Consider the following 55,664-nt stretch of genomic DNA (forward strand, 5'->3'; position numbering starts at 1 on the left):
GCTGCGCACCTTTCTGCGTGATAACGGCTGGTTCGACGCCCGCGGCATCGCCGCGCCGAACCTTGCCGAGCTGCTGGATTTGGTGGCGCTTGGCACCGTTGCCGACGTCGTGCCGCTGGATGCTAACAACCGTATTCTCACCTGGCAGGGGTTAAGCCGCATTCGCGCCGGCAAGTGCCGGCCCGGCATTAAGGCGCTGCTGGAGATTGCCAACCGCGATCCGCAAAAGCTGGCGGCCAGCGACCTCGGTTTCGCCCTCGGGCCGCGCCTGAACGCGGCGGGACGGCTGGACGACATGTCGGTCGGCGTCGCGCTGCTGCTGTGCGATAACATCGGCGAAGCGCGCGTGTTAGCCAACGAGCTTGACGCGCTCAACCAGACGCGCAAAGAGATCGAGCAGGGGATGCAGGCGGAAGCGTTAACCCTGTGTCAACAGCTGGAACGCAGTAGCGACACCCTGCCCGGCGGGCTGGCGATGTACCATCCGCAGTGGCACCAGGGGGTGGTCGGCATCCTCGCCTCGCGAATTAAGGAACGTTTCCACCGGCCGGTGATCGCCTTTGCGCCCACCGGCGACGGCACGCTGAAAGGCTCTGGCCGCTCCATTCAGGGGCTGCATATGCGCGATGCGCTGGAGCGCCTTGATACGCTCTATCCGGGGCTGATCCTGAAGTTCGGCGGCCACGCGATGGCGGCAGGATTATCGCTGGAAGAGGCGCGCTTTGAGGAGTTTCAGCAGCGCTTCGGCGAGCTGGTGACCGAGTGGCTGGATCCTGCGCTGTTGCAGGGCGAGGTGGTCTCCGACGGCCCGCTGACGGCGGCGGAGATGAGCATGGAAGTAGCGCAGATGCTGCGCGACGCCGGGCCGTGGGGACAGATGTTCCCGGAACCACTCTTTGACGGCCGTTTCCGTCTGCTGCAGCAGCGGCTAGTGGGCGAGCGTCACCTGAAGGTGATGGTCGAGCCAGTTGACGGCGGCCCCCTGCTGGACGGTATCGCCTTCAACGTGGATACTTCCATCTGGCCCGACAACGGCGTGCGCGAAGTCCAGTTAGCCTACAAGCTCGACATCAATGAGTTCCGCGGCAACCGCAGCCTGCAGCTGATCATCGATCACCTCTGGCCAAATTGACAACAGTGTATGAATAAGGGCGCGAATCCGGTAGAATTCCGCTCTTATCACCGCATTTTGACAAATCCATTAAAAGAAACCGACCATGTTTGAAATAAATCCGGTAAAAAACCGCATTCAGGACCTCACGGAGCGCTCCGACGTTCTTAGGGGGTATCTTTGACTACGATGCCAAGAAAGAGCGTCTCGAAGAAGTAAACGCCGAGCTGGAACAGCCGGACGTCTGGAACGAACCTGAACGCGCTCAGGCGCTGGGTAAAGAGCGTTCTTCCCTGGAAGCCATCGTAGATACCCTGGATCAGATGTCCCAGGGGCTGGAAGACGTTGCCGGCCTGCTGGATCTGGCCGTGGAAGCGGACGACGAAGAGACCTTCAACGAAGCCGTCGCCGAGCTGGATACCCTTGAAGAGAAGCTGGCGCAGCTTGAGTTCCGCCGCATGTTCTCCGGCGAATACGACAGCGCCGATTGCTACCTTGATATACAGGCCGGTTCCGGCGGCACCGAAGCCCAGGACTGGGCCAGCATGCTGATGCGCATGTACCTGCGCTGGGCGGAAGCGCGCGGCTTTAAGACCGAAATCATCGAAGAATCCGAAGGTGAAGTCGCAGGGATTAAATCCGTGACCATCAAGATCATTGGTGATTACGCCTACGGCTGGCTGCGTACCGAAACCGGCGTTCATCGTCTGGTGCGTAAGAGCCCGTTCGATTCCGGCGGCCGCCGTCATACCTCCTTCAGCTCCGCGTTCGTTTACCCGGAAGTCGAAGACGATATCGATATCGAAATTAACCCGGCCGACCTGCGCATTGACGTATACCGCGCCTCCGGCGCCGGTGGGCAGCACGTTAACCGTACAGAATCCGCGGTGCGTATTACCCACATCCCGACCGGATTGGTAACGCAGTGCCAGAACGACCGTTCGCAGCACAAAAACAAAGACCAGGCCATGAAGCAGATGAAAGCGAAGCTTTATGAGCTGGAGATGCAGAAGAAAAATGCCGAGAAGCAGGCGATGGAAGACAACAAGTCCGATATCGGCTGGGGCAGCCAGATCCGCTCTTACGTGTTGGATGACTCGCGTATTAAAGATCTGCGTACCGGGGTGGAAACCCGCAACACTCAGGCGGTGCTCGACGGCAGCCTGGACCAATTTATCGAAGCAAGTTTGAAAGCAGGGTTATGAGGAACCAACATGTCTGAACAACAAGCACAGGGCGCTGACGCGGCAATTGACCTTAATAATGAACTGAAAACCCGTCGCGAGAAGCTGGCTGCGCTGCGTGAGCAGGGCGTCGCTTTCCCGAACGATTTCCGTCGTGACCATACCTCTGACCAACTGCACGCTGACTTCGATGGCAAAGAAAACGAAGAGCTGGAAGCGCTGAACGTTGAAGTGGCCGTGGCTGGCCGCATGATGACCCGTCGTATCATGGGTAAAGCGTCCTTCGTCACCCTGCAGGACGTTGGCGGCCGCATCCAGCTGTACGTGGCGCGTGACGATCTGGCGGAAGGCGTTTACAACGACCAGTTCAAAAAATGGGACCTCGGCGACATCATTGCCGCCCGCGGTAAGCTGTTCAAGACCAAAACCGGTGAGTTGTCTATCCACTGCACCGAGCTGCGTCTGCTGACCAAAGCCCTGCGCCCGTTACCGGACAAGTTCCATGGCCTGCAGGATCAGGAAGCGCGCTATCGTCAGCGTTACCTCGACCTGATCTCCAACGATGAATCGCGCAAGACCTTCAAAGTGCGTTCGCAGATCCTGGCGGGCATCCGTCAGTTCATGGTTGGCCGCGGCTTTATGGAAGTGGAAACCCCGATGATGCAGGTGATCCCGGGCGGCGCTTCCGCGCGTCCGTTCATCACCCATCATAACGCGCTGGATCTGGACATGTACCTGCGTATCGCGCCGGAACTGTACCTCAAGCGTCTGGTGGTGGGCGGCTTCGAACGCGTCTTCGAGATCAACCGTAACTTCCGTAACGAAGGGATCTCCGTTCGTCATAACCCAGAGTTCACCATGATGGAACTCTACATGGCTTATGCGGATTACAAAGATCTGATTGAGCTGACCGAATCCCTGTTCCGCACCCTGGCGCAGGACATCCTCGGCAACACTGAAGTGCCTTACGGCGACCAGGTGTTCGACTTCGGCAAGCCGTTTGAAAAACTGACCATGCGCGAAGCGATCAAGAAATACCGTCCGGAAACCGAGATGGCGGATCTGGATAACTTCGATTCCGCGAAAGCGATCGCTGAGTCTATCGGCATCAAAGTGGAGAAGAGCTGGGGTCTGGGCCGTATCGTGACCGAGATCTTCGAAGAAGTGGCGGAAGCGCACCTGATCCAGCCAACCTTCATCACCGAATACCCGGCGGAAGTTTCTCCGCTGGCGCGCCGTAACGACGTCAACCCGGAAATCACCGACCGCTTTGAATTCTTCATTGGCGGCCGTGAGATCGGTAACGGCTTTAGCGAGCTGAACGACGCCGAAGACCAGGCGCAGCGCTTCCAGGATCAGGTTGATGCGAAAGCCGCAGGCGACGACGAAGCAATGTTCTACGATGAAGACTACGTGACCGCGCTGGAGCACGGCCTGCCGCCGACCGCCGGTCTGGGTATTGGTATCGACCGCATGGTGATGTTGTTCACTAACAGCCACACCATCCGCGACGTGATCCTCTTCCCGGCAATGCGTCCGCAGAAATAATCGCGTCTTGTGCATTGCAAAAAAACCCGGCTTGCCGGGTTTTTTTATGTCTGACGTGAGGTCTGAAGGCTGGCGTAACCCGACTCAGCGCAGGCCGGGGGCTCCCGGATGGCGGCGTAAACGCCTTATCCGGGCTACGCAACAGCGCAGAACCGTAGGCCTGTGCAAGCGTAGCGCCGCCAGGCAACGATGACAGTTATGGCGCCGCTTTTTACGCCGGGTGGTGGCGGCAGCGAGACGAGTCAGCTTACCCGCGCAGACGCGCAACAAAGTCGGTCAGCGCCTGGCGGGCGTCCCGATTTTCCGCTTCCAGCACCATCCACGGGCTAAACGCCCAGGGCGTGGCGGCCAGCGCGCTTAACATCGTTGCCAGGTCAACCCACTGATAATCCATGACTTCATCGTCATTAGGCTGTACTTCGCTCACCACGCGCGCGGCATACACCGGGCATACTTCGTTCTCAACGATGCCGTTTGGGGCGACCGCCCGGTAGCGGAAGGCCGGGTGAACCGGCGCGATGTCGGCGATCTCCACGCCGAGTTCGAAGCGGCAGCGGCGCGTGACGGCCTGCTCGAAGGTCTCGCCCTGCTGGGGGTGTCCGCAGACCGAGTTGGTCCATACCCCGGGCCAGGCTTTTTTGCCCAACGAACGACGAGTGACCAGCAACTGACCCTGCTGGTTAAACAGCCAGCAGGAAAACGCGAGATGTAAAGGGGTATCAAGCGTATGGGCGGCATACTTCTCCAGCATACCGGCAGGCTGATCCTGCTCATCCAGTAAAATGACGTGTTCCCCGGCCATGACGACTCCTGAAAATAAATAAAGACCCGGCACAAACCCGCCGGGTCATGTACTCAGGCCACTAGGTTAGCCCATAAATGGCAGAAAGGCATTACCAAAACAAGCCCTGGAGGCGGCTCTGTGAGCGGCCACCCGCATGTTGGGGAAGACCACCATGACGTGCGGCACCAACAGTAATCACTGTTCGTCACGGGCCGTATTCGATGGCTGGGGGGATTGGTTTCGCCATCAGGGATGACGCCCTGCGCCGCGGACTGGTATGATATTCGCCCTGATTGCGAGGTAAGTGGTTGTGTTAAGTGCAGGATGCCTGATGATGAAACGCGTTTATATGACACTGATGCTGGTGGTAAGCCTGGCGCTGGCTGGCTGCTCCAGCACCTCCGATTCCGGTACGACCTACACCGTTAAACGCGGCGATACCCTGTATGGCATCTCCCGCACCACCGGCACCAGCGTTCGCGATCTGGCCCGCCTGAATAACATCTCCCCGCCTTACACCATTGAGGTGGGGCAGAAGCTGAAGCTTAACGGCAGCAGTTCAACGAAGACAACGAAGAAAAAATCTTCCTCTACGCGCACCGCGGCGGTCACGCCTTCGTCCGCAGTACCTCAGTCCTCCTGGCCGCCGGTGGGACAGCGCTGCTGGCGCTGGCCGACCAGCGGCAAAGTGGTCCTGCCTTATTCCACCGCCGATGGCGGCAATAAAGGCATTGATATCGCCGGAACCCGCGGTCAGCCGGTGTATGCCGCCGGGGCGGGCAAGGTGGTCTACGTCGGCAATCAGCTGCGCGGCTATGGCAATCTGATCATGATTAAGCACAGCGAGGATTACATCACCGCCTATGCCCACAACGATAAGCTAATGGTGAATAATGGCCAGAGCGTGAAGGCCGGCCAGCAAATTGCCACCATGGGCAGTACGGATGCCGACTCAGTGCGGCTGCATTTCCAGATCCGCTACCGGGCGACGGCCATCGATCCGCTGCGTTACCTGCCGCCGCAGGGAAGTAAACCTAAGTGCTAAAAGGTTATTTTATCGCCAGTCAGCATCCGGCAGGCTTGTCACAGGGTGCGTAAGGGCTATAATGCTTCTCGCACCTCTTCGCGGGCGTAGTTCAATGGTAGAACGAGAGCTTCCCAAGCTCTATACGAGGGTTCGATTCCCTTCGCCCGCTCCAATTTCAAGTCTCCTGAAGTCTACCCAACTCAATTTTCCCTTGAAAAATAAGCGGTTATAGCTTTCTGTTAGTCTATTGAACTCCGACGGAGGACTCCACTTTGGTTGCCGGATCGGCGTTTTGCGCTGCTGGCGCTGGAGTCGTAGCGTTTAGTGATATTTTCGCACTTATCCTGTTTCCGCAGGATGAGTGATTTTACGCAACCGGCTCGCGCTGACGACGACCGATACCGCAGAGGCCGCGGCGGCGCTCCACAGCGCAACATGAATTGCCCTTTCATCTGCTGCCAGCAGAACGCCTACAGCGGCGGCTCCCAGGCACTGCCCGAAAGTGCGCATAATGGATAAAACACCGGACGCATAACTCGCGTGCTCACGAATAACGTTTGAGAGCATTTCCCGGTTATTGGGACTCTGAAAGCAGCCAAACCCTATTCCGCACACCAGACTTCGCAGGCAGATATCCCACATTGAAGGGCTGGCGGGTAACGTCGCCAGCAGGATCAAACCGACGACAAATATCACCAGCCCCAGAGTGGATATCGCCGGGGCTGATATCGTGTCCGCCCAACGGCCTGCATGCGGCGCAATCACCACGATCCCTAATGGCCACGGCGTAAACAGCAGGGCAGACACTACCGGACTGTAGCCGTATTCGCTCTGAAACAGGAAGGGTAGCGCAATAAAGGTGATCCCCTGGCTGACAAAAGCAATCATCGACGTGAAGGCCGCGAGGGTAAAACGTTCATTTTTAAACATGGTCGGCGGCAGTAAGGGATGACCCGTGCGGCGGATTTGCCAGATAAAAGCCATGCCGCTCAGCGCAGCGAGAGCCATCCAGCAAAGGCTGCCGAATTGATAAGTGGCGTTCTGTAGGCTGTTCGCCGCCATGATCGTCGAACCCAACAGCAGCGCCGACAATATGGCGCCCAGGGTGTCGAAGGGCGCCTGCATACGGATCGCATCCCGCGGCAGCGCTCTGACCGCCAGCAGTAAGGCGAGGGTGCCGGGAAGAACGTTTATCGCAAACAGCCATTGCCAGCTCAGGGTGTGAAGGATCGTACCACCCAATACCGGGCCGATAGCGGAGCTGGAGGCAATGAGTAGGGCATGGAACCCCAGAATGCGGCCAAGTAATCGTCCGGGAAATACGGACCTGAGTATTGCGGGGGCAATACTCAGCGTTGCCGCGCCGCCGATCCCCTGAAGCACGCGCATACCGATAAGCACTTCGGGCTTATTCGCCAGCGCGCAACCCAGTGATGTCAGGGTAAAGGTCGTCAGGCCCGCCAGAAATACAGGGCGATAACCCAGACGGGCCGCAAGCGCCGCGAATATCGCCAGCGTCATCGCAGCCGCCAGCAGATACCCGTTGGCGAACCAGACGGCAATACCGGCAGGTACCTGCATCTCCTGAGCCATTGAGGGCAGGGCAATGTTGATCATGGTGCCATCAAACACGCCCATTAAGGTGGTGGTCATGATTGCGGCCATCACCCGTGCGCGCGCCGGGCCAGGCAGTCCTTCGTCGCCGGGTTGGCTGGAAAAGAGCGTCATCATTTGTCCTCTGAGAAGAGTGTATGGATGACAAAACTATAAAGATGGCTTTTACCAGGCGGAAGGCGCACTATTTTCACTTTATTGTTGCATCAAACGCCTTATCTTAATGTGCTGGGAGAAAGGGTAATGTCTGATCCCGATTTTAATTTGCTGGTAGCTCTCGACATATTGCTGAGTGAAGCGAGTGTCGCAGGTGCGGCACGTCGTCTGAACCTCAGCACCTCGGCCATGAGCCGAACATTAAGCAGATTACGCGATGTCACAGGAGACCCGATTCTGGTGCGCGCCGGGCGTAACATGGTACTGACCCCGTGGGCCGAAGCGACCCGGGATCGCGCCAGGCGTGCAGTGCACGAGGCCAGGGCAGTATTGCAGCCCTCAACGGAAACGTTCTGCGCGCGAAGTCTGGCGCGTCTTTTTACCATCAGGGCAAACGATGGTTTTGTGGTGGCGTTTGGGCCTGCGCTCATCGCAGCGGTTGCCGACGCCGCGCCTGACGTCTGTATACGCTTCGCGCCTAAGCCGGAAAAAACGTCGCGCTATCTTCGGGAAGGGCTGGTTGATCTGGAGATTGGCGTTCAGAGTAATATGGGGCCAGAAATACGGCTGCAACGACTGTTTGAGGATCGGTTTGTTGGCGTCGTGCGTAAAGGGCACCCGCTGGCTAAGCAGGCAGAAATAGGCGTGGGTGATTATGTCGCCTGGGGCCATGTGGTAGCGTCACCCGAGGGCGCGTTGCACGGATCCGTTGACGATGCGCTGGCCGAACTGGGGACAAAACGTAAAATTGCGAGCGTCGTACCGGGATTTCCGACAGCACTGTCCGTGGCGCTGGAATCGGATCTTATCGCCATGATACCCGCACTCTATTTACTCAATCAGCAGGTAACGGACCAGGTACACGTTTTCGAGCTGCCGTTCAAAAGCCGTCGTATTACGGTATCGCAGATGTGGCACCCAAGGATGGAACGCGACCCCGGTCACCGCTGGCTGAGAAAGCAAATTCTTGCGATATGCGGTGGGGGGAGGTCAGTCATGGCCTGACCAAATAGACATGTCCGCGCTACAGTCTCGCCACAGCGATCGCTGCTTTCAAAGGATGAGACTCATGACGGCATACGGAACGGAAATTTTCTCAATGAGCGATCTGAACAGACTCACGATCGAAGTCTCCATACTTCGATAGACCGTTTATGTTCATTCCGTGAGACCTAATCGAAAACCCTCGTGGTACCTTTAAATTAACAATTAACGACGAATAAAGGACAGCTTCCCTGCCCTTTATTCTTTTTTATTCAGTTTTGCTCTCGCGCGATCGCAATACCTCACCGACCACAGGAGCAGCGGTAAACGCATTTGGCCATCCCGCGTAGAACGCCGCCTGGGCAACCACTTCTCCGGCCTCTTCAGCCGAAAGCCCATTATCCATCGCTCTGTTCAGGTGGTAGCCAATCTGCGCGCTCTGTCCGGCGGCGATTAACGCGCTGACCGTCACCAGGCTTCTGTCGCGGGGCGTTAGCGCGGGCCGTTGCCAGAGGTCGAGAAACAGCGGGTCGGCGGTAAATTTAACCAGGCCAGGCGAAATGGGGCCGACATTTTTCTCCACGGTATCTGCACGCTGCTTTTCTACCTGTTCATTGAGGGGCAGCAGCGTCGGCGAGGCGGCGGGCAGGGCCTCTGCCGTCACGCCCCTGGCTTCAAAGATGGCTTTAGCGACGCTGACGGCTGACATCGCATTGGGCCAGCCAGCGTAGAAGGCGAGGTGAGTAATGATCTCTGACACTTCCGCTGGCGTCACGCCGCTATCGAGCGCGACGGCAATATAGTGCTTCAGCTCTCCTGGCTGGTTGCGGGCAATCAGCATCGCCATGGTCACGATGCTACGGTCGCGGGCGGACAGGGCGTCACGTTGCCAGAGGTCGTTGCTGATGGCCTCGCGGCCGAAGCGCGCCAGCGCCGGCGACACCGCTTGAATATCAGCGTCCGTAAGGGTAGAAGGGGTAATTTTCATCATAGCTTCATCTCTTTGTTCGTTGGCATAAGCAAAATCAGACAGCACAAGCGACAAGGCTGCCGCGGCAATCACGTTTTTCATATTTGCTCCTTTCCGATCCACAGGGCGGATCGTTAGCGCGTCCACACCTGAGGATGGTCTTTTGTTTGCGGCGTGTTTTGCGCCATCACGCCGGTGAGGAAGTGCGGCTGATAGGCTTCTTCCAGATAGCGGATTTCTTCCGGGCTCAGTTGAAGGGCTACAGCGTTGACCGCGCCGTCAACATGATGCTTTTGCGTGGCGCCGACCACCGGGGCGGTGACTTTAGTCAGCAGCCAGGCCAGCGAAATTTCGGTCATGGAGACCTGATGCCGTTCGGCAAGTTCGGCGACGCGGGCAATAATGCTCCGATCCTGCTCTGCCGTGCGGTCGTATTTGCCCCGGGCATAATCATCTTCCACCGCTCGCCGCGTGTGGCCTTCTAAGCGGGCGAGACGGCCGCTGGCCAGTGCGCTATAGGGAGTCATAGCGATATTATCTTCCGCGCACAGCCCGAACAGCTCTCGTTCGTCTTCACGCATAATCAGGTTGTAGTGGCTCTGCACAGAAATAAAGGACGTCAGCCCTTCGCGTTCGGCAAGGGCGTTCGCCTTCGCCAGCTGCCAGGCATAACAATTGGAAATGCCAATCGCGCGCACCTTGCCGGCGGCGACAGCGGCATGCAGCGCCTCCAGCACGTCGATAACCGGGGTGTTGTAATCCCAGATGTGGTAAATGTAGAGGTCGATGTAGTCCATCCCGAGGTTTCGCAGACTCTGGTCAAGCGAGCGGGTGATCGCCTGTTTTCCGCTGATCCCCCCGGCAATCTGGGCAGCGGTTCGTGGCAGAAACTTGGTGGCCAGCACCACATCCTCGCGTTTTGCCATCTCCCGCAGCGCCCGGCCAACGTACCGTTCGCTGGAGCCGTTCTGATAGGCGATGGCGGTATCGTAAAAATTGATGCCCTGTTCCAGAGCGTAGCGAATGATGTCCCTGCTGGCTGTTTCGTCCAGCGTCCAGCGATGCTGGCCCGTTGACGGATCGCCAAACCCCATACATCCCATGCAGATGCGGGAGACCAGTAAGTCACTCTTCCCGAGCCGGGTATACTGCATCTTTATTTTCTCCCTTTGGGTTATTCCACCAGAGTTTTAAGCCGTGCGATCAGTCTGGCCGCGTGTTCCCGGGCACGCGTTTTTTGCTGAGCGATTTTGTCGGCATCCCGGTCGGCGTAGCTAATGCCGCAGGTATAAACCGGCGCCAGCAGCTCAAGATTGCACAGCCTGGCCGTGGTCTCGAAGGGAAGGAGATACTCCTCAATGGCATGGCCAAAGAAACCGTCAGCGGTATAGAGCGCCTGTGGCGCTCCCGTAGTGAAGGAGAGGAGCAGCTTTTTACCACCCAGTTTCGCCGTTGAGCCATGCGCGAAGCCGTGGATAAAGACCTCGTCCAGCCACTGTTTCATTAACCCGGGCAGCCCATACCAGCTAAAGGGAAACTGCCAGACAATCACATCCGCCTGCAGCAGGCTTTCCTGCTCTGCGGCGATGTTGAATTTGCCGTCCGGATAGAGCCAGTCCAGACGACGGATTTCCGCATCAGGCAGGGCGGTCGCCAGCTCATCGAGGATGGTGGCGTTGGCGATGGAATGGTTAAGATCCGGATGCCCGGAAACGATAAGGATATGAGGCTTTCTCATCGTTACTCCTGAGGTTTAAATTCGGCAGAGAAGAGGTTTTCCCAGTTAATAAACGAGCCGAGTGGAATACACTCGAAGGTTAATAAACCCGCCTTCGCCAGCGGAAATTCGGCCATGACGTTATTCGCCTCTTCCACGGTGTCGCACTCGAGGAAAATAGCGACGCCGGGTCGGTCCTGACGGAAATAGATGTCGCGGATAAAGCCAGATTTATACAGCCCCCAGGCATGGAGGGCTTCCGCGGTAAGGTGCGGCGCATAGTGCTCCAGCGTTGCGCCGGGCGCGGGGATATCCAGACATAAAATTCGCATCGTTGTCTCCGGAAAGTCGTTATCAGCGGGAAGAGACAAAAGTATACGAGCCACAGGGAGTGAAGATTAGGCGGTCATTGACTTAAGAATATTTAGCCTGTACTTAATAATCAGGCGAGACTGTCGCAAGGAGATGCTATGAATAACGCCCTTTATAATCAAATACGCATCTTTCAGAGCATTGCGCGCGAAGGCAATATCTCGGCCGCGGCGAGGAAATTAGAAATCACGCCGCCGTCTGTCAGCAATGCCCTCAAGCTGCTGGAGGAGCATATCGGTCATCCGCTTTTTGTGCGTACCACCCGGCGAATCGAGCTGACGGAAACCGGCCAACAGCTGCTGGAGCAAACCGCTGCGGCGGTCGAGGTTCTGGAAACATCGCTGGAGAGCCTCCGCGATCAGAATCGGGAACCCTCCGGGGCGGTGAGAATTACGCTCTCGCGCTTTGCCTACCTGCTTATTCTTAAACCGGCGATGGCGGCTTTCTGTCAGCAATACCCGGGGATCCAGCTGGAAATATCGGTCTATGACGGTACCGTCAATATCATTGAAGAACGATTCGACCTTGGGATCCGCTTTGGCGATATTCTCGAAGGCGGGGTGGTCGCCCGCCCGTTAATGAAACCGTTTCGCGAAGGGTTATATGCCTCCTCAGCCTATCTGGCCGAATATGGCGTGCCTGAGTCGCCCGCCGATCTCAGCCATCACCGGCTGATTGGCTATCGCTTTATTACCAACCACCGTATCCTGCCGCTGATCCTCAATGACCACGGCGAGCAACTCACCGTGGAGATGCCGGGGCAGTTAATCAGCAATGATATTGACGTCATGGCAGACGGTATCCGCCATGGACTGGGGATTGGCCGCTTGTTTGAACCTATCTGGCGGCTACAGCCCGATCGTGAACAGTTTCTACCGGTGATGGAGGACTACTGGAAAACCTATCCGCCGGTTTATCTCTATTACCCGAAAAACGCGGGTAAAACGAAAAGGGTGAAAGCCCTGATTGATTTTCTGATAGCGCATACCGCGGCATAAAGGCTATTTTGCGTGCGAAATGTCTGAAGACACCGGCACTGTCTTTCCCTCTGCCTTAACCCTATACTCCCTGCGGATAAAGCAGTTTTTTATCGCGGTGTAACGGCTTATCCCATCGTCAACGCGATGGGCGGGGAATTTCAATAAGGGAGAGGCAGCAATGGGCAGACGCTTAATGGTCTGTGTGTTCGCGCTGGTGGCGTTTTCAGCCACTGCAGCGCATGGCCATCACGGCCAGTCGGTAATATCGAGCGCCGACGGCGGCAACGGTTCGGACGGCGGCAGTAGCGATAACTCCTCAGGCAGGGCAGGGTGCCCGGGCGGCACCGATCCCGATAAGCACGGCCATTTTTACCTGCCCGGCACCCGCGAACCCTGCAATCCTGGCCCTCAGGATGCAGAGAAAGTCGGGTCTTCCCGCTAGCGTTCAGCTCAGATCGTGCAGCGCTTTGTCCAGCGGCGGGGAAAGCTGAATATCCCGAAATGCAACCGCCAGTCCGCCGCGCTCCGGTGAGCAGCACATGACGCCGGCTTTTACCGGGCCTGGCGGAAAGTAGCCAAGACGCAGCAGCGGCCAGCGCTCGCCGTCGGTCGAATACTGCAGCCTTAACGCATCGCCTTTGCGGGTCAGCCGTAGCCAGAAAGTGCGCGGGTCGCCGGGGAAAAGCCCGGTGGCCCAGTCGGAGTGGGTTAACGTCAGCACGCTGCCGATGGCCGGGGCATCGTCATTAAACTCAATCCCCGCCTTCAGCCAGGTCTGCTCGTCCGCCATCATCATCAGCCCGGCCTGGTCGTAAAGCGTGGTGAAATCCGCACAGATTTTTGCCTGCAGGGTAAAATCGCCCTCCACCTCAGCGGCATAAAGATGGCCGGAGAAGCGTTCGAAGCCATACCAGGTATGGCGCCAGAAGTCGGTATGCTTATCGGTGACCACCGTCAGGCCGTCGGCATCGCGGTGCCACTCGGCAGGTTCATTAATCCAGTGAAAGGATGGCTGCATTTTTCCTCCGGAACAGGCTTATAACAGCGACTGCAGCGCGGGCGACGCCATGCTGGCCTCAAAGGGAATAATCTCCGTATGGGCGAGGCCCAGCTGCTGGAAGGGATCCTGGCCCAGACGCGATTCCAGAATTTCCCGGCTGTCGCATTTCGCCAGAATCACCCCGCCGGTACGAGGAATACGGCGGCCGGAGGCGAGAAAGAGGCCGTCAGCATAGCATTTTTTGAGCCATTCGACGTGGGCGGGGATCGCGTTGTCAATCTCTTCGAGCGGTTTTATATACGTTAAAACAACCACATAAATCGTACTCATCCTGAAAACCCTGTCAATCCGATGGGATCTTCAGCCTGACACATTTCAATGATGGATAAAAGAAAACGCGGCATTTTTGCGTGCTATTGAGCAGGAGGCGCGTGCTGCAACTGCAGGGAGATTTATCGCAGCTGTGAAAAAAACATATATGTATTTTCGAATGTATATTGATCTTTAATCGTGGTCCCGTATGCTGTCCGTCACGCTTGAGGAGAAACCATGTCTTTATTACCCCTGCAACTGTTCAAAAACCTCGCCGATGAAACCCGGCTGGGGATCGTGCTGTTGCTCAAGGCGCGGGGAGAGCTGTGCGTATGCGATCTCTGTACGGCGCTCGCCCAGTCCCAGCCCAAGATCTCCCGCCATCTGGCAATGCTGCGGGAGAGTGGGCTGCTGCGGGATCGAAAACAGGGTAAGTGGGTCCATTATCGCCTCTCTCCGCAGATGCCGGCCTGGGCGGCGCAGGTGATTGAGCAGGCCTGGCTAAGTCAGCAGGACGATGTGCGGCTGATGATCAGCAGACTGACTGACGGGCCGGGTTGTCGGTAAAAAATTTATCTTATCATATATGATTTTTCGAATGTGATTGGTGGAGGAACGATGTTGCTGGCAGGTGCGATTTTTGTCCTGACCCTGGTGCTGGTGATCTGGCAGCCGCGGGGTTTAGGGATCGGCTGGAGCGCGGCCTTTGGCGCGGCGCTGGCGCTGGTCACCGGTGGCGTACAGATAGCCGATATCCCGGTGGTGTGGCATATCGTCTGGAATGCCACCGCCACGTTTATCGCCGTGATCATTATCAGCCTGCTGCTCGACGAGTCCGGCTTTTTTGAATGGGCCGCGCTACACGTTTCCCGCTGGGGAAGAGGGCGGGGTCGTCTGCTGTTTACCTGGATTATCCTGCTCGGCGCGGCGGTGGCGGCGCTGTTTGCCAACGACGGCGCGGCGCTGATCCTCACGCCCATCGTGATTGCCATGCTGCGGGCGCTGGGGTTCAGTAAGGGAACGATGCTGGCCTTTGTCATGGCAGCCGGGTTTATTGCCGATACCGCCAGCCTGCCGCTGGTGGTGTCGAATTTAGTGAATATCGTGTCGGCAGATTTCTTTGCCATTGGCTTCAGGGAGTACGCTTCGGTGATGGTGCCGGTCGATCTCGCGGCGATCCTCTCCACCCTGGCGATGCTGCACCTGTTCTTTCGCAAGGATATCCCACCCGCCTGGGATATGGCGTTACTGAAAGCGCCGGCCACGGCGATAAAAGATCCGGCGACGTTCCGTACCGGCTGGGGCGTGCTGCTGATGTTGCTGGTCGGCTTTTTCGTTCTTGACCCGCTGGGGATCCCGGTCAGCGCCATCGCGGCGCCGGGAGCGGGGATCCTGTTTGCTGTCGCGAAGCGCGGGCGGGTGATTAACACCGGCAAGGTGCTGCGCGGCGCCCCATGGCAGATTGTGATCTTCTCGCTGGGGATGTATCTGGTGGTGTATGGCCTGCGAAACGCCGGATTAACGGATTATCTGACCACGGTTCTGAACATGCTGGCGGAGCGCGGGCTGTGGGCCGCGACGCTGGGCACCGGTATCCTGTCGGCCTTCCTCTCTTCGATCATGAATAATATGCCCAGCGTGCTGGTCGGCGCCTTGTCGATTGATGGCAGCGCGGCAACAGGGACGATCAAAGAGGCCATGATATATGCCAACGTCATCGGCTGCGATCTGGGGCCGAAAATCACGCCGATTGGTAGCCTGGCCACGCTGCTCTGGCTGCATGTGCTGACGCAGAAGCACATCACCATCGGTTGGGGTTATTATTTCCGCTGCGGCATCACCATGACCCTGCCGGTGCTGCTTGTGACGCTGGCCGCGCTGGCGCTGCGTCTCTCCTTCAATCAGCCATGAGAACGTACTATGAGCATCACCATTTACCATAACCCTGAATGCGGCACCTCGCGTAATACCCTGGCACTGATCCGCAACAGCGGCGCTGAGCCCACCATTATCTATTATCTGGAGAAGCCGCCGTCGCGCGATGAGCTGCGCCAGCTGATCGCCGCGATGGCGATCCCGGTGCGGGCGCTGCTGCGGCAAAACGTCGAACCCTACGATGCGCTGGGCCTGGCGGAAGACCGGTTTACAGATGACCAGTTAATCGACTTTATGCTCCAGCATCCGATCCTGATTAACCGTCCGATCGTGGTGACGCCGCGGGGCACCCGACTCTGTCGCCCGTCAGAGGTGGTGCTGGAGATCCTGCCGGCGCCGCAAAAAGGCGCCTTCGTGAAGGAAGACGGTGAGCGAGTCATTGATCGGGCGGGGCAGCGTGTGAAATAGCGCGCAAAATGGCGCCGGCGATAGCAGCCGGCAAGCCTTGTAAATCCTGCCGCACGGTTGGCTCTCCGGGGGTAGCACCTGGATGGCTTAACAATATTCTCCCTTAGCGCTATTTCTGCCTCCTCCGGCCCGTTTCCCTTACTTTTCCTGTCGTTATATGCCCTGCCCGCACTGACGGTTTTTGTCCTTTGTTAATCAATCAACTTACTGTTTTTAATAAATAAAATTATTTATTCTGCACAATGGCATAATGTCAACGCCGTTTACGTTTTTGCGAACATTAAATCTATAAAACTAGATGTTTGTCGACTTTTCATCTAAAAAGGAACGGTAAGGGGCTGGACAAAACCACTGCATGGTTATCAAATGGTTAAAAATGCTCGTATCTGATGTTAAGACAAACAAATTATAAATCGTCAGCCCGCTTTATACGGTTAACTTGCGCTGCGGCGCACCTTTTCTGGAGAATTTATGCATTCCTCTGTTAATAAAAACGAAAGCCGTACCTTTTTCGGCCATCCTTATCCGCTGGGCTCCCTGTTCTTCACTGAAATGTGGGAGCGTTTCTCGTTTTACGGGATCCGTCCCTTACTGATCCTGTTTATGGCGGCGACGGTTTACGACGGCGGGATGGGGCTGGCGCGGGAGAACGCCTCGGCGATCGTCGGGATTTTTGCCGGCAGTATGTATCTGGCCGCGCTGCCGGGCGGCTGGCTGGCGGATAACTGGCTAGGCCAGCAGCGCGCCGTCTGGTACGGCTCGATTCTTATCGCCCTCGGGCACCTGTCGATCGCCCTGTCGGCATGGCTGGGCAACGACCTGTTCTTTATCGGCCTGATGTTTATCGTCCTCGGTTCCGGGTTGTTTAAAACCTGTATCTCGGTGATGGTCGGTACCCTGTATAAAAAAGGCGACGCGCGCCGCGATGGTGGTTTCTCGCTGTTCTACATGGGGATCAACATCGGCTCGTTTATCGCGCCGTTAATCTCCGGCTGGCTGATTAAATCCCATGGCTGGCACTGGGGCTTCGGCATCGGGGGGATCGGGATGCTGGTGGCATTGATCATTTTCCGTGTCTTTGCCGTACCGTCGATGAAGCGCTATGACGCGGAGGTTGGCCTCGATTCCACCTGGAACAGCCCGGTGGCGAAAAAGAATGGCGTTGGGGCGTGGCTGCTGGCGCTGGCCCTGGGAGTGGCGGTGCTGGTCACGCTCATTAGCCTGGGCACGATCGTGATTAACCCGGTGGCGGTGGCCAGCGTGCTGGTCTATGTGATTGCCGCCTCCGTGGCGCTCTATTTCATCTGGCTGTTCGTCTTCGCCGGCCTGAGCCGTAAAGAGCGGGCGCGCCTGCTGGTATGCTTTATTTTGCTGGTCTCGGCGGCCTTTTTCTGGTCCGCGTTTGAACAGAAACCGACCTCCTTCAACCTGTTTGCTAACGACTACACCAACCGGATGATCGGCGATTTTGAGATCCCCGCGGTCTGGTTCCAGTCGATTAACGCCTTGTTTATCATTCTGCTTGCGCCGGTCTTCAGCTGGGCGTGGCCAGCGCTGGCGCGCAAAAACGTCCGTCCAGGCAGTATGACCAAATTCGTCATTGGCATCCTGTGCGCGGCGGCGGGCTTTGGCCTGATGATGCTGGCGGCGCAGAACGTCCTGAACAACGGCGGGGCCGGTGTCTCGCCGCTGTGGCTGGTGGGCAGCATCCTGATGCTGACGCTCGGCGAACTGTGCCTGAGCCCGATTGGTCTGGCGACCATGACCCTGCTGGCGCCGGAGAGAATGCGCGGCCAGATGATGGGGCTGTGGTTCTGCGCCAGCGCGCTGGGTAACCTGGCGGCGGGGCTGATTGGCGGTCATGTGAAGGCCGATCAGCTGTCGCTGCTGCCGGACCTCTTTGCCCGCTGCTCTATCGCGCTGCTGATCTGCGCCGCCGTACTGGCCGTGCTGATTGTCCCGGTCCGCCGGATGCTGGAGAACAGTCAGTCCAGCGCCGCGCAAAAATCCGTCAGCAACGCCTGACGCGATCCCCAGGCCGGTCCCCCGGGACCGGCTTGTTTTTTGTCCAATCCCCGCCTCAGCTGTGCAAAATCCCCTTTTCTGAATGCGCGATGTCCCATAACGTGAGCGTGTTCTTTGAAATCACGTCGCTTTCCGGTCCATAGTGTAGTCAGGTTTACTATGTGGTTAATATAAGGACACACCTATGCCAGCAGTCATTGATAAAGCATTGGATTTCATTGGTGGTATGAATACGTCTGAGCCAGTACCACAGTCTATGGATGAAAGTACCGCGAAGGGAATTCTCAAATATTTGAAAGAACTGGGCGTGCCAGCCAGCCCGGCCGATGTCGCTGAGCGCGGTCAGCAGCAGGGCTGGAGCGCCGGGTTTACCGACAAAGTGGCGGAGTGGGCTGAACGGGTCGCCGCCGGCGAACGGCTGGTGATTAAGCATCCGGAATTCTTTTCCACCTACATGCGCGAAGAGCTGCGCGCCCTGGTGTAATCGCCGCGCATCAATCCCGCGTCTTCTGTTAAATGCCTTCCCCATCCGGGAAGGCATTCTTGCTGATGACAAACCTGTTTGGTTATTGTGCCCGCATTTCTGCCGGGTGGCGGCTTCGCCTTACCCGGCCTACGAAAGGCAGCAATATCAAACCGTTATGCGGTTGGCTGTAGGCCCGCACAAGCGCAGCGCCACCGGGCAATCCCTGAAGATTGCCCTTTGGCTGCAGTCTGAATGCCTTCCCCTCCGGGGAAGGCATTTTTGTTACTGGCCGCGGTAGCCGCCGCCCAGGGCTTTGATCAGGGTAATGTCGGTGCTCAGCCGCTGGGCCTCAATGTCCAGCAGCAACAACTGCTGGGCAAGAACCGCCCGTCGGGCCTCTTCGGCGGCGTAGCGGCTGAGCAGGCCGCGCTGATAATGGGCGCGAGCGCTGTCGGTGGTGGTCTGCGCCGCGGTGACCTTCAGCTGCTGCAGCGCGCGCTGCTGATTCAGGTCGTTAAGCTGGCTGGAGCTGATGGCGACATCGCGAACCGCGTCCAGCACCGCCTGGTTGTACTGTTTGATCAGAATATTGCTGGCGGTGCGCACCGACTGCAGATTGGCGTTCAGACGACCGCCATCGAAGATCGGCAGATAGAGCCCGGGCAGCAGGTTGATCTGCTGGAAAGAGGACTTAAACAGATCCCCGACGCTCAGGGCGTTATAGCCCCAGAACGCTTTGATATCAAAATGGGGATAGAAGGCCGCTTTCGCCGCGTCGACCTGACTCAGGGAGGCGGTCACGTACCCGCGCAGCGCCTGCAGGTCCGGGCGGCGGGCCAGCAGCTCGAAAGAGAGCGACGGCGGTAGCGTCTCCTGGAGCGCAGGCAGCGCTACCGGATGGATCGCCGGCATGCTTTGCGCATCGGCGCCGATCAGCGCCCGCAGGGTTTCACGATACTGGGTCAGCATCCCCTCGGCGCTAATGATCTGCTGGCGGGCGGCAAGCTGTTCGGCCTGGGCGTTGGCCACATCCACGCTATCCTCCACACCGCGTTGGGTCCGGTGCTCGTGGGCCTCCACCGAGAACTGGGCAATGCCCTCCAGCTCCTGCAGCAGCGCGATTTTCTGGAATGTCGCCTGCATAGCGAAATAGAGCTGCGCCACGCTGCTGGCGATGTCGAGCTCAATGCCGGCGGTCTCCGCCAGCCGGGCGTTTTTCTCGCCAATGGCGGCGGCGACCCGGGCGCGATCGGCTCCCCAGAGATCGATATTCAGCTGCGCCCCGACGCCAACGGTGTTCAGCGTATACCACGGACCGTTCTTATCCACCGGCAGGGAGTAGGAGTAGGGCCAGCTAAAGGATTTGTCGGTGATCCGCAGGCGGTTTTGCGCCGCGACGGCGGTGGCCTGCAGGCCCATCGCCGACTGGGCGAGTTCCACCGTAGACTGCGACTGGGAGATGCGCAGCCGGGCGGCCTGCATGGTCGGCGAATTCTGCAGCGCCCGATTGATCAGCATATTGAGCTGAGGGTCATCGTAGGCCTCCCACCAGCGGGCTGCCGGCCAGTTGCTGTTCGCCAGGTGGATCACCTGCGCCAGCTGGGCCTGCTGCGGATTGACGATGGCGACCTGGGCAGGCTCGTCCTGAATCAGCGCGCAGCCGCTGAGCAGCGTCAGCGTCAGGGTAAGGAGAGTGTCGCGCAGCCGCGCGGAGAAAGGAAGGATCATCATGACGTTTTAGCCTGTTGCTCAGTCGCTATCGGTGTCGGGCCCCAGTCGGGCAGGGTGGCCAGCGCGGCGGCCAGCGCCGGGCCAAAGGGGTTAGTCAGGTCGGTGGCCAGCGGTTCGGCAGGGGCCGTTGCCTCCTGTTCGATACGTTCGGCGTAGCGCCGCAGCTGTTCGGCGCAGCGGGTCAGGGTCGGGTCTCCTGGCGCGGCGTTGAGCCGGTATCCTTCGCTGAGGCGGGCGATCTCCTCGGCCCGGGCGAGGGTGGCGCGCATCGGCCAGTTTTTCGCCTGGGGCCAGGGGTGGGCATACGTGCCCAGCGGTTCGGCGCGAACCCGATGGATAAGCGCTTCGCTGTCGGTGAAGGCGACAAACAGAGGGGCCAGCGGCACCGCATCGTGCGGGGCGGCGAGGCAGTCCGCCAGCCGGCGATAGAGTCCGGCGAGGCGCGATTTCAGCTGCGGCGCTTCGCTGTCCGGCCAGAGATATAAATGGACAATGGAGGAGACCAGCACCCCGAGCAGGATACCCAGCACCCGGTCCCGTAGCTCGGTGAGGTTAGTCAGCGGACCAAACCAGCTGAGGAAGGCCAGCGCAAAGGTGAAGCCAATCTGGATCCCGGCGTAGGCGATACGCTCCGAACCGGCGGCAATCCAGGCCGCCAGCGCCAGCACTGGCAGGGACATCGCCAGCAGCCCCGACAGCGAGTCGGTCCAGGGCTGGACAAAAACGATTAACAGCAGCGCCAGCAGAGTGGCGAACAGCGCGCCGCCGATGCGCAGCCACGTCTTTTGCATCGTGGCGCCCAGCCCGGGCTGGGCGACGATCACGCAGCTCAGCATAATGGTATGCAGTCCCTGCCAGTCGGCAGCGGTATAGAAGACATAGCAGATTAGCGTCGCCAGCAGGGTCTTGAGCGCAAAATGGAGATACGCCGGGTTGCGCCAGGCGTCCGGCGCCAGCAGGGGCGGCTTCTCCACCTCGCCCTGCGGCAGAGCAACGGGCTCACCCAGGGCCAGCCGCTGCAGAAGGGCTACCATCTCCTGCAGAACGGCGCGATTGACGCCGCGGCCGCTGAGCGCCAGGGGAGGAATAGCGCCGTCAAACGGCCCCTCGCTGAGGGCACTCTTCAGCTGCAGCACCGCCTGCGACAGCCGCAGGCGATCGTCGCTATCGGCCTCGTCCGCTTGCAACAGCGCCGCCAGCTGGTAGCAGCGCAGGGTGGCGGCCAGCCGCGAGCGCCAGGCCTGGGGATCGGCGGCGATCTCCGGCGTCGCCCGGCTGGCCTGGGCGAACAGCGACTGCAGCTGGTTGAACTGCGCGGCGGTCTCGCCGAAGGTCGGTGGCGCTTCAGCGTCCGGGTCTGCCAGCCGGCTGGCGACCGCCTGCAGCATCTCCGCCAGACGCGCCTTAAACTGGTTGCCGGGAAAGGCCTGCTGAAAACAGGCGTTGACCAGCAGGGTGACGAGGATCGCGGTGTTAATCGCCACCCACAGCCAGAGCAGCAGCCGCACCAGGATTTCACTCTGGCTGGTCATCGACGGGAAGGTTTGGGCGTAAATCACCGCCAGCGCCACCACGAAAAAGGCCAGTCCCAGCTTGCCCAGCACCCGCATTAGATAGATGGCGCAGAAAAAGAGCGCCACGGAGGCCGCCAGGCGGATCAGCGGGTAGTCATAGGTCCACTTGATGATCAGCAGCACGCCGCCGAGCGCCACGCTGACGGTGACAAAAAAGACCACGCTGACTAACTTAATCATCAACACGTTAGGCTGGCTGACGTAGAACACGACGATCAGCGCGACGGCCAGAAAGGGGATCTGCAGGGTCATGAACAGGGTGATGAGCACCGCACAGCTCAGCGTCAGGCGCAGCGTGTAGCTGGCGCGTCCCGGTGCGTCGCGCAGTTCCTGGCGTAAAAAATGGGCGAGAGGAAACATCGCGTCGCCCGGCTACGGCTGCAGCACGGCGCTGGCCGAGGCGCCCATGCGGAACAGTTCCGGATCGGGATCGCTGACGGCGATTTTCACCGGGAAGCGCTGCGAGACGTGGACCCAGTTAATGCTTTTCTGGATCAGCGGCAGGCCTTCGATGACGCTCCCGCCTTCGGGCAGGACGCCGGAGCCGACCGAATCCACCACCCCGTTAAAGGTCCGGTTGTGGTTGGTCATCACGGTGATGCGCGCCGCCACCCCAGGGCGCACGTTGTTCAGGTCGGTTTCGCGGAAGTTAGCGATCACATACCAGCGGTCGTCATCCAGCAGGGTGAATACCGGCTTCAGCGCCGAAGCGTACTGGCCGACGGTGGTTTTCAGCGCCACCACCACGCCGTTGAACGGCGCGCGCACTTCGGTGAATTCCAGATGCAGTTCGGCGAGGGCGATTTGCGCCAGGATCCCGGCGCGTTGCGCCACCATGGCATCCACGCCGGTCACAGCCGCCGAGGCCTGTCTGGCCTGCAGCAGCGTGGCCTCCAGCTCCGCCCGCGCCGCTTTCTCGGCGGTGCGCGCCTGATCGAGATCTTCCTGCGAGGCAAACCCCTGCGGCACCAGCGGCTCAAGGCGGATGCGCGTGGAGGTGGTCTGCTTGACCAGCGCTCTGGCGCGCTCGACGGCGGCCGCCACCGACTGGGCGTTATACTCCTGCGCTTTGATGGTGCGCTGGGTCAGCATAATCTGCGCGTCGAGGGTCGTCAGCCGCGCTTTCGCGTCATCGAGCATCGCCTGATAGGGGCGGGGGTCGATGCGGAACAGCAGATCGCCTTTTTTCACCCGCTGGTTATCGCGAATGGGCATCTCCACGATGCGCCCGCTGACCTCGGGCACCACATCGATGGTATCGGCGTAGACATAGGCGTCATTGGTCTCTGGCGACGTTTGCAACTGCCAGATAACCAGGATCAACGCCAGGATGGCGGCCAGGACCAGCGCCAGCAGAGGCCATTTCTTGCGTAACAGGGGAGTGCGGGAAGTAGTCATAAGCGATCAGTGAACAAAAAACAGAAACCACAGCAGTGTGGCGAACAGGAACATCAGCGCGACATAGCTGAAGACCAGGGGAGAAAAGCGAGGCTGCCAGCCTTTACGGGTAATCAGGATATGGCAGGGGATCAGTAAAAACGCCCCGCCCAACAAGCAGAAAAACCAGCCGGGGAATGCGGCGCCCAGTACCGGGATCGCTGGTGAGAGTGAGCAGCCGGTCAGCGGCAAGACGAGCAGTAGCCGCGCCGGGCGGGCTATGGTGGCAATATGATTCAATGGAACATCCCTGAGTGCTCTTACCAGTGTGTCATGAGTGTAATCGCCTCGTTGCGGGAATGAAAGTCAACCGTTCGTTGACTGCGGGATCCTTGCGCGCCGGGAGAGCGGGAGGATGCGCCAAATCGCTCTCCTCACGCCCATTACCGACTTGCGCATAGTCAGCCGTCAAGGGGAGGACTATGCTTAGCCTGAAAGTCATAAAACAAGACCGAGGCAATGTCATGGATAAGGAATTACTGGAAGCCGGCTACCGGGCCTACACCGGGGAGAAAATCGACGTCTACTTTAATACGGCGATCTGTCAGCATTCCGGGAACTGCGTGCGCGGCAGCGCGAAGCTGTTCAATCTCAAGCGTAAGCCGTGGATCATCCCGGATGAAGTAGATGTCGCGACGGTGGTGAAGGTGATCGATACCTGCCCGAGCGGCGCGCTGCAATATCGTCATAAATAAGCGAGGAGAAGATGGAAATACTGGAAGGGCACAACAAGTTTTATGTTAACGACGCGCAGGGTAACCAGGTCGCGGAGATTGTTTTTGTTCCCACCGGCGAACACCTCAGCATTATCGAACATACCGATGTCGATCCCAGCCTGAAAGGCCAGGGGGTGGGGAAACAGCTGGTGGCGAAGGTGGTGGAAAAAATGCGCCAGGAGCAGCGGAAGATTATTCCTCTCTGCCCGTTTGCCAAACATGAATTCGATAACACCCGTGAATACGATGATATTCGCGCCTGACGTACCAGCACCGGTGTAAACCGGTGCGCTTTTCTCTCGCCAGCGAATCCACGCCTTTAGTCACTCATCGCTTCCCCTCATGCCTGGACAAACGCCGACCGTGAGTTTGCTGATGAACGAGGCGGCTGCCTGTGCGGAAAGCGAGGGGCCAGATGCGGGTGATATTCCACCAGCTTTTTCACCCCCGCCAGCCGCTGAGCGTAGAGCGTTTTCTGGCTCAATCCGAGACGTTGCGACTGCTCGCCTATCGTCTGCCCTTGCAGCAGGGCGAGGAGCGCTTTGAGCTCGGCATGACTTAATCCAGCGCCCCGTTTTCGGTGGATCAGGGCGGCTTCACTGGCAAGGCGTTCAAGCCGCGGCGCGTTCTTCAGCCGATGGATCAATTGCGCGCAGGGGAGGTCGGCAGGAGCGGCATGGACGTTGCGCAAACGATCCGGATGGCTCACCTGATAAAGCAGCGTTCGCCACAGCCAGATGGCCGGGCTGCGGCTAAGCATCAGCATCGGCAACGGGCGTGATGCCTGGTCGAGCAGCCTGGCCGCCTGGCGCAGTGTGGTGAGCATCCACAGGGGATCGTCAGGAAGAAAGACCACGATCCGCTTCACCGCGGCCAGCTCCCGCAGAGAGACGCCCTCCACAGGCAGCACGACGGGCCGCTTCCCCGCGTTGTGCATCAGCTGGCTCAACCCACGGGCGGCCAGCGAGCAGGGAGAGAGGATGTACTCGGTCATCATTGATAGACAAAGGTAATGCCGATGATCGACTGCACGTTGCCGGCGGTGACCTGGCCTGTGGTCCGGGCGTAGGTCGCCGTCAGGCCGAGATTGACCGGCGAGGTTCCGACGGTGCCCAGTGAGACCGTGCTGTTCGCCGGCACGGCGCTGCCGTTGCGGGTAAGCTGGACGCCTATCCCTTGCGCCGGCGAGGCGGAGGCGGTGTTAGTGAAGATCGCGTTAGCGCTGTCCGCGGTGGCGCCGGAGAGGTAATACCCCAGCTGTTGGCTCTGCGCGCAGTGCACGGTGAGCGGCACGGCCATGGAGCCCGGGTAGTCTGGGAGGGTGACGGTGACATCGCGGGCGGAGACATCGCAGCCGCCGGTGGGGACCACCACGTCGTTATTGGCGTAGATATTCCAGATGAACTGGAAGGAGTCGCTATTGTAGTTGTTAGTCTGATGCAGGATCAGCACCGCGATTAACGATCCTGCGGTGATCGCCACCCCGCCGGCGGTGCTGACCGGCGTCAGATACAGGACGGCCGGCCAGGGCTTATCGGTCCGGGAATCGTAAATCACCCGCGCCGTTTCCGTGGTGGTCGGGAAGGGGTAAGAGGTGCCGTTATATTTCACGGTGCCAGAGAAACTTGACAGCACACCGCCATAGGCGGATCCGCGCTGCAGGGTCACGTAGTCAGTGATCGTTTCCGGATAGTCGTTATGGCAAAAAATCTGCGTGGAGAGGTCGACCACCAGGTTTTGCCCGACGTTGACCGCCGGGGTCAGGTTAACGTAGACGTTGGCTGAGCCGCCGCCGATGGGGATCGTCGCGCCGGTGGCTGTTTTGCAGGCGAAGGACCAGGCGTTCATCGACCAGCCCAACAGCAGCAGGGTGGTGAATAAAGGGATAATTTTTTTCATCATGATGCTCTCCTGGCTCAGGCGTAGGTATAGGTCACGTTAATCACCGCCTGAATGGTGCCTTGCGTGGCGCCGCCGTTGACCGACAGGGCCCTGACCTGCAACGGGAAGCGGGCGGACTGGCTGGCCTCATCCACCTGTACCGACTGGCTGCTGCCATTGTTCAGCGTGGTGCCATCCTCGCTCTGCAATTCGAGCTGAATATTGCCCGCCGTCCCCTGGTTTTTGTAATAGCCGGTGCTGTCCGCCGTTCCGCTGAAGGTGGCCTTCACCCGTGAGGTACCGACGGGGCAGTTGCTGAGATCCAGCGCCACGCTGTGCCAGGCCGATGCCGAGCCTGCGCCAATCAGGCTGAAGGTGTAGAGATCGCCCAGCTCGACGGTGGCATTGACGGTGGAGACCGTGCAGGGTCTGGCCACCACCTTCCCGTTGACGGTAAGGGTGACGTCGGCCGACCGCAGGGAAGGGCTCGCGGTTAACAGGCCGGCCAGCAGCCAGCCCACGTGGGTCCATTTCATTTCAGCCTCCACTTACTGAAATTCCAGGGTGAATGTTGCTGTCGCATTGACATGCCCGGCGGTGACGGGCACCTGCGTGGCCATCAGACGGGCGTAAAAGTTCAGGATGTTGGTCTGGCCCGGCGTCAGCGTGGTCCAGGCGATGGCTGACGACGGGGCATTGACAGGCAGCCGGGACTGCTGCTGGTCGAGAATGTCCACCCCCATTCCCGCCGCCGCCGAGGCGCCGGCGTCGAGTTTTAACAGGCTGGTATTGACGCTGTCCGCCACGCCGGTGAAACCGACCTTCACCGCGGTGACGGAAGTGCCGCAGGGCGATAGCACGATACGGAACGGCACCGGCGGGGTCGTCGCCCCGACGGCGTAAAACTGCTTCGCGGCGTTGTCCTGCAAATCGACGGTGAAATCCTTCGACTCTCCGGCCACCGCGCAGGCGTTGTCGCGCACATAGCCGCTGATGGCGATCGTGCTGTCGGCAGCGAAGGCCAGCGGCGCGAACAGAGCGAGCAGGGCGCTCAGCAGAAACTGCGGTGTTCTCATCATCATCTCCTTAGCGACACGCGACGGACAGCTGGCTGAGCGACTGCTGCTGGCTCTCCGGCGGCAGACGATAATCGGCCACGCACTGGGCGTCCGGGGCATCGCCCCATTTCACCCGCACCTTGCCCGCCAGCGGCATCCCGCTCAGGTAGACCTGGCCGTTATCCGCGACGATGCTGCCGCTCTGGTTGCTGTCGCTGGTGGCGAGGGCGCCAAACGGCACCGGTTTGCCGCGATGGGTCAGCGTCATCAGAATCTTCATTCCCACCTGGGCGTTAAAGCTGGCGCGGACGATCGCCCCATGGGTAGGCACCACGCTGACCACTGCATCGTCAAGATCGACATTGTCGGCCAGGGTATTGGTGTCCAGCGCGACCCGGTTTTCGCGATACTCGGTGGCATACGGCAGGACGGCATACCCGCGCCAGTCGGTGCGCACCCCGGTCTGGTTTTCTACCTTCACGCCGCCGGCGCCGGGGGCTTTCACCAGCACTACGGTATCGTTCAGCGGCTGGCTCAGGGTGATGCCGTTGGCGTGCGCCAGCACGCCGCCGCTGACCCCGTAGTAGAGCTGTTTGAAACCATCGCTGCGGCTGTAGCCGACGTTGGCGTTGCCGTAGCCGCCGCGGTAGTTGAGCGCGGTATAGCCGGTGCTCCCGCTGTCGCCGTTGCCGCCGCCCGCATAGCCGGTCTGCACGCTATAGCTGAGGTTATTGTCTTCCAGCAGGGTGCCGTACAGGCCCGCCAGATTGGTCATGCGGCCATTGAGATCGTGCGACAGGCTGTAGCTGGCGCTGGCGTGCCGCCAGACCGAACGGCTATCGGAACGCAGCCAGTGGCTGAAGGGGATATTGACGTTGACCGCCAGCATCTGATCGCGCCCCTGCTGCCAGGCATTTTTCGTCAGGCTGTAGCTTAGCGACCAGTTGATATCGTCTACGGCGGCGTTGAGGCCGGCCTGCAGTTGCTCATCGGCATCGTCGGTGCCCCAGTAGGTCTGGTGGCTGCCGCTCAGATAGAGGGTGGCGGTGCGCCCCAGCTGTTGGGTCACGCTCAGCTGCACCTTACCGCGCTTGCTGTAAGCCAGATTGTAGTAGTCGGTAAATTTGGGTTTCACCTGGATAACCCCGTCCTGGGTTTCCACGCTGTAGCCGCTCATCCGGCGGTAGGTGGTATCGGCAAAGTTATAGTAGCCGCGGGTGGAGTAGCGGTAGCCCACCAGCTGCAGGTTGGTGCCGGTCTCATCCAGTGACTTGTTATAGAGAAAACGCACCGACTGTCCCTGATGCTCGCTGTCGTCAGGCAGGGTGGCGTTGGCCTGGGTGATATCCAGCGATAAGGCGCCGAAATAGCCCATGTTTTTCCCCACCCCGAGGTTAAAGGCGCGATAGCGGTCCGCCAGCTGGGTGCCGCCGTACAGGGTCCAGCCGGCCGGCAGGCCATGCATGGCCGTGCTCTGGAAAAAATCGGGCGTTTCCTGTTGGTTGTTGCCGCTGCGGTACTCCCCGGCGGTGAGGGCGAAGCGGGTATGGCCTTCGCGCTGCAGCACCGGCACCGTTGACCAGGGCACGCTGAAGACCTGGCGGGTGCCATCCGCTTCTTTAATGGTGACCTGCAGATCGCCGCCGTTGCCCGCGGCGTAGAGATCGTCGATGGTAAACGGCCCCGGCGGCACCGTACTCTGGTAGATTTCGTAGCCGTTTTGTTTGACTGACACCTGCGCGGTGCCGCGGGCGATCCCGTGGATCACCGGCGCGAAGCCTTTCTGGCTGTCCGGCAGCATATTGTCATCCGAGGCCAGCTGCGCGCCGCGGAAGTTGATCCCGTCGAAGACATCGCCGTTGGTGTAGCTATCCCCGAGGGTAAGCCGCGAGCGCAGGGAAATAATGTCCCGCTCAAGCCAGCTGTTGACGTGCTGCCAGCGGTTCTCATTGGATGACGCGCTGCCGCCGCTGCTGTAACTCCAGGTGCTGTTATCGCGCAGGCGCCACGGACCGAAGTTCAGACCGCTCTGCAGGTTCAGATAGGCGTAACGGCTGTTGCCCCCGGTGGTGTTATGGACGTTGTTGCCGGTGAAGTTATAGTTAATCAGCCCGGCGGTGATGCCGTTATCCCATAGCTCCGGCGGGATATACCCGCGGGCGTGGCTGCCCATAAACGCCTGGGGTACGGTGAGATACAGGCGCTGTTGGCCGACATCGAAGCGGGTGGTGGCTTCGCTGATGAGCGTCGTTAGCGGCACGCAGGCCGTACTGTCCAGGGCCGCCATGCCCGTCACCCGTCCGGTATCCACCCCCATGCTCGCCAGCTGGCCGCGGGTCAGGCAGGGCGACAGGCCATTGCCTTGCGCATCGGCCTGGAAAGTGACGTCCCGGGTGGTCATATAGCCGTTATTGAGATAAATATCGACGCGATAGGTGCCCGGCGGGACCTCCTGGCCTTTTTCAAATCCCGACAGGTCTGCAACCGCCGCCGGATCGTCAGCTAAAAAGCGGGGGTTAAAATAGAGGTCCGCCTGCGCGGCGAACGGCTGTGAGCAGAGCCACAGCGTCAGCGCCGGCGTAATCAGGCGCCGGGCGCTTCGGCGACCCCCATGGTCCAGTCCATATTTTCGATGTGACATAATCCCTCCGGTCCGACGTTGCCCGGCTGTCAGTGCTTCTGGTCATGCGCAGCGTGGCCCGCGCGGCGGGGCACACCAGATTTAACGCAGTACGCCATTCATTTTCGGCGTCAGCGCGCCGTAATCGTTAATGGTGCGATAGGTGATGGTGTTGCCGGCATCCGCAGGCAGCTTGACGCTGGTTTTACCCATCGGCGGCACCAGGGCGTTTTCCAGAATGCGCGTTCCGGCGTTCAGTTCGGTCACCGTCAGGTAATAAGGGGTAGGATTCGTCAGCGTTAGCGACGATCCGTTGCGGCTAAAGGTCAGCTTGTCCGCCGCCTGATCCGGGGGCAGGGGCAGTTTTGCCGGTCGGTAGTAGAGCTTGATGCGGCTGATAATCGCCAACTGGAGGGTGTTGTCGCTGAGCTTCGATTTATCCATTGAGGGAATAGCCTTCACGTTCATCCAGAACAGGCTTTCCCGATCCTGCGGCAGCTGGTTATTGGTCGCATCGATAATGCGCAGGGTGTTCTCTTTTTTGCCCTGCATGGCAAACAGCGGGGGAGTGATAACAAACCGGCCGTCTCGCTGCCCATCGGCATTTTCCACCCATGACTGAATAAGCCAGGTGCTGTTGTCGTCGTTATTGGTCACCGCCAGCTGGACCTGTTTCTGACCCGCCGGGTAGATGACCCGAGTCGCGCCCAGCGCGACGCCCGCGTGCGCGCTGGCGCTCAACGCGCCGGCGGCGAAAAGCACACATCCCGTCAGTATGCCGCGTATCGTCGTTGCTGTTTTTCTCACATTATCTCCTTGTCTGCTCACGGTGTTGTCCTGCTGGTCTGCGGGTTGATTACTGATAGGTTAATGAGAACCAGGCCTGGGCGTTGGCCGCGCCGCCGGTGACCTGGCGTCCGGTCGCCCGATATTTGGCGACGAAATTTAGCGTCGTCGGTCCGCGGTAGAGCGGCACCCAGCGATCCGGCGGACGATTGAGAGGCAGCTGCTGGCCGTGACTGTCGAACAGCGCGATGCCGATCCCGCTGGCGATCCCCGGGCCTTCACCCACCGACAGCACGTCGGGGTTTTTGCCGTCAGCCACGCCGTGAAATGCCACCCCGACATGCTGGCTGACTGCCGTACTGCAATCCTGTAAATGAATCGTGAAAGGGATCGGGTTGCTGTCTTCGCCCACGTCGTGAAATCGGTTACTGCTGATCTGTCCCAGATTGACCGTCATCTGCCGATCGCCGGCTTCGACGCGGCAGGAACTGGCCATGATCAGGCCCTGAAAGCGCATGCTGCCCCCCGGCAGCGTGACGTTCCACTGATTACCGGCCAGCGCCAGCGGAGGCAGCAGCAGTAGCAGACCCGATTTCATTCCCTGCATCGTTTCACCCCGGTTGCAAAATTAAGCGCGGGCCCTCCTGGCCCGGATGGCTTCCTTGCCTGATGTTTGCCTTACTCGTACTGCACTTTGAAGGTGGCGTCAGCGTTCGCGATACCGGCGGTCGCGGCGCCAGTGGCGTAGTAACGCGCTTGGAACGGAATGATGTTGGTGCCGTCATTCAGCGTGGTGGCTGCGCTGAAGGTGGCGCCGTCCAGCGCCAGCGGCGTGCCGGTGTTGTCGAGGATCTGCACGCCGACGTTGGTCGCGCTGCCGGCGGCAGAGTTTTGCAGCGCCAGAACGGTGGTATTGCTGCTGTCGATGGCCGTACCGGCGAAGGCGACGGACGCTTTGGTTGCTACCGTGGTGTCGCAATCATCCAGCTGAATGTTGAAACCAACGGACGAACTGGTGCTCCCCGCCGTGGCCAGCTTCGCGGAACGCACCTGGCCCAACTGGACGGTTTGATCGATAGAGCCGGCATCCACCGCACAGGCCGCGTTAACAACTTCCCCTTTAAAATGGACGGTCCCGCCGTTAACCGTGGTGGTATCGGCCAGGGCCGCCGCGGAGCTCAGAGACAGGGCTGACACAACAATCATTGCCAGTGTTTTGATTTTCATACTGTTTTCCTTTGAACGATGTCGAAATAACGAACCGGATTGGCAGCCGTTGTGCCTTCCAGGCATTTCAGATTTCAGCCGAGTGGTCTGGCTGCCGGCTCTGCACAGTTTTCGCCCAACCGATGAGACAATTGGGGCCATTTTGACTCGTTGAGATAAACGATCTGTTCGTTGTTTAATCTTGCCAGTTTTCCGGTATTAAACTCTGTTTAATGTGATTTGATTGGTTATTTAATCTGGTGGTGTTAGCGAGAGTGCGAAAGGAAGAGAGATACCGCTGGCGAAGGCGCGCCAAAGCAACGGGAGGGCAGGGTGGGGAAAAGTGCGTAATTGACGCTTTAAAAATATATTAAAAACATGTAGTTAATAATTTTTCTGCAGAAATATGGCGTGGTGAGTTGCAAAATATGTCAAAACATTTTTATGATATAAACAGTTTGGCCCCAATTGACCTGTTCACGGTTTATTTTTTTAATTAAATTCAATCAGTTGTATCAACTCCCGATTCTGCAATGCTTTCTCCAATAAGATTATTTCTTTCCCATATTCCAGCGAAACGCGCCGCATTGCTGGCGGTGTAGCGTACCGTGTGTCGAATATTACGATGACCGAGGTAATCCTGGATCAAACGGGTATCTGTACCTCTTTCCGCCAGTTCGTAGCCGCAGGCGTGACGCAGCATATGGGGGTGGGTCTGCGTCACGGTACCCGCCTTTTCCCCGGCGGAGCGAATAATACGATACGCCTGCTGGCGTGAGAGCGGGGTCCCGCGACGGGAGATAAAAAGCGCGTCGGTTTTGGCCGCCGCTTTCCAGCCGGCGCGGACCTGACTCCAGCGCTCAATGGCCTCACGTTCATCAAAGCGCAGCGGGTGAATAGTTGAAAAACCGTTCTTCAACCGCCGCACATTGACCCGGCCTTCCCGTAGATCCAGATCGTGATAGTGCAGATCCAGCAGTTCGCTGATGCGCATCCCGTGGCGAAAGGCGAGAAGGATGAGGCAGTAGTCCCGCTCGCCGGTGGCGCCCTGACGCGCGGCCTGCATCATAGCCTGAACTTCTTTGGCGGTAAGAAAACGACGTCGGTTCACAATAATTACTCCTGAAAAAGAGGTGAGGGGTCGTCATGGCGAAACCATACGCCATGACGGAAAAGATCCGTAATGTAAGAACGGTACAAGGTGAAGGCGATTAACCACGTATAGATAGCATATTATATTTACAGCCAGTCAAAATATCGCCTGGCGATAATTCTTAATTTTAGAGATTTTAAGCAAGGTCACAATAGATCTGCTCGGGTTTTATAGCATGTGCATAAAATAAAAGGGATTTTTCACTCGGTAGATTTTAAAAAATAGCGGGGTGGATTTTTAGCCAACAATAAAGAATCACGGCAAAACCGGAATTAATACAGGGTCAATTTAACGATGAGATCGCAGGATTAAATAAGAACTTGCGGGAACAGTAATCATAATTAACTGAGGGTTAATTTATTGCTATTTAATTTCCCCGCAACGCGGTACAACGCCATCCGTGGCGTCAGGCTTACTGAAGCAGCGACAGGCGCTGTTTGTCGCGCGTATTGTCCCAGATACCATAGAAGCGTCCCGCGTTGCTGGCGGTATACCAGACGGTATGGCGAATATTGCGGTGTCCGAGATAGTCCTGGATCAGACGGGTATCGATACCCATATTGGCCAGCGCAAAGCCACAGGAGTGGCGCAGCATGTGCGGGTGGATCTCCAGCGGCAATCCCGCCTGGTCGCCAGAGGAGGCGATAATTTGATAAAACTGCTGGCGGGAAAGGGGATTGCCTTTGCGGGAGAGAAACAGCCACTCGCTGGCGGCCTGCGGCCAGGTGTTGCGAATGGCCAGCCAGCGCTTTAGGGCGTGGATCTCTTTATTCAGCAAAGGGTGGGTGGTCGAAAACCCCTTTTTTAGCCGATGGATATAAACGCAGCGGGAAGCAAGGTCGATATCGGATATTCTCAGGCGACAGATCTCGCTGGCGCGCAGACCATGGATGAAGCACAGCAGCGTCAGGCAATAATTACGTGCGGCATAGGGACCGCTATCGGCGGCTTTAAGTAGTGACTCGATTTCATTCTGAGTCAGGAAGTTCCTTTTTTTAATCTCGGCGTTATTCGTCATAGTGTTCCCTTTTATGGCAGGCAAATATTACGCTTTCCAGGCCTGCGTCAGGTCATTGTTAAATGCGACTGCCTTTTTATTTTTTAACAGCGTGCTGATAACGTTTTTATTTGCTACGGGAGCATGCGGTATCATGGGCTATCGCCATCCCCAGCGATAAGACGCCGTATGCTGAAGGGTAAAGAAAGGGTTAGCTGGTTGAACTGGCGAATCTTTCCTGGAGGTTTCCACGTCCTGTACATCCCTGATCCTCTTGATGATGCCCGCTTGATGATGAAGGCACTGGCTTCCGGCCACGGCAAGGCGGCCATCAATGCCGTCATGATTTATTTCCCGGCTGTCGGAGCGGCACGGCGTCAGCCAGCCGGCCTCCCGTATCTCAGCGACGGGAATGGCATGAGTAATTTCTCAGACAGAATACAACCTTGAACCGTCTGGATAGCATTCACTGCAAAACTACAACAGAGATTAAACCATACTGCAAAAAGCCTGGGGATAATAGCCATTGTCTCTGTGAGGGCACTTTAGGTCTTATTTAACGGGTTGAGCTTAATCTTAATGGTGCTGTGGGAGCGTGGGCGGTAATCGGCGGAAGCGGTGATATCAGGCGGTGGGTATAAGAGAGGCATAGGCTGCAGACTGGTGTGGGTAATATTCTGCGGCGAGCTAAGAATAAAGAGCAGGTAGGGGACAGACGCGACGGTCCGGTGTCGCAGGCGGTGTTAAAGGCTCCGGTGGCAGAAGTCCGCGATCTGATATCCACCGGAGCAGGCTGACTTACCATTTTTCGTCGCGGGCTTCCTGACGACCTTCGCGGCGGTTTTCCCGCTTATCGTGACGGCAGCTGGCGTTGCTTTGATTATTATTTCTGACGCACTCTTGCTTGGTTTCACGGCCCTGCTCGCGGCTATCCTGGCGGATATCGCGAGCGTCCTGGCGCTGGTCGCTGCGCCAGGTCGCCTGCGCCGAAAGCGAGGGCGTCAGCAGCGCGACGCACGCCAGGGCGAGTAAGCATCTTTTCATGGGGGTGGTCCTGTTAATGAATATATTAAATTAATAGCAGTTAATGAATATTCGTGCCTGATGCGCAGGATGATAAAGTACAAAAAGTGCCAGGATAGCGATAACTGATTTATTTTTATCTTTTTTAGGTGTGTAACGATTGCTCTAATATGTTATGCAGGGCGTCAACAGCAAAAACAAACGTCTGTGGTATGCTGAAAATATGAAAATGCTTTGTGCAAAGGTAGGGCAGAGGGTAGGTGTAGGAGCCCGCTGATGCTGATAATGCGGAGCCTTGTGACCTTAAGCATTGACGAGAAAAATCCGACAAATTATCCAGGCACTATTGTTCGCCGGGCATGAGATTGTCGTCTGGCGGTTGATCTCTTTTCACCATGGCTTACCGATGATGATACCGACTTCGCAACGCGACTGGCGCCTGCTGGCCGCCGGGAGCGGCGGCCTTCTTCTGCTGGCCGCCGGCATCACCTTGCACAGCCACTGGAGCGACTTCCTCCAGTGGTGCCTCGCCACGCAAATTACCTTGCATCGCTATCTGGTGATGTACCTTCTGCTGCTGAACAACCATCAGTACAGCGGCGGCGTCTGGCTGCTGGTGGGCGCTTTTCTCTACGGCGTGCTCCACGCTATCGGACCGGGCCACGGCAAGTTTATCGTCACCACTTACCTGAGCACCAATCAGGAGAGCCTGACCGCGGCGCGGGTGGTGCCTTTTCTCGGCAGCCTGCTGCAGGGCGTCAGCGCCATCCTGTTTGTCTTTATTCTCGCGGTGGGGCTGAATCTGGCCGCTGGCGATCTCAGCGCCAGCCGCTGGTACGTCGAGAAGATCAGCGCCCTGACCATCGCCGCCTTTGGGGTTTACGTTATCTGTCGTGCGCTGCAGAGCCTGCTGCCGGGTAAAAGGAGAATACGCGCCCTGAGGCCGGCGCATCAGCATGATGCCTCGTGCGGCTGCGGGCACCACGGCGTGGGACACGACCTGCAGGGCGCCGACTGGAAGACACGCCTGGGCGTGGTGCTGGCCATCGGCGCCCGGCCCTGCAGCGGAGCGATTATGATCCTGCTGTTCGCCAACGCGCTGGGGATCGTCAGCTGGGGCATTGCCGCGGTGATGACCATGGCGCTGGGCACCGCGCTGTCGATCCTTGGTCTGTCGCTGGCGGTGCACTATGCCCGTCACCGTACCGTCAACCGGCTGACGGCGACCAGCCGTCCGCGGCCCTGGCTGGTGCCGCTGGTGAAGATCCTCGGCGGGCTGGCGCTGATCCTCTTTGCCGCGACATTGTTTTTCACCGTGGTGCCGATCAGCGCTAACGGCGACTTTATCGCCGCCGGCTGTTAACGGCTCTCCAGCAGGCGCATCAATACCCGCAGCGCCTGATCCAGCTGCTGGCGCTCGCCATCGCTGAGCCCCGCCAGCAGCTGCCGTTCATTATCGACATGGGTCTCCACCGCTTCATCGATGCGTTCACGTCCGGCGGGCGTCAGGGCGACCAGCATACTGCGGGCGTCTTCCGGATTGGGCAGGCGGGTAATAAATCCGCGTTTCTCCAATGCCTTCAGGCGATGAGTCATGGTGCCGGAGGTGATCATCAGCGTGGAGAAGAGCTGGGTAGGCGAAAGAATAAACGGCGCCCCGGCGCGGCGCAGCGTCGCCAGCATGTCAAACTCCCAGCGCACCAGCTCATGGCGTGTAAAAGCCACTTCCACCTGCGGCTCCAGCAGCATGGCGCATCGTTTCAGACGGCCAATTGGCCCCATTGGGCTGCAGTCGAGGTCCGGCCGCTCGCGCTGCCACTGGGCGAGGATCCGATCAACGGCGTCGATCGGCGGTGATTTGTCCATAAGTGCTCACTTGTCTTGATATCAAGATAATTGCGTGTACATACTTGCGGCACCAATTTAACTTGAAGTGAAGATAAAATCATGGCTTTTCTCTCGCGTAGTCTGATGCTCGACCTGCTGCTCACGGCGCTGGCGCCCGCTATCTGGGGGACGACCTACATCGTCACCTCCCAGTTTCTTCCCCCCGACCGGCCGTTTATCGCCGCCCTTCTGAGGGTTTTGCCGGCAGGCATCGCCCTGCTGATCTGGAGCCGCCGCTTTCCACAGCGCGGCGAATGGCTAAAGCTTATCGTTACCGGCATCTTAAATATCGGCGCATTTCAGGCGCTGCTGTTTATCGCCGCCTATCGCTTACCCGGCGGTCTGGCGGCAGTGATTGGCGCGATCCAGCCGCTGCTGGTGATGCTTCTCGCCTGGTGCGTAGACCGGCAGCGCTCGCCCTGGCTGGCGGTATTCTCAGCCCTCGCCGGCATACTCGGTATGGCCATGCTGCTGCTGTCGCCGCGCACCGTCCTCGACCCGCTGGGCATCGGCGCGGCGTTTCTCGGGGCGATCAGTATGGCGCTGGGCACCTGGCTCTCCCGCCGCTGGGCGCTCTCCCTGCCGATCGTCGCGTTAACCGGCTGGCAGCTGGCGATCGGCGGGGTGGTGCTGGCGCCCGTGGCGCTGATCGTTGATCCCCCTTTACAACAGGTGACAGCGCTGCAGGTGGCCGGCTATCTGTGGCTGTGCGTGGCGGGCGCGATGCTGGCCTATGGCCTGTGGTTCCGGGGGATTGGCCGCCTCTCGCCGGTGGCGGTATCGGCAATGAGCCTGCTGAGCCCGGTGACCGCCGTGGTGTTGGGGTGGATTTTCCTTGGCCAAAAGATCCAGGGGATGGCGCTGGTCGGGCTGATCGTGGTGCTGGCGAGCGTGTTGTCTATTCAGCGCGCGCTGGCGCGTCAGGCGGCGGGGGCAAAAACGAAAAAAGCCCCATAACGGGGCTCGACATTGCTGTGTGCGGGGTGGGCGGCGGGAGCCAGACCAGCCGCCCGCAGGCGGCCTGTCCGGCAGCTCCCTCTGCAACCATTCGCTTATTTAGAGAGCTCGGCGGTCATATGGACCTGGTTGCCGGTGTACGCTTCAGTGATGTGGTAGGAAGCGCCTTGTTCTTTCGCAATGGTCGCGATTTTCGCTTCTGCGCTGTCCAGGGTGTCTGCTGTTACGCTCACCGGATGAGCGAAGCTAGCGAAAGAGACCAGGGAGAGCATACCGGCAGCGGCGAGTAATTTTACGTTTTTCATGGTGTTTGTCCTTTTAACTTTTATGGTGGAAAGCGTGTTTGCTTTCGATGGGCTTATAATAAGTCTGCTAACTATAACGCGCGTGGCAAAAAGTGCGATTTAGATCACATTTTTATGGCGGTTTGATGACGGAGATATGAATGTTTCTCTATTTTTTAATTTAAAAACAATGGATTATTGATTATTTTTTGATGGGAGTATCACGCGGACTGCCTGCGATCAGAATGTAGAATGCGCCTCATTTACGCGGTTACCATTCGTTGTATGAATTAGTTGGGCGGTTTTTAGCCGCCGTTGGGGCGGATTCGGACGATTCGCAATAGCCCTCTGGCGGCCATTTCGGCATGCTGAGACGGCCATTTCTCTCATGCCCTGGCGTTAGGCTTTCCGCGCTGTAAACATCCATCACCCCGTTTTGATCTATCAATAAGCATTTATTAATAGTTATCGATTATCTGTTATATAACTTAATGAAACGTGAACAAATGTATATTTGTCGGCGAATAAATAGCATTCTTTGACGCCGATAGCACCAGCGAACTTATATTTTTAAGTTCGTTACCTGACGCCTTAAATATTGCGGCTCCCGGTCAGTCGAAGATTCTATTAGCAGTGGCATAAATCAGCATCGCCTGATGTTTCTGGTTCTATGCGAATTCACAGTGTGCTCATTGATTCGTAATTCACTCTGACAAGGAAATGGCAATGAAAAAGGTTCTTCTCTCTGCAGCAATGGCAACCGCGTTTTTTGGCATGACTGCTGCCCATGCAGCTGATACCAATGTTGGCGGCGGCCAGGTTAATTTCTTCGGTAAAGTTACCGATGTATCCTGTACTGTTTCTGTTAACGGCCAGGGCAGCGATGCGAACGTTTACCTGTCTCCGGTAACTCTGACTGAAGTTAAAGCGGCAGCAGCGGATACTTACCTGAAACCGAAATCTTTCACCATTGACGTCTCTAACTGCCAGGCTGCTGACGGCACCAAACAGGATGACGTAAGCAAACTGGGCGTAAACTGGACCGGCGGTAACCTGCTGGCTGGCGCTACCAGCAAACAACAGGGCTACCTGGCGAACACCGAAGCTTCCGGTGCTCAGAACATCCAGCTGGTACTGTCTACTGACAACGCTACCGCGCTGACCAACAAAATCATCCCGGGTGACAGCACTCAGCCGAAAGCGAAAGGCGACGCTTCCGCTGTCGCTGATGGCGCGCGTTTCACCTACTACGTAGGCTACGCCACCAGCGCGCCGACCACTGTGACCACTGGTGTGGTTAACAGCTACGCGACTTACGAAATTACTTACCAGTAATTCCGTCAGAAAATAAAACTGCCCCGCGATGGGGCAGTTAATAACAATAATAAAGCGGCGATGACCGCCGCTTGTATTTTTATTCTGAGGTCAGCATGAAGCGTATTGCCCTTTTTTTCTGTTTCATTTTTAGTTTTGCGGCCCACGCCAACAATATTATTGTTAACGGTACCCGCTTTATTTATCCAGGAAATGAAAAAGAAATAACGGTACAGCTTTCAAATAACGCCGACCGTCCGGCGCTGGCGCAGGCCTGGCTGGATAACGGCGATGCCGATGCCACTCCGGATACCATCACCACCCCGTTTATTATCACCCCGCCGATTTCGCGCGTTGACGCCAAGAGCGGCCAGACGCTGCGTATTAAGCTCGGCAGCAGCGCCGGTCTGGCGAAAGATAAAGAGACGCTGTGGTGGCTGAATCTGTTGGAAATTCCGCCGGTGGTGGCCAATCAGAAAAATGAAGGCCAGAACGTGCTGCAGCTGGCGATCCGTTCGCGCTTTAAATTTATTTATCGTCCTGCCGGACTGGGCAACCGCGATGCGGCGGCCGAGAAGCTGACCCTGACCGCCAGCGGCAGTAGTCTCGCCATCAGCAACCCGACGCCGTTCTACATTACCGTCAGCCGTATTTCCCGCGACGGCGGTAAAGCCCTGAACAGCAAAACCGTGATGCTGGCGCCGCAGTCCAGCCAGACGGTGGCGCTTTCCTCCGCCGTCAACCGCGGCGAAACCCTGACCGTTAACAACATTAATGACTATGGCGCCGATGTCGCAGTGAAAGTGGCCGTTAAATAAGGGAAAAGCTAATGAAGCAGAGGTCATTCTGCCCGGGAAGATTAAGCACCGCGATCGCCATCGCGCTGTGCTGCTTTCCGCCATTTTCCAGCGGACAGGAAAACCCGGGAACGGTATATCAATTTAACGACGGCTTTATTGTCGGCAGTCGCGAAAAGGTCGACCTGTCACGCTTCTCGACCAGCGCGATTACCGAAGGCACTTACTCCCTTGACGTCTACACCAACGACGAATGGAAAGGGCGCTACGATCTGCGCATCGCGCGCGACAAAGACGGTAACCTTGGGGTCTGCTACACCAAAGCGATGCTGACGCAGTACGGCATCGCGGCGGAAAAGCTCAATCCGCAGCTGAGCGAACAGGAAGGCTACTGCGGTAGCCTCAAATCCTGGCGCAACGAAGACAACGTCAAAGACAACCTGGTCCAGTCCTCCCTGCGGTTGAACATTTCGGTGCCGCAGATCTATGAAGATCAACGCCTGAAAAACTATGTCAGCCCGGAGTTCTGGGACAAAGGCATTACCGCGCTTAATCTTGGCTGGATGGCCAACGCCTGGAACAGCCACACCTCTTCGGTCGGCGGGTCGGATAACAGCAGCGCCTACCTTGGCGTCAATGCCGGCCTGTCGTGGGACGGCTGGCTGCTGAAGCATATCGGTAACCTGAACTGGCAGCAGCAGCAGGGTAAAGCGCACTGGAACAGCAACCAGACCTATCTCCAGCGGCCGATCCCGCAGATCAACTCCATCGTCAGCGGTGGGCAGATCTTTACCAATGGTGAATTTTTCGACACCATCGGTCTGCGTGGGGTTAATCTTTCCACCGATGACAATATGTTCCCGGACGGCATGCGCTCCTATGCCCCGGAAATTCGCGGCGTGGCGCAGAGCAACGCCCTCGTCACCGTGCGCCAGGGCAGCAACATTATCTATCAGACCACCGTTCCGCCGGGGCCGTTTACGCTGCAGGATGTCTATCCATCCGGCTATGGCAGCGATCTTGAGGTTTCGGTAAAAGAGGCGGATGGCTCGGTGGAAGTGTTCAGCGTGCCTTACGCCTCCGTTGCTCAGCTGCTGCGTCCGGGCATGACCCGCTACGCGCTCTCCGCCGGTAAAGTGGACGACAGCGGGCTGCGCAATAAGCCGATGCTCTATCAGGCGACCTGGCAGCACGGGATCAATAACCTGCTGACCGGCTACACCGGGGTCACCGGCTTTGACGACTATCAGGCCTTCCTGGTGGGCACCGGGATGAACACCGGGATCGGCGCCCTCTCTTTTGACGTCACCCATTCTCGGCTGAAAAGCGATAGCCATGATGACTCGGGGCAGAGCTATCGCGCCACCTTTAACCGCATGTTCACCGATACCCAGACCAGCATCGTGCTGGCGGCGTATCGCTACTCGACGAAAGGTTATTACAACCTCAACGACGCGCTGTACGCCGTCGATCAGGAAAAAAACAGCCGCAGCAACTACACCCTGTGGCGGCAAAAAAACGGCATGACCTTCACGGTAAACCAGAACCTGCCTGACGGCTGGGGCGGGTTTTATCTCAGCGGTCGTATTTCCGATTACTGGAACCGCTCCGGGACCGAGAAGCAGTATCAGGTCAGCTATAACAATTCGTTTGGTCGTCTCTCCTGGTCGGCGAGCGCCCAGCGCGTCTATACCCCGGACAGCTCCGGCCATCGCCGCGACGATCGCATTTCACTCAACTTCAGCTACCCGCTGTGGTTTGGCGACAACCGCACCGCCAACCTGACGTCGAACACCTCGTTCAACAACTCGCGCTTTGCCAGCTCGCAGATTGGTATCAACGGTTCGCTGGACAGTGAAAACAACCTTAACTACGGCGTGTCGACCACCACCGCCACCGGCGGTCAGCATGATGTGGCGCTCAACGGCAGCTACCGTACGCCATGGACCACCCTCAACGGCAGCTACAGCCAGGGCGAAGGCTATCGTCAGAGCGGCATTGGCGCCAGCGGGACGATGATCGCCCACAGCGGCGGCGTGGTGCTCTCACCGGAAAGCGGCTCGACGATGGCGCTGATTGAAGCCAAAGACGCGGCCGGCGCTATGCTCCCGGGATCGCCGGGCACCCGCGTGGACAGCAATGGTTACGCCATCCTGCCGTATCTGCGCCCGTACCGAATTAACGCCGTCGAGATCGACCCGAAAGGCAGCCATGACGACGTGGCCTTCGATCGCACCGTGGCGCAGGTTGTACCGTGGGAAGGCAGCGTGGTTAAGGTGGCGTTTGGCACCACGGTGCAGAACAACCTCACCCTGCAGGCGCGCCAGGCGAACCATGAGCCGCTGCCGTTTGCGGCGAGTATTTTCTCCCCCGACGGCAAGGAGATCGGCGTCGTCGGTCAGGGCAGCATGATGTTTATCAGCGATGCGAACGCCAAACGCGCGATTGTGAAGTGGAGCGGCGGGCAGTGTTCGGTGGATCTGGGACAGCAAACAACAAAGGATAGCGTATGTCGCTGAGGAAATTACTGACGCTTTTTATCGTCTTGATGGCGCTGGGCACCACCTCGTCCTGGGCCGTCTGTACGCGCCTTTCTTCGCCAACGGTGATGCTGGACATGGTGGTGGGCAGGGTGGTGGTACCCCCGGATCTGCCGGTGGGTTCGGTGATCCTTACCCGCGACTGGACGATGAGCGCCCCCGGCGGGGCGAGCTATCGCTGTACCTCCGGCACCAACCGCTTCGCGGCGAAGATCGTGTCGCCAGGGGCCACGGACCTGGGGAATAAAATTTATTCCACCAACGTGCCGGGAATTGGTATGCGTTTCAGCCGCGGCGGCGCGACGGTGAATATCGTCTATCCCGACGTCTATTCGTCCCGAGTGTATAACACCACCAACTATTCCCTTGAAGGATCACGTTTTACGCTGGAGATTATCAAAACCGCGGCAACCACCGGCAGCGGTACCCTCGCGGCGGGAAAATACACCTCCTACGACTGGGAGAGCGGCGGCAACCCGATCCTCGAAACCTATCTGAGCGCCAACGCGATCACCGTGGTCTCGCCCTCCTGTTCGGTATTGAGTGGGAAAAATATGAATGTTGATGTGGGTGCCATTAGACGTACTGACCTGAAAGGGGTTGGCACCACCGCGGGCGGGAAGGATTTTAATATTGAGCTGCAGTGCAGCGGCGGCCTGAGTGAAACGGGATATGCCAACATCAGCACCTCTTTCTCCGGCACCCTGGCTACCAGCACCACCGCCACCATGGGCGCCTTGCTGAATGAAAAGGCCGGCAGCGGGATGGCGAAAGGCGTCGGCATCCAGGTGCTGAAGGATGGATCCCCGCTGCAGTTTAATAAGAAATATACCGTTGGCCGCTTGAATAATCAGGAGACCCGCTACATCACCATACCGCTGCACGCGCGCTTTTATCAGTATGGCCCGACGACCAGCACCGGCGAGGTGGAGTCGCATATGATCTTTAACCTGACGTACGATTAATACGGGAGGGGGAATGAAGGGATTGCCGAAACATACTATCGCGTGGCTGCTGCTCTGCGGCAGCCTCGCCGCCCCCTCGGCGTGGGGTTTCGAGACCAATTACGACCGCGGACGGGTCGATTTTGCCGGGCGGGTGACGGATATCTCCTGCAGCGTCGCGCTCAATGGCGGCCAGCATGCCGGCAGCGGCAACGTCTGGCTGGCGCCGGTCAGCCTGGCGGAAGTGCACGATCGCGGGGCCGGCGCGTTTATGAAGCCGCAGCCTTTTACCCTGGCGCTGTCAAACTGCCAGCTACGTCATGACGGCGGCGCCGCTTCGCAGGACGAGGTGCGACGGGTCAGCGTTCGCTGGATCGACGGTTTTTTACTGACGGCGGTTGGCAATGAGAACGCGGGCTATCTGGCCAATACCTTGCCAGACGGCGCGCAGAATATTTATCTGGCGCTGTCGACCAATGATAATAATACGCTGGATAAGAGTAATAAAATTGTCCCTGCGGATCCGCAGCAAAATCAGGTGCATTTACAGGAAAACGCGGTCAGCGGCGGCCTGTTCACCTATTATGTGGGCTACGTTTCGCCGACCCCGAAAAGCGCCACCAGCGGGCCAATTACCAGCTGGGCAACGTGGGAATTAGTTTATAATTAAGCGGGACGAAAAAGCCGGGCAAGCCCGGCTTTTTTATATGCCAATATCGTCGGCAACCAGTTGCTCAATGCTGACTTCCTGCCAGTAATGCCCCTGAATAGCAAACCACTCCATACCCTGCAGCCATTTTTTATGGGCTTCGCTTTCCACGCCTTCAATAATCACGTTGTGATGATTGCGGGATAAAAAGGTGACCAGCGCATCCATCAGCTGACGGCCGGACTCTTTGCGCATCAGATGCCAGAAAAAATCTTTATCAATTTTGACATAGTCAAAATGATAACCGCTGATGGCGTTAATCCCCGCGTAGCCAGAGCCGAAATCATCGAGCCACAGCGAGGTATCCTGCGGGCTTTGCCAGGCGGCCAGGGAATTATTCAGAAGTTTCTCGGCGTTTTCGGTCACTTCAAAATGGACGCAGGTCAGTGCGGCGATTTTCTCTTTTATTTCCTTCTGGCGCAGCAGAGTCAGGAGATGGTCATCAACGTTAATGGTAGCGGAAATATGGTTACGTAAAAACCATGCTTTATGCTGTTCAATCAACCCCAGTTGCTCGAGAAAAATACGTTCACGAACTGCCGCGGTGGCATGGCGGAAAAAATATTCTGGCGAAACGGGAAGATTATCGAAGCGGCTTAAGCATTCAACCGCGACTAAGGTACCTTGTGGGGAAAACATTTTCTGAAAGACGTAGCGTACAGCGATATCATTACGAGATAAAATGTTGTCTTCGAATATTTTAGTGTTCATTATCCCTCTTCACGAGGTTAGTCAGACAATAAGCAGAGGATAGGTTAATTATAGGCTACCTGATGATTAATGGGAATGGCAGGAAATGTAAATCAACAACGAATAAGTACGCTTTATCCGCTATTGATTTACCTCTGCGTAATTTAACATTGATGGAGGGCGGCAATACGCTGGTTCATCGTGCGGGAATTATCAATGCCCAGCTTTTGCATGATATGGATTCGATGGCTGTGGACCGTTTTATGGGCAATGCCGAGCAGGGCGGCAATCCGCTTATTATTATTGTTGGCAATCAGCAGCTCGAGGATCTGGCACTCCCGCGGCGACAGCTGTTTGCGCAATCGTCGCGGCGGTTGTTCGCTGGCGCCCTTCGCCCGCTGGATAATAGAAGCAAACATAGATAGCGGCGATTTTTCACTAATAATCATGGCATTATCGACGGTTATTAACTCTCTGCACAGTCCGGCAATGTCGCTTTTTATCATCAGCACCGGCTGCTGGCAGCGTTGCAGGGAAAGGCGGAGCGCATTCAATAGATCAACGATTCTGATGGCAGAAATATCCTTATTGATTAAATTGAAAATAACCGTTTGGGCCTCAGGCAGCTGTTTCCCATGGATGACTTCGTCATAGCCAAAACGGGTGGCGTTTTCATGACTATCAATAAGGTAGTGATAGATTGAGTGACCAATGAGATTATCATTGGTGTACAGCAATATACTTTCCAAGGGTATCAGATTCTCTTTTTTCGCTTGGCTTCTAAGATCAGGTCCAGCAGAATTTTCTCTATTCTGCGCTGGTCGTCGAGATGGCGGAACTTAAACTGGCAGGATATCTGATAGTAGCTTTCGCTCTCTTCATTAGGGTCATCAAGGGTGATAATAATGACATTCTTTACCACCAGGTCGATGGTGATCTCGCCATATTCCGCCAGCATCAGTACGGCGTTTTTCAGCAATGCGTTATGACTGAGGAATTTCAGATTCGGCGTTTTGGTCATCAGTGCGCAACCGCCGTCTGAAATGTCCTTGATGTCGAAAAGATAGTTTTCGCCATTTTTATGGCGACCGCGGCAATAAAAATCATGCTCGTGGCGTAAACGAAAGCGGGGATCGCGGCGACGCTGCACCACCTGCAGGCATTCAGGCAAGGAAAAGGCGTAGCGGATACTTTTATCGACACCGCTATTGTCATGTTTTGTCAGGGCCGCATTAAACTCTATTTTCCCTGAATCGCTATGCAGGAGAAAGCGAATTTTATGCCCTGGCGGGATTTTGCGATGGGTCTGAATATGGAACTCGGCAAAGTCCACGCGCGTCAGTTGGGTTATGATACTGGTGTTGTTAAAAAATATTTCAATTTCAGTGCGTTTGCGCAACTCCTCTCTGAAAATAGCAATAATTTCATACTTACTGGTCTTTATCGTTCCCTCTGTCATGTGCATCCCTTGTAAATAGTTGTCGTGAGGCGTTTGATTTTTCTTATAGCAATAGCAACATTCTGATTGGGTTAATCAGATGTTTTTATGAGCGTTTGATGTTATTGACTATCTTTGCAGCCAGATTGATATGTATAAACTTGGAATTCGATATTGTGTTTCCTGTAATCAAGCGTTTCAAATTTTGGTCATGACAAAAACGACAACGGCCTCCAAGCTGGAGACCGGTCGAAGGATAAAAAACTTAAGTTTAATTAACGGGGATAATGAGAGAACGATCGTCGATCACGCCCCATTTGTAGGATCTATAGTGCCAGCAGTGATGAGGTTTTTCCAGGCAAATATTGAGGAGGGAAGTCGTTCCCTCCTTTCGGCATGACGGGTCAGGGATGCTTGCGGGTGGCGATATTATCCAGGGTGCGCAGCGCATCCGCCGGCAGAATTAGCCCGGCGGCGGCAATATTTTCCGCCAGGTGCGTCCGGGATGAGGTGCCTGGGATCAGCAGAATATTGGGCGCGCGCTGGAGTAGCCAGGCGAGGGCGACCTGCATCGGCGTCGCCTCAAGCGAGGCCGCGACCTCGTTCAGCTCCTGCGCCTGCAGGGGAGTAAAACCGCCCAACGGGAAGAAGGGAACCCAGGCGATGTGCTGGGCGGCCAGCGCATCCACCAGCGCGTCGTCGGCGCGATGGGCAATGTTATAGAGGTTTTGCACGCAGACGATAGGCGTCATTTTCTGTGCATCCGCCACCTGCTTTGCCGTCACGTTGCTGAGGCCAATATGGCGGATCAATCCTCGCTCCTTCAGCTCCAGCAGGGTGGCGAGCGGCGCCTCCAGCGACCCTTCCACCGGGCCGTGGGGGCTCAGCATACTGCGCAGGTTCACTACCTCCAGCACGTCGAGCCCCAGGTGACGCAAATTGTCCTCGACGGCCTGGGTCAGTTCAGCGGGCGACATGGCCGGCAGCCAGTTGCCTTTCTCGTCACGACGGGCGCTGACCTTGGTGACAATGCACAGATCGTCGGGGTAGGGGTGGAGCGCTTTGCGGATCAGCTGATTGGTCACATGGGGGCCATAGAAATCCGAGGTATCGATATGGTTTACCCCGGCTTCGACGGCGGCCTGCAGCACGCGCACCGCTTCTTCTGGATCTTTCGGCGGGCCGAAAACGCCGGGGCCGGCCAGCTGCATGGCGCCGTAACCCAACCGATAGACCTGGCGATCGCCGAGCGTGCCGCGACCGGATAAGGTGACACTGGACATAGGAACTCTCCTCACGGTGGCTAAGCCGTAAGTGTAATGCGCTAACAAGGAAGGGAAGGGTGAGAATATTGTCAGAATGTGCGACAGCGGCTCAGGCAAGCCGCTGTCGCCGGAGACGGATTAGCCGAAGAACATCACGGAGACGCAGAGCAGGCCGACCACCAGAGTGATGGCGTTACCCACCGAGCGATACGGCTTCAGCGCCGGGATAAGCCAGGTTGACAGCGTGGGCATGATAAACAGGATCATGGCGATAAGCGGTCCGCTGATGGCGTAGATCATCGAGATCGCATTCGGGTTGATAAAGCACACCGCAAAGGTGAAGGCAGAGACCAGCATGATCGACATCGCGCGGTTGAAGGCGCGGCTCTTGCGCACGCCCATCAGGCCCAGCGAGCTTTTGACGATTTCGCTGGCGCCTTCAATGACCCCGAAGTAGGTGCCGAGAAAGGATTTCGACATGGCGACCACGGCGACAATAATGCCGGTCACCGCCAGCCAGCCCGGCGCGCCCGGCACCATCGACAGGGCGGAGAGGATGGTCACCCCCTGATCGCGGGCGGTCTCAATATAGGTCGCCGGGATGGCCAGCAGGCAGCTGAAGACGAAAAACAGCACGCTGGCGCAGATGATGGTATAGGCCACCTTCATGATTTTTTTGCATTTACCCATGGCCAGGTCGCCGTGCTTCTCCTGCTGGTCGATAGCAAAAGTCGAGATGATCGGCGTATGGCTAAAAGCGAAAACCATCACGGGTATGGAGATCCAGACCTGGTGGAGCGTCTGCGAGCTGAACTGCATCTGGCTGGTGAGATGTTCCGGATGCCAGTCGCGGATTAAATAGAGGGAGAGAAACAGGAAGCAGGCGATAAGCGGGAAGACCAGAAAGCCCATCACCTTGATGGTGATTTGCCGGCCCATGAGAAAGATCAGGTTAAGGACCAGCACGACCCCCAGGCTCAGCAGCGCGCGTAGCGCAGGCGTCATCGGCGTGCGATGTGCCACCTGCTCGGCCAGCGAGTTGGTGATGGCCACGGCGTAGATCAGCACGACCACAAAGAAGGCGAGGAAATAGAGCCCGGTGATCAGGTTGCCAATTTTCTTACCATAGTAGTGATTTACTGCGCCGGTGATCCCGGTTCCCGGCGCGATATTGGCCGAGAGAATAAACTGGCTCAGCGCTTTGTGAGGCCAGTAGGTGAGCGGCCAGGCGACCAGCGCGGTGATGAAAAGGACAATGGCGCCAGCCGAACCCAGCTGGATCGGTAGAAATAGCGTCCCAGCGCCTACTGCAGTGCCATATAAGGCAAAACTCCATAGAGTTTCTTCTTTAGACCAAATTTTAGACATTATGCGACTTTATCAACCGTCAAACCAAAAAAAAGGAGTGCAATTTACCATATTTATGGTTCGTCTGTTGCGATAGTTTTTGGTGATAAAGTGGCAGCGGATCGCGAAGGATCCGCCGCGAGGCTAGCCGCGCGCCGCCTGGCGCGGGCGGCGGTGACGGATAACGCGCTCGCGCAGGGTGTCCCAGACCCAGTTAAACGCCATGGTGTAGGGCAGGAAGAAGAGCATGAAGCCGATCTCCAGCATAAACGCCTGCAGCAGCGATACCCCCAGCACGATGGCCACCATGGTGACGCCGATGATAACAAAGCCGGTCTCGAAGCCGATCGCGTGCAGCGCCCGCACTTTCAGCCGGCGAGGGACGCGGGAGACTGGCCACAGGCGATCGAAAGCCGCGTTATAAATGATGTTCCATACCATCGCCAGGGTGGCGAGCAGAATGCTCAGTCCGCCCATCTCCACCACCGAACGCTGCATCAGCCAGGCGGCGGTGGGGGCGAGGATCAGCGTCGCCAGCCCTTCGAAGGTGATGGCGTGGATAACGCGCTCGGTGAGCGTCTTGCGCTGATGTGGGGTCTGTTGCATGGCGAGCTACCTCTAGTTTTAGCCTGAACAGGAAATTACCCGGCAGTTTATGGAAAAATGTGATAAACAAAAGATAGAAACCATCGATAAAATAGATACATCATGCGTTATTCACCGGAAGCGTTAACCGCCTTTGTCGAGGCCGTTGACAGCGGGTCGTTCTCCGCCGCCGCCCGTCGCCTGCGCAAAAGCCAGTCGACGATCAGTACCGCTATCGCCAACCTGGAGGCTGACCTCGGGGTGACTCTCTTCGATCGGGCAACGCGGCAGCCGACGCTGACGCCGCAGGGGGAGCAGGTGCTGAGCTATGTCAAAGCGATCCTCGCCGCCAGCGAGCGGCTGGATGAGCTGGCGGTATCGCTGTCCGGCGAGACGGAGCCGCGGCTGACCTTTGTGCTCTCGGACACCCTGCACCCGGACGTGCTGGAAGATCTGCTTGTGCAGTTTGACCGCCGCTTCCCTCATACCGAATTTGAATGCTTGATTGGCGAAGATGAGGACGTGATCGATCTCCTGCAAAAATCCCGCGCCCAGGTGGGACTGATTGAGGCGAGAGAGCGCTACCCGACCGATATCGGCAGCACCCGCCTGCCGCTGCAGACGGCGATGGGCATTTACGTGGCGCCTGACCATCCGCTGGCGGGGCAGGACAAGGTTGTCTGGGATGAGCTGCGCAGCTGGCGCGAGCTGCGTTTGAGCACCTTTCTGGCCAGCGCGACGGAGCCTGCCGCCGGGCAGGTCTGGTCGGCGCCAAACTACCTGCTGCTGCTCAGCATGGCGGTGCAGGGCTTCGGCTGGTGCATTCTGCCCTGTGCGCTGGTGGCGGAGTTTGCGCCGCAGGGCGGACTGGTGGCGCTCGATATCCCCGGCTGGCCGCGGGCGATTTCGGTGGATCTGCTGTGGAATAAGAAAGCGCCGCCCGGGGCGGCCGGCAGCTGGCTGCGTCAGCATCTGCAGCGGCGTGAGCGTTAACGAATAGCTATTTCTTTGTGATTGGTTTCACTTTTTTTAAACAATTACAAAGTTTTTTGATAACAATTATCTAGTATATCGCTGTTTCTTTGCGCAAAAGCACGGGCAGGGGTAGAGGATGAAGGATGTCGTGATCGTCGGGGCGCTACGTACGCCGATTGGCTGCTTTCAGGGCGCGTTATCGCGCCATTCAGCCGTTGAGCTGGGCAGCGTGGTGGTGAAGGCGCTGGTGGAGAAGACGGGAATCGATCCGCAGAGCGTGGATGAGGTGATCCTCGGCCAGGTGCTGACCGCGGGAACCGGGCAAAACCCGGCCCGTCAGTCTGCTATTCGCGGCGGGTTGCCCAACACCGTATCGGCGATCACCATTAACGACGTCTGCGGTTCCGGCCTGAAAGCCCTGCACCTCGCCACCCAGGCGATCCAGTGCGGGGAGGCGGACGTGGTGATCGCCGGCGGCCAGGAGAACATGAGCCGCGCTCCGCATGTCCTCACCGACAGCCGCACCGGCGCCCAACTGGGCAACAGCCAGCTGATTGACAGCCTGGTCCATGACGGCCTGTGGGACGCCTTCAACGATTATCATATGGGCGTCACGGCGGAGAACCTCGCCCGGGAATATGGCATCAGCCGCGAACTGCAGGACGCCTGGGCGCTCAGCTCGCAGCAGAAGGCGCGCAAGGCGATTGATTCCGGACGCTTTCGCGATGAGATTGTCCCGGTCGTTACCGAGCATAACGGCGCGGCGCGCACCGTGGATACCGATGAACAACCGCGGGTGGATGCCAGCGCGGAAGGGCTGGCCAGCCTGCAGCCTACCTTCGATCGTCTCGGATCGGTAACCGCCGGCAACGCCTCCAGCATCAATGACGGCGCGGCGGCGGTGATGATGATGAGTGAGGCGAAAGCCGAGGCGCTGGGGCTGCCGATCCTTGCGCGGATCCGCGCCTTCGCCAGCGTCGGCGTCGATCCGGCGCTGATGGGCATCGCGCCGGTGCACGCCACTCGTCGCTGTCTTGAGCGGGCCGGCTGGCGGCTGGACGACGTCGATCTGATCGAAGCCAATGAGGCCTTTGCCGCTCAGGCTATCTCCGTTGGCCGGGTACTGGAGTGGGATGAGCGACGGGTCAACGTTAACGGCGGCGCGATCGCCCTCGGCCACCCCATCGGCGCCTCCGGCTGTCGGATTCTGGTGTCGCTGGTGCATGAAATGATCAAGCGCGATGCGCGTAAAGGGCTGGCGACGCTGTGCATCGGCGGCGGTCAGGGCGTGGCGCTGGCGGTAGAACGCGCGTAGCGCTGCATGTCGATTTCCATGGCCTCCTGCGGGAGGCCTTTTTTATGCGCCGCGCTTTGCCGACCCCTCTTTTTTCTTCCGTATTTCCCTCACCCACCGCCAATTTATTGAGCTCCGTCACGTCTTGTTGTGCCACCTTTTTTGAAACAAATAACTACGATCCTGGTCACTAAAACTAAGGTGCTTAAAAAATAAAATAACGTTTCATAAAAACGAAATGACATTTTATTTATTATAAGGGGTACCCTATGTTGAAACGATCTCTGGTTCTGGCCGCCCTCTGCGGTATGTCTTTTGCGGCAACCGCGGTCACGATAGATTTACGTCATGAATTTATTGATGGCGGCAAGAGCGATAAAAGCAATGCTGACCGCGTCTCGGTGTCCCACCGCTTCGCCAACGGGCTAGGCTTTACCGTAGAGGCCAAATGGCGTTCAGGCGGCGACAACGGTTCGCAACCCTATTCGGACGTGGTGGGCAACGGCCATGAAGACACCATCAGCTGGCGCTGGAAAGCGACATCGAACCTGTTCCTCACCCCCGGGTTTACCATAGAGAGCAACGACAGCCGCTCCATCTACAAGCCGCACCTGCACGTACAATACAGTTTCGACAATGGCTTCTATGTCGCCGCTCGCTATCGCTATGAGTACACCCGCTATCCGAATGATGCCGGCAAAGATGATGACAAGGTGAATCGCGGCGACGCGTGGGCCGGGTTTGCTCTCGGCGACTGGCGCACCGAGCTGAACTATGTCTATGCCCGCAGTTCGGAAGGGGTGAATCGTAACGACAACAAACCCTACTCGCAGGAATATAACGTGAAGGTGGCCTATAAGCTGGATAACAACTGGTCGCCGTATGGTGAAATCGGCAACGTCGGCGTGAATGACCGCAGCGATCGCCAGACCCGTTTCCGCGTCGGGGTGGCTTACTCATTCTGATTTCCATCAGGCCCTCATCGTCTGTTTTCCCCGGCGCCGTCAGCCGGGGTTTTTTATGGGCCAAAGCGGGGGAACAAAAAAAAGCCCTCCGCGAAGGAGGGCAAGGCCAGTTACAGAAAAACGTTCGCCGGGGCTCAGGCGCTCAGCATCGGCGGATGGTCAGGTAATTTCGCAATATAGATGGCCGGCTTGCCGTCTTTATCAGAGCTGAACAGAATGGCGCTGTCGTCCGGCGTAAACGAGGGGTGCGGGTGCGTCACCTGGCGGCTGTTGGCCACCGTCGCCCACGAGGTATCATGGCGCGCGACGCGGAAGTAGCGCTTCTCCGCCACGTTAAAGACGTACAGATAAGGATCGTTATCAATGGAGTAGCCGCCGGTATCTTTGACATCCACCGGCGTGCCTGATCCATCGCCCACCAGCAGCGTACCGTCGAAATTGCTCATCAGATGCGAGCAGGCGGGCATCGTCATCAGGGCCTCGTTGACGCCGCTCTCCGGATCAAAGCGATAGATCGTCCGCCCCTGCTGGCCTTTCAGATAGGAGACGTAGATCAGCGCTGAACCGTCCGGGACCCAGAATTCATGGGTGCAGCTTTCCCCCGGGGCATGCGCTTTGACTTTACGCACGTTGCTGCCATCTTCATTGACCAGCCACATGCGGGCGTCAACCAGATCGTGCGGCCCTTCATGGCAGAAGGCGACGGTATGGTCGTCGAAGGGACGATAGATCGGGTGTCCCAGCCAGATTTTTTCCTCATGGATCACCTGGCTCTCACCGCTGCACAGGTCGACGCGCAGCAGGCGGCAATGCGGTCCTTTGTGGAAGAAGTCATGGAAAATCTGCCAGTCGTTGAGCGGCGTCCAGTCGCTTTTCGCAATCTCAATGCCTACCAGTTTGCTGCAATCGCTGTTTGCCACCCAGGTGCCATAGCCGACCCACGCCTCGCTGACGCGGTAAACTTCACGCTCGGCGAGGGTGGTGAGGTTCACCTCCAGCAGGGTACGGTCATTTTTCACGTAATAGAGTGACTTATCGTCCGGGGAGAGGAAGCCGCCGAAGGTGTTATCCCCGGCGCCTTCCGTCAGCTGGACGGCTTCGGCGCTGGCGATATTCAGCAGATAGTAGTTCCAGTGGCCGTCAAACTCGCCGGCGAACAGTAAATGGCTGCCATCGTTAAAAAAGCACTTCTGATAGAAGTAGTTGCGATGACAGGTGACCTCCGGGGGGGTTAAGCGGGTGACTTCCGCCCCGGTATCCGGATCGCGGCTGACGTGGTAATTCAGTTTGACCCGCATGCCTTTAGCCATGTAGTGCTCCTTTCTTTCCTGCGATGCCGCTGGACCAGAGGCGTGTCGCTGAGTGATATGTTTTAAAAGATTGGTGTTAATTTATCAAAACAATGTTTCATTATTTGTGATGTCCCACGCAGTTCGGCGTAATTCCCGCATCTTCTGCGGCCTGCTGGCCTCAATTTGGCCGCCTCTCCGGACAACCGGCTGAATCATCATCCTTTTAAAACCGCTTCCTGTCCGGTGCGGGTTGCCGGAACCGTTCGCGTTTTCTTTTTTTGTAATCTTCGTCATAAAAAATGAAACAACGTTTTAAATATCATTGAAAATGACAGAGGGCGGGGCTAAGATGGCACCCATCAGTAAAACGGAACTCTGTTTTATTTTTTATGATGGGCTCTGCCCATGAGTTCGCCCCACGCTCAGTCGCGCCGCCGGCGCGAGCCGGGCCGAGAGAACCTTGCCTGCATACTGCAGGCTCTGAACGACTAAGGAACACATTATGATTCTTGATGCATTCTCCCTGCAGGGAAAAGTGGCCGTCGTGAGCGGATGCGATACCGGTTTAGGTCAGGGGATGGCCCTCGGGCTGGCGGAAGCGGGCTGCGATATTGTCGGTATCAATATTGTCGAGCCGGTGGAAACCATCGAGCGGGTGACGGCGCTGGGACGCCGCTTTCTCAGCCTGACCGCCGACCTGCGCCAGATCGACGGTATCCCTCACCTGCTGGAGCGGGCGGTGGCGGAGTTTGGCCATATTGATATTCTGGTCAACAATGCCGGCCTGATCCGCCGCGAGGACGCGCTGGCGTTCAGCGAAAAGGACTGGGACGACGTGATGAACCTCAACATCAAGAGCGTATTTTTCATGTCCCAGGCGGCGGCGAAGCACTTTATCGCCCAGGGCAGCGGCGGGAAGATCATTAACATCGCCTCGATGCTGTCGTTCCAGGGCGGGATCCGTGTGCCGTCGTATACCGCGTCCAAAAGCGCGGTGATGGGCGTTACCCGCCTGCTGGCCAACGAGTGGGCTAAACACAATATCAATGTCAACGCCATCGCCCCGGGGTATATGGCGACCAATAACACCCAGCAGCTGCGCGCTGACGAGCAGCGCAGTAGCGAAATCCTCGACCGCATTCCCGCCGGGCGCTGGGGCCTGCCGGCCGACCTGATGGGGCCGGTGGTCTTCCTCGCTTCCCCAGCCTCCGATTATATCAATGGCTACACGGTGGCGGTGGACGGCGGCTGGCTGGCGCGCTAACCGACGGCGACGGCCGGCGCGGCACTCACCGCTCCGGCCGTCTGAGCAATTATTGTCCATACCGTAAAATGAGGATCGTCCATATTCCAGAGTGAAGAATTAATGTTACCGCCCTGTATGAACAGGGTTATTAACGATGCGAAACGAATTTTTCGTTACGTTGAAAGTTTAATGTCCATCACAAAACCCATCTTGCCAGCAAAATAGTCCATATCTTTGGCGTATCCAGCCTGACAAATTCCTCCGCCAGTCACGTACTTTCGTCCTATGTCTTTCTCTGTGTGGCAGGAATAAAAATGACTTCAATCAGTAACGACTCTGCATTAACGCCGCGGGCGCAAC

The 55,664-nt window shown here is 57.8% G+C and carries 58 protein-coding genes, 1 tRNA gene and 1 pseudogene (2 of these 60 cut by a window edge); 28 read left to right on the forward strand and 32 right to left on the reverse strand.

Annotated features, from left to right (window positions below; genetic code table 11):
• From recJ to lysS, 3 genes are all read left to right on the forward strand, one after another.
• Window positions 1–1,132 carry the 3' portion of a single-stranded-DNA-specific exonuclease RecJ gene (gene recJ, locus GT756_RS13385; RefSeq protein ID WP_004205327.1) on the forward strand. The gene continues 602 nt to the left of window position 1, outside the view, so 1,132 of the gene's 1,734 nt are visible here — the last part of the coding sequence; its start codon lies beyond the left edge, outside the window; it ends in the stop codon at window positions 1,130–1,132.
• An 85-nt stretch (window positions 1,133–1,217) separates the two neighbouring features.
• Window positions 1,218–2,316 (forward strand): peptide chain release factor 2 gene (gene prfB / locus GT756_RS13390; protein ID WP_095858446.1). Its coding sequence is split into 2 segments (ribosomal slippage): window positions 1,218–1,292 and window positions 1,294–2,316, totalling 1,098 coding nucleotides; the frame shifts between segments, so codons are not numbered across the junction.
• A 9-nt stretch (window positions 2,317–2,325) separates the two neighbouring features.
• The gene (gene lysS, locus GT756_RS13395) at window positions 2,326–3,843 is read left to right on the forward strand and encodes a lysine--tRNA ligase (protein WP_002916299.1); all 1,518 of its coding nucleotides are present in this window, start codon (window positions 2,326–2,328) and stop codon (window positions 3,841–3,843) included.
• A 247-nt stretch (window positions 3,844–4,090) separates the two neighbouring features.
• On the opposite strand, the gene idi is transcribed toward lysS, so the two are convergent.
• A complete protein-coding gene (gene idi / locus GT756_RS13400) occupies window positions 4,091–4,645 on the reverse strand; it encodes an isopentenyl-diphosphate Delta-isomerase (protein WP_004205328.1) in 555 nt (184 codons plus the stop codon).
• 313 nt (window positions 4,646–4,958) lie between these two features.
• Here idi and actS point away from each other — a divergent pair, with 313 nt between their 5' ends.
• Complete coding sequence (actS, locus tag GT756_RS13405; protein WP_017899801.1) at window positions 4,959–5,672, forward strand: amidase activator ActS; 714 nt, start codon at window positions 4,959–4,961, stop codon at window positions 5,670–5,672.
• A gap of 80 nt (window positions 5,673–5,752) precedes the next feature.
• Window positions 5,753–5,826 (forward strand) — tRNA-Gly (locus tag GT756_RS13410).
• A gap of 167 nt (window positions 5,827–5,993) precedes the next feature.
• Here the strand turns inward: GT756_RS13410 and GT756_RS13415 are convergent.
• Window positions 5,994–7,382, reverse strand: coding sequence for an MFS transporter (locus GT756_RS13415; RefSeq protein ID WP_085846480.1), 1,389 nt, complete (start codon window positions 7,380–7,382; stop codon window positions 5,994–5,996).
• 129 nt (window positions 7,383–7,511) lie between these two features.
• On the opposite strand from GT756_RS13415, the gene GT756_RS13420 reads away from it, so the two are divergent.
• Window positions 7,512–8,429 carry a LysR family transcriptional regulator gene (locus tag GT756_RS13420; RefSeq protein ID WP_004205331.1) on the forward strand — a complete coding sequence of 306 codons (918 nt, stop codon included), beginning with the start codon at window positions 7,512–7,514 and terminating at the stop codon, window positions 8,427–8,429.
• A gap of 247 nt (window positions 8,430–8,676) precedes the next feature.
• Here the strand turns inward: GT756_RS13420 and GT756_RS13425 are convergent, their stop codons facing one another.
• From GT756_RS13425 to GT756_RS13440, 4 genes are read right to left on the reverse strand one after another with little or no spacing between them, the layout of a single operon-like run.
• Window positions 8,677–9,480 (reverse strand): carboxymuconolactone decarboxylase family protein, encoded by an 804-nt coding sequence (locus tag GT756_RS13425; protein WP_057212995.1) that lies wholly within the window; start codon window positions 9,478–9,480, stop codon window positions 8,677–8,679.
• A gap of 32 nt (window positions 9,481–9,512) precedes the next feature.
• Window positions 9,513–10,532: an aldo/keto reductase gene (locus GT756_RS13430; protein WP_160124842.1), complete on the reverse strand. Its 1,020-nt coding sequence runs from the start codon at window positions 10,530–10,532 to the stop codon at window positions 9,513–9,515.
• Between the two features lie 20 nt (window positions 10,533–10,552).
• Window positions 10,553–11,116, reverse strand: a complete 564-nt coding sequence (locus tag GT756_RS13435; RefSeq protein WP_023319106.1) for an NAD(P)H-dependent oxidoreductase — start codon at window positions 11,114–11,116, stop codon at window positions 10,553–10,555.
• A 2-nt stretch (window positions 11,117–11,118) separates the two neighbouring features.
• On the reverse strand, window positions 11,119–11,427 hold the full coding sequence (locus GT756_RS13440; RefSeq protein WP_004205336.1) for a hypothetical protein: 309 nt from the start codon (window positions 11,425–11,427) through the stop codon (window positions 11,119–11,121).
• Window positions 11,428–11,565: 138 nt separating this feature from the next.
• Here GT756_RS13440 and GT756_RS13445 point away from each other — a divergent pair, with 138 nt between their 5' ends.
• The gene (locus tag GT756_RS13445; RefSeq protein WP_004205338.1) at window positions 11,566–12,465 is read left to right on the forward strand and encodes a LysR family transcriptional regulator; all 900 of its coding nucleotides are present in this window, start codon (window positions 11,566–11,568) and stop codon (window positions 12,463–12,465) included.
• 160 nt (window positions 12,466–12,625) lie between these two features.
• Window positions 12,626–12,889, forward strand: coding sequence for a hypothetical protein (locus GT756_RS13450; RefSeq protein WP_004205339.1), 264 nt, complete (start codon window positions 12,626–12,628; stop codon window positions 12,887–12,889).
• Between the two features lie 3 nt (window positions 12,890–12,892).
• On the opposite strand, the gene GT756_RS13455 is transcribed toward GT756_RS13450, so the two are convergent.
• Entirely contained in the window at window positions 12,893–13,465 is a 573-nt protein-coding gene (locus tag GT756_RS13455; RefSeq protein ID WP_004205340.1) for a DUF1349 domain-containing protein, read from the reverse strand.
• 18 nt (window positions 13,466–13,483) lie between these two features.
• The gene (locus tag GT756_RS13460) at window positions 13,484–13,777 is read right to left on the reverse strand and encodes a YciI family protein (RefSeq protein WP_004205341.1); all 294 of its coding nucleotides are present in this window, start codon (window positions 13,775–13,777) and stop codon (window positions 13,484–13,486) included.
• 219 nt (window positions 13,778–13,996) lie between these two features.
• Between GT756_RS13460 and GT756_RS13465 the strand changes: the two genes are divergently transcribed.
• The 5 genes from GT756_RS13465 (at window position 13,997) to GT756_RS13485 (ending at window position 18,611) form a co-directional block, all read left to right on the forward strand.
• Window positions 13,997–14,326, forward strand: coding sequence for a metalloregulator ArsR/SmtB family transcription factor (locus tag GT756_RS13465; protein ID WP_004205342.1), 330 nt, complete (start codon window positions 13,997–13,999; stop codon window positions 14,324–14,326).
• Window positions 14,327–14,377: 51 nt separating this feature from the next.
• Window positions 14,378–15,670, forward strand: a complete 1,293-nt coding sequence (locus GT756_RS13470; RefSeq protein ID WP_032456594.1) for an arsenic transporter — start codon at window positions 14,378–14,380, stop codon at window positions 15,668–15,670.
• Window positions 15,671–15,679: 9 nt separating this feature from the next.
• Entirely contained in the window at window positions 15,680–16,102 is a 423-nt protein-coding gene (gene arsC, locus GT756_RS13475; protein ID WP_160124843.1) for a glutaredoxin-dependent arsenate reductase, read from the forward strand.
• A gap of 471 nt (window positions 16,103–16,573) precedes the next feature.
• A complete protein-coding gene (locus GT756_RS13480; RefSeq protein ID WP_017899270.1) occupies window positions 16,574–18,127 on the forward strand; it encodes a peptide MFS transporter in 1,554 nt (517 codons plus the stop codon).
• Window positions 18,128–18,311: 184 nt separating this feature from the next.
• The gene (locus GT756_RS13485) at window positions 18,312–18,611 is read left to right on the forward strand and encodes a DUF1889 family protein (RefSeq protein ID WP_004205347.1); all 300 of its coding nucleotides are present in this window, start codon (window positions 18,312–18,314) and stop codon (window positions 18,609–18,611) included.
• Window positions 18,612–18,875: 264 nt separating this feature from the next.
• On the opposite strand, the gene GT756_RS13490 is transcribed toward GT756_RS13485, so the two are convergent.
• The 4 genes from GT756_RS13490 to GT756_RS13505 are packed head-to-tail and all read right to left on the reverse strand — an operon-like array spanning window position 18,876 to window position 23,575.
• Window positions 18,876–20,324 carry an MdtP family multidrug efflux transporter outer membrane subunit gene (locus tag GT756_RS13490; protein ID WP_049116646.1) on the reverse strand — a complete coding sequence of 483 codons (1,449 nt, stop codon included), beginning with the start codon at window positions 20,322–20,324 and terminating at the stop codon, window positions 18,876–18,878.
• The gene (gene mdtO / locus GT756_RS13495; protein WP_100098396.1) at window positions 20,321–22,258 is read right to left on the reverse strand and encodes a multidrug efflux transporter permease subunit MdtO; all 1,938 of its coding nucleotides are present in this window, start codon (window positions 22,256–22,258) and stop codon (window positions 20,321–20,323) included. The genes GT756_RS13490 and mdtO overlap by 4 nt, the downstream gene beginning before the upstream one ends.
• 12 nt (window positions 22,259–22,270) lie before the next feature.
• On the reverse strand, window positions 22,271–23,296 hold the full coding sequence (mdtN, locus tag GT756_RS13500) for a multidrug transporter subunit MdtN (protein WP_023319101.1): 1,026 nt from the start codon (window positions 23,294–23,296) through the stop codon (window positions 22,271–22,273).
• 6 nt (window positions 23,297–23,302) lie between these two features.
• Window positions 23,303–23,575: a YtcA family lipoprotein gene (locus GT756_RS13505; protein WP_004205353.1), complete on the reverse strand. Its 273-nt coding sequence runs from the start codon at window positions 23,573–23,575 to the stop codon at window positions 23,303–23,305.
• Window positions 23,576–23,799: 224 nt separating this feature from the next.
• On the opposite strand from GT756_RS13505, the gene yjdI reads away from it, so the two are divergent.
• Together yjdI and GT756_RS13515 are read left to right on the forward strand one after the other, a co-directional pair.
• Window positions 23,800–24,030, forward strand: a complete 231-nt coding sequence (gene yjdI, locus GT756_RS13510; RefSeq protein WP_004205354.1) for a 4Fe-4S mono-cluster protein YjdI — start codon at window positions 23,800–23,802, stop codon at window positions 24,028–24,030.
• An 11-nt stretch (window positions 24,031–24,041) separates the two neighbouring features.
• Window positions 24,042–24,314, forward strand: a complete 273-nt coding sequence (locus GT756_RS13515) for a GNAT family N-acetyltransferase (RefSeq protein WP_002916201.1) — start codon at window positions 24,042–24,044, stop codon at window positions 24,312–24,314.
• A gap of 80 nt (window positions 24,315–24,394) precedes the next feature.
• Here GT756_RS13515 and GT756_RS13520 read toward each other — a convergent pair.
• From GT756_RS13520 to fimB, 10 genes and pseudogenes are all read right to left on the reverse strand, one after another.
• Window positions 24,395–25,048 (reverse strand): annotated as a pseudogene (locus tag GT756_RS13520) (fimbrial protein); the annotation flags it as partial.
• The gene (locus GT756_RS13525; protein WP_004205356.1) at window positions 25,045–25,950 is read right to left on the reverse strand and encodes a fimbrial protein; all 906 of its coding nucleotides are present in this window, start codon (window positions 25,948–25,950) and stop codon (window positions 25,045–25,047) included. The gene GT756_RS13525 and the pseudogene GT756_RS13520, both read right to left, overlap by 4 nt.
• Before the next feature lie 17 nt (window positions 25,951–25,967).
• On the reverse strand, window positions 25,968–26,453 hold the full coding sequence (locus GT756_RS13530; protein WP_072500825.1) for a fimbrial protein: 486 nt from the start codon (window positions 26,451–26,453) through the stop codon (window positions 25,968–25,970).
• A gap of 27 nt (window positions 26,454–26,480) precedes the next feature.
• The gene (locus tag GT756_RS13535; protein ID WP_004205358.1) at window positions 26,481–27,008 is read right to left on the reverse strand and encodes a fimbrial protein; all 528 of its coding nucleotides are present in this window, start codon (window positions 27,006–27,008) and stop codon (window positions 26,481–26,483) included.
• A gap of 10 nt (window positions 27,009–27,018) precedes the next feature.
• On the reverse strand, window positions 27,019–29,631 hold the full coding sequence (locus GT756_RS13540; protein ID WP_094311410.1) for a fimbrial biogenesis usher protein: 2,613 nt from the start codon (window positions 29,629–29,631) through the stop codon (window positions 27,019–27,021).
• 81 nt (window positions 29,632–29,712) lie between these two features.
• On the reverse strand, window positions 29,713–30,417 hold the full coding sequence (locus tag GT756_RS13545; RefSeq protein ID WP_174562441.1) for a fimbria/pilus periplasmic chaperone: 705 nt from the start codon (window positions 30,415–30,417) through the stop codon (window positions 29,713–29,715).
• Between the two features lie 49 nt (window positions 30,418–30,466).
• Entirely contained in the window at window positions 30,467–31,003 is a 537-nt protein-coding gene (locus GT756_RS13550) for a fimbrial protein (RefSeq protein ID WP_004205362.1), read from the reverse strand.
• A 71-nt stretch (window positions 31,004–31,074) separates the two neighbouring features.
• Window positions 31,075–31,623: a type 1 fimbrial major subunit FimA gene (fimA, locus tag GT756_RS13555; protein ID WP_004205364.1), complete on the reverse strand. Its 549-nt coding sequence runs from the start codon at window positions 31,621–31,623 to the stop codon at window positions 31,075–31,077.
• A 481-nt stretch (window positions 31,624–32,104) separates the two neighbouring features.
• The gene (gene fimE, locus GT756_RS13560) at window positions 32,105–32,713 is read right to left on the reverse strand and encodes a type 1 fimbria switch DNA invertase FimE (RefSeq protein ID WP_004205365.1); all 609 of its coding nucleotides are present in this window, start codon (window positions 32,711–32,713) and stop codon (window positions 32,105–32,107) included.
• Between the two features lie 454 nt (window positions 32,714–33,167).
• Window positions 33,168–33,773: a type 1 fimbria switch DNA invertase FimB gene (fimB, locus tag GT756_RS13565; RefSeq protein WP_004205366.1), complete on the reverse strand. Its 606-nt coding sequence runs from the start codon at window positions 33,771–33,773 to the stop codon at window positions 33,168–33,170.
• A gap of 168 nt (window positions 33,774–33,941) precedes the next feature.
• On the opposite strand from fimB, the gene GT756_RS13570 reads away from it, so the two are divergent.
• Complete coding sequence (locus GT756_RS13570; RefSeq protein WP_004205367.1) at window positions 33,942–34,202, forward strand: hypothetical protein; 261 nt, start codon at window positions 33,942–33,944, stop codon at window positions 34,200–34,202.
• Between the two features lie 348 nt (window positions 34,203–34,550).
• Here the strand turns inward: GT756_RS13570 and GT756_RS13575 are convergent, their stop codons facing one another.
• Complete coding sequence (locus tag GT756_RS13575; protein ID WP_043520897.1) at window positions 34,551–34,796, reverse strand: hypothetical protein; 246 nt, start codon at window positions 34,794–34,796, stop codon at window positions 34,551–34,553.
• A 385-nt stretch (window positions 34,797–35,181) separates the two neighbouring features.
• On the opposite strand from GT756_RS13575, the gene GT756_RS13580 reads away from it, so the two are divergent.
• Complete coding sequence (locus GT756_RS13580) at window positions 35,182–36,138, forward strand: nickel/cobalt transporter (RefSeq protein ID WP_053810906.1); 957 nt, start codon at window positions 35,182–35,184, stop codon at window positions 36,136–36,138.
• On the opposite strand, the gene GT756_RS13585 is transcribed toward GT756_RS13580, so the two are convergent.
• On the reverse strand, window positions 36,135–36,641 hold the full coding sequence (locus GT756_RS13585) for a MarR family winged helix-turn-helix transcriptional regulator (RefSeq protein ID WP_004205381.1): 507 nt from the start codon (window positions 36,639–36,641) through the stop codon (window positions 36,135–36,137). The genes GT756_RS13580 and GT756_RS13585 overlap by 4 nt on opposite strands.
• 81 nt (window positions 36,642–36,722) lie before the next feature.
• Here GT756_RS13585 and GT756_RS13590 point away from each other — a divergent pair, with 81 nt between their 5' ends.
• Window positions 36,723–37,619: an EamA family transporter gene (locus tag GT756_RS13590; protein WP_048295557.1), complete on the forward strand. Its 897-nt coding sequence runs from the start codon at window positions 36,723–36,725 to the stop codon at window positions 37,617–37,619.
• A 95-nt stretch (window positions 37,620–37,714) separates the two neighbouring features.
• Here the strand turns inward: GT756_RS13590 and GT756_RS13595 are convergent, their stop codons facing one another.
• Window positions 37,715–37,924 (reverse strand): DUF1471 domain-containing protein, encoded by a 210-nt coding sequence (locus GT756_RS13595; RefSeq protein ID WP_002916131.1) that lies wholly within the window; start codon window positions 37,922–37,924, stop codon window positions 37,715–37,717.
• A gap of 705 nt (window positions 37,925–38,629) precedes the next feature.
• Here GT756_RS13595 and mrkA point away from each other — a divergent pair.
• From mrkA to mrkF, 5 genes are all read left to right on the forward strand, one after another.
• Window positions 38,630–39,238: a type 3 fimbria major subunit MrkA gene (mrkA, locus tag GT756_RS13600; RefSeq protein ID WP_000756959.1), complete on the forward strand. Its 609-nt coding sequence runs from the start codon at window positions 38,630–38,632 to the stop codon at window positions 39,236–39,238.
• A gap of 95 nt (window positions 39,239–39,333) precedes the next feature.
• Window positions 39,334–40,035, forward strand: a complete 702-nt coding sequence (gene mrkB, locus GT756_RS13605; protein WP_004205383.1) for a type 3 fimbria chaperone MrkB — start codon at window positions 39,334–39,336, stop codon at window positions 40,033–40,035.
• A gap of 11 nt (window positions 40,036–40,046) precedes the next feature.
• Window positions 40,047–42,533, forward strand: coding sequence for a type 3 fimbria usher protein MrkC (gene mrkC / locus GT756_RS13610; protein WP_004205384.1), 2,487 nt, complete (start codon window positions 40,047–40,049; stop codon window positions 42,531–42,533).
• Entirely contained in the window at window positions 42,524–43,519 is a 996-nt protein-coding gene (mrkD, locus tag GT756_RS13615; protein ID WP_004205385.1) for a type 3 fimbria adhesin subunit MrkD, read from the forward strand. Before mrkC ends, mrkD begins: the two co-directional genes overlap by 10 nt.
• Before the next feature lie 13 nt (window positions 43,520–43,532).
• Complete coding sequence (gene mrkF / locus GT756_RS13620; RefSeq protein WP_023319092.1) at window positions 43,533–44,168, forward strand: type 3 fimbria minor subunit MrkF; 636 nt, start codon at window positions 43,533–43,535, stop codon at window positions 44,166–44,168.
• Between the two features lie 33 nt (window positions 44,169–44,201).
• On the opposite strand, the gene GT756_RS13625 is transcribed toward mrkF, so the two are convergent.
• The 6 genes from GT756_RS13625 to GT756_RS13650 form a co-directional block, all read right to left on the reverse strand.
• Complete coding sequence (locus GT756_RS13625; RefSeq protein WP_023319091.1) at window positions 44,202–44,918, reverse strand: EAL domain-containing protein; 717 nt, start codon at window positions 44,916–44,918, stop codon at window positions 44,202–44,204.
• Window positions 44,919–45,061: 143 nt separating this feature from the next.
• Complete coding sequence (locus GT756_RS13630; protein ID WP_004205389.1) at window positions 45,062–45,634, reverse strand: LuxR C-terminal-related transcriptional regulator; 573 nt, start codon at window positions 45,632–45,634, stop codon at window positions 45,062–45,064.
• A gap of 17 nt (window positions 45,635–45,651) precedes the next feature.
• Window positions 45,652–46,356, reverse strand: a complete 705-nt coding sequence (gene mrkH / locus GT756_RS13635; protein ID WP_048295549.1) for a transcriptional activator MrkH — start codon at window positions 46,354–46,356, stop codon at window positions 45,652–45,654.
• 383 nt (window positions 46,357–46,739) lie between these two features.
• Window positions 46,740–47,618, reverse strand: a complete 879-nt coding sequence (locus GT756_RS13640; protein WP_017899257.1) for an aldo/keto reductase family oxidoreductase — start codon at window positions 47,616–47,618, stop codon at window positions 46,740–46,742.
• Window positions 47,619–47,738: 120 nt separating this feature from the next.
• On the reverse strand, window positions 47,739–48,968 hold the full coding sequence (locus GT756_RS13645; protein WP_004205392.1) for an amino acid permease: 1,230 nt from the start codon (window positions 48,966–48,968) through the stop codon (window positions 47,739–47,741).
• Between the two features lie 123 nt (window positions 48,969–49,091).
• The gene (locus tag GT756_RS13650; protein WP_017899256.1) at window positions 49,092–49,553 is read right to left on the reverse strand and encodes a multidrug/biocide efflux PACE transporter; all 462 of its coding nucleotides are present in this window, start codon (window positions 49,551–49,553) and stop codon (window positions 49,092–49,094) included.
• A gap of 102 nt (window positions 49,554–49,655) precedes the next feature.
• Here GT756_RS13650 and GT756_RS13655 point away from each other — a divergent pair, with 102 nt between their 5' ends.
• From GT756_RS13655 to ompK26, 3 genes are all read left to right on the forward strand, one after another.
• Complete coding sequence (locus GT756_RS13655; protein ID WP_043520889.1) at window positions 49,656–50,525, forward strand: LysR family transcriptional regulator; 870 nt, start codon at window positions 49,656–49,658, stop codon at window positions 50,523–50,525.
• A 118-nt stretch (window positions 50,526–50,643) separates the two neighbouring features.
• The gene (locus GT756_RS13660) at window positions 50,644–51,822 is read left to right on the forward strand and encodes an acetyl-CoA C-acetyltransferase (protein WP_004205397.1); all 1,179 of its coding nucleotides are present in this window, start codon (window positions 50,644–50,646) and stop codon (window positions 51,820–51,822) included.
• A gap of 248 nt (window positions 51,823–52,070) precedes the next feature.
• Window positions 52,071–52,766 (forward strand): KdgM family porin OmpK26, encoded by a 696-nt coding sequence (gene ompK26, locus GT756_RS13665; protein ID WP_004205398.1) that lies wholly within the window; start codon window positions 52,071–52,073, stop codon window positions 52,764–52,766.
• 134 nt (window positions 52,767–52,900) lie between these two features.
• Here the strand turns inward: ompK26 and GT756_RS13670 are convergent, their stop codons facing one another.
• Window positions 52,901–54,076, reverse strand: a complete 1,176-nt coding sequence (locus tag GT756_RS13670; RefSeq protein ID WP_004205399.1) for an oligogalacturonate lyase family protein — start codon at window positions 54,074–54,076, stop codon at window positions 52,901–52,903.
• Window positions 54,077–54,560: 484 nt separating this feature from the next.
• On the opposite strand from GT756_RS13670, the gene kduD reads away from it, so the two are divergent.
• Window positions 54,561–55,322: a 2-dehydro-3-deoxy-D-gluconate 5-dehydrogenase KduD gene (kduD, locus tag GT756_RS13675; RefSeq protein ID WP_004205401.1), complete on the forward strand. Its 762-nt coding sequence runs from the start codon at window positions 54,561–54,563 to the stop codon at window positions 55,320–55,322.
• Between the two features lie 296 nt (window positions 55,323–55,618).
• Window positions 55,619–55,664 carry the beginning of a sugar porter family MFS transporter gene (locus GT756_RS13680; RefSeq protein WP_032456582.1) on the forward strand. It continues 1,376 nt past the right edge of the window, so only the first 46 of its 1,422 coding nucleotides appear in the window; the start codon lies at window positions 55,619–55,621; its stop codon lies off the right edge, out of view.

The sequence above is a fragment of the Klebsiella sp. Q2 genome (genome assembly GCF_009900705.1).
Taxonomy (GTDB): Bacteria; Pseudomonadota; Gammaproteobacteria; order Enterobacterales; family Enterobacteriaceae; genus Klebsiella; species Klebsiella quasipneumoniae.

Bases quoted from the DNA above. Each gene is read 5' to 3' on its own strand.
- GT756_RS13470 (WP_032456594.1), top strand. From the start codon at position 14,378: ATGTTGCTGGCAGGTGCGATTTTTGTCCTGACCCTGGTGCTGGTGATC.
- GT756_RS13585 (WP_004205381.1), bottom strand. From the start codon at position 36,641: ATGGACAAATCACCGCCGATCGACGCCGTTGATCGGATCCTCGCCCAG.
- GT756_RS13625 (WP_023319091.1), bottom strand. From the start codon at position 44,918: ATGAACACTAAAATATTCGAAGACAACATTTTATCTCGTAATGATATC.
- GT756_RS13435 (WP_023319106.1), bottom strand. From the start codon at position 11,116: ATGAGAAAGCCTCATATCCTTATCGTTTCCGGGCATCCGGATCTTAAC.
- GT756_RS13480 (WP_017899270.1), top strand. From the start codon at position 16,574: ATGCATTCCTCTGTTAATAAAAACGAAAGCCGTACCTTTTTCGGCCAT.
- GT756_RS13650 (WP_017899256.1), bottom strand. From the start codon at position 49,553: ATGCAACAGACCCCACATCAGCGCAAGACGCTCACCGAGCGCGTTATC.
- GT756_RS13425 (WP_057212995.1), bottom strand. From the start codon at position 9,480: ATGAAAAACGTGATTGCCGCGGCAGCCTTGTCGCTTGTGCTGTCTGAT.
- GT756_RS13415 (WP_085846480.1), bottom strand. From the start codon at position 7,382: ATGACGCTCTTTTCCAGCCAACCCGGCGACGAAGGACTGCCTGGCCCG.
- fimA (WP_004205364.1), bottom strand. From the start codon at position 31,623: ATGAAAATCAAAACACTGGCAATGATTGTTGTGTCAGCCCTGTCTCTG.
- GT756_RS13575 (WP_043520897.1), bottom strand. From the start codon at position 34,796: ATGAAAAGATGCTTACTCGCCCTGGCGTGCGTCGCGCTGCTGACGCCC.
- GT756_RS13540 (WP_094311410.1), bottom strand. From the start codon at position 29,631: ATGTCACATCGAAAATATGGACTGGACCATGGGGGTCGCCGAAGCGCC.
- mrkF (WP_023319092.1), top strand. From the start codon at position 43,533: ATGAAGGGATTGCCGAAACATACTATCGCGTGGCTGCTGCTCTGCGGC.
- GT756_RS13595 (WP_002916131.1), bottom strand. From the start codon at position 37,924: ATGAAAAACGTAAAATTACTCGCCGCTGCCGGTATGCTCTCCCTGGTC.
- GT756_RS13515 (WP_002916201.1), top strand. From the start codon at position 24,042: ATGGAAATACTGGAAGGGCACAACAAGTTTTATGTTAACGACGCGCAG.
- GT756_RS13485 (WP_004205347.1), top strand. From the start codon at position 18,312: ATGCCAGCAGTCATTGATAAAGCATTGGATTTCATTGGTGGTATGAAT.
- GT756_RS13450 (WP_004205339.1), top strand. From the start codon at position 12,626: ATGGGCAGACGCTTAATGGTCTGTGTGTTCGCGCTGGTGGCGTTTTCA.
- yjdI (WP_004205354.1), top strand. From the start codon at position 23,800: ATGGATAAGGAATTACTGGAAGCCGGCTACCGGGCCTACACCGGGGAG.
- GT756_RS13640 (WP_017899257.1), bottom strand. From the start codon at position 47,618: ATGTCCAGTGTCACCTTATCCGGTCGCGGCACGCTCGGCGATCGCCAG.
- GT756_RS13430 (WP_160124842.1), bottom strand. From the start codon at position 10,532: ATGCAGTATACCCGGCTCGGGAAGAGTGACTTACTGGTCTCCCGCATC.
- arsC (WP_160124843.1), top strand. From the start codon at position 15,680: ATGAGCATCACCATTTACCATAACCCTGAATGCGGCACCTCGCGTAAT.
- GT756_RS13440 (WP_004205336.1), bottom strand. From the start codon at position 11,427: ATGCGAATTTTATGTCTGGATATCCCCGCGCCCGGCGCAACGCTGGAG.
- kduD (WP_004205401.1), top strand. From the start codon at position 54,561: ATGATTCTTGATGCATTCTCCCTGCAGGGAAAAGTGGCCGTCGTGAGC.
- GT756_RS13590 (WP_048295557.1), top strand. From the start codon at position 36,723: ATGGCTTTTCTCTCGCGTAGTCTGATGCTCGACCTGCTGCTCACGGCG.
- mdtN (WP_023319101.1), bottom strand. From the start codon at position 23,296: ATGACTACTTCCCGCACTCCCCTGTTACGCAAGAAATGGCCTCTGCTG.
- GT756_RS13420 (WP_004205331.1), top strand. From the start codon at position 7,512: ATGTCTGATCCCGATTTTAATTTGCTGGTAGCTCTCGACATATTGCTG.
- GT756_RS13645 (WP_004205392.1), bottom strand. From the start codon at position 48,968: ATGTCTAAAATTTGGTCTAAAGAAGAAACTCTATGGAGTTTTGCCTTA.
- fimB (WP_004205366.1), bottom strand. From the start codon at position 33,773: ATGACGAATAACGCCGAGATTAAAAAAAGGAACTTCCTGACTCAGAAT.
- GT756_RS13455 (WP_004205340.1), bottom strand. From the start codon at position 13,465: ATGCAGCCATCCTTTCACTGGATTAATGAACCTGCCGAGTGGCACCGC.
- idi (WP_004205328.1), bottom strand. From the start codon at position 4,645: ATGGCCGGGGAACACGTCATTTTACTGGATGAGCAGGATCAGCCTGCC.
- mdtO (WP_100098396.1), bottom strand. From the start codon at position 22,258: ATGTTTCCTCTCGCCCATTTTTTACGCCAGGAACTGCGCGACGCACCG.
- mrkC (WP_004205384.1), top strand. From the start codon at position 40,047: ATGAAGCAGAGGTCATTCTGCCCGGGAAGATTAAGCACCGCGATCGCC.
- GT756_RS13570 (WP_004205367.1), top strand. From the start codon at position 33,942: ATGCTGAAGGGTAAAGAAAGGGTTAGCTGGTTGAACTGGCGAATCTTT.
- GT756_RS13445 (WP_004205338.1), top strand. From the start codon at position 11,566: ATGAATAACGCCCTTTATAATCAAATACGCATCTTTCAGAGCATTGCG.
- GT756_RS13655 (WP_043520889.1), top strand. From the start codon at position 49,656: ATGCGTTATTCACCGGAAGCGTTAACCGCCTTTGTCGAGGCCGTTGAC.
- GT756_RS13525 (WP_004205356.1), bottom strand. From the start codon at position 25,950: ATGAAAAAAATTATCCCTTTATTCACCACCCTGCTGCTGTTGGGCTGG.
- GT756_RS13460 (WP_004205341.1), bottom strand. From the start codon at position 13,777: ATGAGTACGATTTATGTGGTTGTTTTAACGTATATAAAACCGCTCGAA.
- mrkD (WP_004205385.1), top strand. From the start codon at position 42,524: ATGTCGCTGAGGAAATTACTGACGCTTTTTATCGTCTTGATGGCGCTG.
- GT756_RS13580 (WP_053810906.1), top strand. From the start codon at position 35,182: ATGATGATACCGACTTCGCAACGCGACTGGCGCCTGCTGGCCGCCGGG.
- GT756_RS13550 (WP_004205362.1), bottom strand. From the start codon at position 31,003: ATGCAGGGAATGAAATCGGGTCTGCTACTGCTGCTGCCTCCGCTGGCG.
- GT756_RS13535 (WP_004205358.1), bottom strand. From the start codon at position 27,008: ATGAGAACACCGCAGTTTCTGCTGAGCGCCCTGCTCGCTCTGTTCGCG.
- GT756_RS13490 (WP_049116646.1), bottom strand. From the start codon at position 20,324: ATGATGATCCTTCCTTTCTCCGCGCGGCTGCGCGACACTCTCCTTACC.
- mrkB (WP_004205383.1), top strand. From the start codon at position 39,334: ATGAAGCGTATTGCCCTTTTTTTCTGTTTCATTTTTAGTTTTGCGGCC.
- actS (WP_017899801.1), top strand. From the start codon at position 4,959: ATGATGAAACGCGTTTATATGACACTGATGCTGGTGGTAAGCCTGGCG.
- GT756_RS13670 (WP_004205399.1), bottom strand. From the start codon at position 54,076: ATGGCTAAAGGCATGCGGGTCAAACTGAATTACCACGTCAGCCGCGAT.
- ompK26 (WP_004205398.1), top strand. From the start codon at position 52,071: ATGTTGAAACGATCTCTGGTTCTGGCCGCCCTCTGCGGTATGTCTTTT.
- lysS (WP_002916299.1), top strand. From the start codon at position 2,326: ATGTCTGAACAACAAGCACAGGGCGCTGACGCGGCAATTGACCTTAAT.
- mrkH (WP_048295549.1), bottom strand. From the start codon at position 46,356: ATGACAGAGGGAACGATAAAGACCAGTAAGTATGAAATTATTGCTATT.
- GT756_RS13660 (WP_004205397.1), top strand. From the start codon at position 50,644: ATGAAGGATGTCGTGATCGTCGGGGCGCTACGTACGCCGATTGGCTGC.
- GT756_RS13465 (WP_004205342.1), top strand. From the start codon at position 13,997: ATGTCTTTATTACCCCTGCAACTGTTCAAAAACCTCGCCGATGAAACC.
- mrkA (WP_000756959.1), top strand. From the start codon at position 38,630: ATGAAAAAGGTTCTTCTCTCTGCAGCAATGGCAACCGCGTTTTTTGGC.